The following is a 56,042-nucleotide window of genomic DNA, read 5'->3' on the forward strand; positions in this document are numbered from 1 at the left end:
CTACCTCTCGCCGCAGCGGGATCTGGTGGCGCGCCTCGCCAACGAGAAGATCAGCTGGCTGGATGAAGATGACCGCCGGCGCCTGCTCGACATCGCCGACCGGCTGCGGCGCTGGCTGGACGATCTGGATGCCGGGGTAGCGCGTACCGCCGTGCTGGCAGACGAGATCAACAACCTGATGGCGGAGGCGACCAATCGCCGCGCCTACCAGATGTCGGTGATGGCGCTGCTGTTCCTGCCCGCCAGCTTCCTGACCGGCCTGTTCGGCATCAACCTGGGGGGCATTCCTGGGGCCGAGAGTCCGACTGCCTTCTGGATCTTCTGCGGCTCCCTGGTGGCGCTGGCGACCGGGCTGGCGGTCTGGCTCAAGCATCGGCGCTGGTGGTAAGGAGCAGACATGACGACATGGGAATCTTTTGGCGTGACCCTGCTGTTGCTGCTGGGCCACACCCTCATTCGCGGGCTCATTCACAAGAGCCTGCTGGCGCTGGCCCAGACCCGGCAGGTGAGCGAGAACCGGGTGCTCTACGTGGAGCACGTGTTCCACTTCCTGCTCGGCTGCGCCACCCTGCTGATCCTGGCCGGGGTGTGGGGGCTCGACTTCTCGCGGCTGGTGGTGCTGGCCTCCTCTTTCTTCGCGGTGCTGGGCGTCGCCATGGTGGCGCAGTGGTCGATCCTTTCCAACATCACCGCCAGCATCACCATCTTCTTCGCCTTTCCCTACAAGATTGGCGACCGGATCCGGATCCTCGACAAGGATGACTCGGTCACCGGCGTCATCACCGAGATCGGCCTCTTCTACGTGCGGGTGCGCGATGACAACGGTGATCTGGTCACCTATCCGGCCAACCTGATCCTGCAAAAGCCGGTCAGGCGGCTGGAGGGCAAGGGGGCGGAACCCCTGCAACCGGAATGAGAAAAGGCTCCCTCGGGAGCCTTTTTTGAGCCTGTGTATCTCTCAGCGTTCGAAGAAGCGATAGAGGTGTTCGACCTGGATCGGGCAATCCGCCACCAGGTGCACGTGCTGGCGGGCCTCCTCGACCGAGCCGAAGTAGCGGGGGCAGCCCAGGGTGTCGGTCATCTCGTACAGCCTGCCGTCCTGACCCCTGAACTCCACGATCCAGCCGGGCAGGATGGCGTCCTGCAGGATCTCGGCTTCCTTGAAGGCTTGCTGCTGATAGAGCTGGCGAAGTTCGCTGACTGTCATGACATCCTCCCGTGACGCTTGATGCCACTTCAAGTCTAGTGGCTGCGGTCGGGGTCGGCCGGCTCATTTGGCCGATTTGAGGTGCTCCCAGGCCCAGCGCAGGCGGATGAAGGTGTCGGCATCGCCCCCGCGATCTGGATGGTGTTGCAGCGCCAGCTCCCGCCAGCGGCGGCGGATGGCATCGGGCTGTGCCCCGGTCGGCAGGGCGAACAGGGTCAGCGCCTCGGCCCTGTGTTCATCCCGCTCACAGGCCCGCCAGAAGCTGCCGAGCAGCGCCTCTACCTCCTCCCGGTCGGTCTGCCAGAACACCTGCCAGTCGAGGTAGTAACTGCGCAGCGCCTCGCTCTGGGCGAGGGCGCTTTCCCCCTCGCGGGTAGCGAGCGGTTCGAGCCGGATATCCAGGGTGCTGATCACCAGCCACCACCCTTCGCCATGAAGCTCGGCCTGCAGCTGGTAGAGAGCGTTCATGATGAGGAAGTTGAGCCGAAACAGCTGCAGCTGCTCATCCCCCGGCAGAGGCGGGATGACCTCCAGGCGGCGCAGTTCGGCCAGCAGCTCGTGCACCTTGTAGCTGCCGCTTGCCTGTCGCAGCAGTGTCAGCAGTGGAGCCAGCAGCGGGTTGGGCCGAGTCTCGTTCATGGGGCTGCCGTCTCCTTCGGCGGCTGCAGGGCGATCAGCAGCTCCCCGGCCAGCGGCTCGACAGGGCCGGTGACGATGCGAGTCCGCCCCTTGCCGTCCAGCACGAACAGCGGAATGGCGCCCGGGTTGGCCTCCTGGTACTGGGCCCAGTCGAATGCCTCGCTCAGCCGGGTCGCCTTGATCTGGCCGCCCCGGCTCAGCAGGCCGCTCAACCGAGCGTAGTTGATGTCGGGACCGAACAGGTTCTGGCGGGCGCGGAAGGTGGCGCTCTCCCGATTGGCCTTGCCGTGCTGCTCGCTGGAGCGCAGGGAGTAGACCTTCTCCTCGCCGTAGAGGTGGGCGAAGTGCAGCACGCCGAGGGCGTTGTTGTGGCGGTTGGGGGAGAGCGCCAGCACTGTGCTGATGCTGGTGAGCGGCAGGTGCAGCTCGGCGTGTTCGGATTGCGGGTTGCCGAAGTAGCAGGGCAGGTTGCTCATCCGCGCCTGTTTGCAGAACTCCCAGGCGGGATCGCAGAGCTGAACCGGCACCCCCTGATCCGCCAGTGCCCGGCCGATGGCCCGTGCCACCGAGTTGGCCCCGATGATGAGCCAGGTATTGGGGGCGCTCTGGCGCATCTTGAGCAGACCGGCCAGCGGTGCCGAGGTGAGGCTCTGCAGCACCACGGTGGAGATGATCACCGCAAACACCAGGGGGACCAGCTTGTCGGCATCGGGAATACCGGCCTGGTGCAGGCTGATGGCGAAGGAGGCGCTGACCGCCGCCGCGACGATGCCGCGCGGCGCAATCCAGCCGAGCAGGGCGCGGGCCCGCCAGGAGAGATCCGATCCCCAGGTGGAGACCAGAATGCAGAGCGGGCGCGCCACGAACTGCACCACGCACAGCAGCGCCAGCACCATGGGGCCGAGCTGCCAGAGCTGGGCCAGATCGAGGCGGGCCGCCAGCAGGATGAACAGGGAGGAGATGAGGATGATGGCGAGATCTTCCTTGAAGGCCAGCACCTCCTCCAGATCCAGCCCCTCTTGATTGGCGAGCCAGATGCCGAATACGGTGACTGCCAGCAGGCCGGATTCGTGGCTGAGCCAGTTGGAGAGGCTGAAAGTGACCAGCACCAGTGCCAGCACCCCGAACTTGTGCAGGCTGACCGGCAGCCAGTCCTTGCGGATCAGCAGGGTGGTGAGCCAGCCGGCGCCGACACCGATGAGCGAGCCCACCCCCACCGTCTTGGCCAGCGCCAGCAGGGTGTGGCCGATGAGATCCCCCTGACTGCCGAGGCGCACCGCTTCGAACACCAGCACCGCAAACAGGGCGCCGATGGGATCGATGACGATCCCCTCCCAGCGCAGGATGCGGTCTACCTCCCTGGTCGGGCGGATCACGTTGAGCATGGGGGCGACCACGGTGGGGCCGGTCACCACCAGTACGGCGCCGAGCACCATGGCGACCCGCCAGTCCAGTCCCAGCAGGAAGTAACCGGCGCTGTCGATGACGGCGAAGCTGGCCAGCATGCCCACTGAGCAGAGGTTGCGCACCACCTTGCCGATCCCTTTTAGCTCGGCCAGGTGCAGGGTGAGCGCCCCCTCGAACAGGATGATGGCGACCGACAGGGAGACCAGCGGAAACAGCAGGTCACCGAGCAGGGCGTCGGGGTCGAGCAGGCCGCTGACCGGGCCCAGCAGCAGGCCGGTGAGCAGCAGAAACAGGATGGCGGGCACTCGCAGCGACCAGGCCAGCCACTGAGCCAGCACGGAGACCAGGGCGATCCCGGCCAGGGAGAGAGCAATCATGCAGACCTCGATTAAGGCGATGAACCTGGAGGAAGTGTAGTGGGGAAGATGGTCAGATTGACACCAGCCGGCGGCGGGAACAAGGGGGTAAGCGGATCACGCGACAGCGGGCGTCACGGGGGCATGGCCGCGGGAGAAGGGCGGGGTGTGGCCGCTGGCTGCGGCCACCAGCCGGATTAGATGGGGCTCTCTTTGTGGAGTTCGGTGACACAGTCGGCCACCGCCAGCACCAGCGCCGAGCGCACCACCTGATCGAGCCGGTTCAGCTGCATCTGGTAGAAGGGCCAGTCCTCCTCGTTGGCGGGGGCCTCTTGCGGCATCATGCCGCCCTGGCTGACGCCGTGCAGACGTGCCAGCAGATCGCGGATCGGTTTGTCGCTGAAGCGGTAATCTTTGGGATCGCGCACCAGAAAATCGCGGATCTTCAGGTAAGCCTCGAGATCCTGATAGCGTTCGAGGGAGATGAGGCCGAGGGCGAAGATGAGCTTGAGGCGCACCTCCAGCTGGCCGAGAGGGCCGCTCTGGTTGAGCAGGGGTTCGATGGCGTATTTGACGGCATACTCCTCCTGACGGAACGCGCGTCGCATCAGAGAGTCGACCGCCTCTTCCAGGATGGTCACGACCTCGAGAAAGAAGCCGCGAGGGCCATCCTGCTCGTTCAGTCGCTCCAGTACTTCATCTTCCTGGTGTGTGGTCATAAGTGCATTGGGTCCAGCTGACAGGGAGAGAGTGGGCCTCTCTCCCGGTTTTTATCGTATGAGGCGCTTAGGTGGCCGGCCTTAGTGGGCCGGCGGCGACGGCGCCTCATCAGGTCACTTCAAATTGCCATAACGGGTGACGATGGCGCTGACGATGTCACTGTCGGCAGCAAGGCCGGTGATGCGAGCCAGAGCCTGGGCCGGGCCCAGATCCGCCAGCAGCTGTTGCAGCTCCACTGCCTGCGGGTCATCGGCGTTGCGATAGTGCAGCGCAGCGGCGATCCCCTCCTGCAGGTGATCGCTCGGCAGGCCGTACTCCAGGGTACCGAGCAGCGGCTTCACCAGCCGATCCCCCGCCGCCAACTTGCGCAGCGGCTGACGGCCGACCCGGTCAATCTCGTCCACCAGATAAGGGTTGGCGAAGCGGGCCAGGATCTTCTCGATGTAGGCGGCGTGCAGGCGCGGGTCGAAACCGTAGCGTTGCACCAGCACGGCGCCGCTCTCCTCCATGGCGCGGCGCACCTTGCTGCGGATAAGCGGATCCTCGATCGCCTCGCGGATGGTGCGATAGCCCCTCAGCTTGCCGAGGTAGGCGGTGACGATGTGGCCGGTGTTGAGGGTGAACAGCTTGCGCTCGACGAAGGCCATCAGGTTGTCGGTGGGCTCCATGCCCGCCACCTGCGGCAGCTCGCCCTTGAACTGGGTCTGGTCGACAATCCACTCGCTGAAGCTCTCCACCGTCACTTCCAGCGGATCATCGTTGGCCGCCGCGGGCGGGACGATGCGGTCCACCGCCGAGTCGACGAAGCCGATGCAGGCGTCGAGGGTGGCATGATACGCGACCGGCAGGTACTTGAGTACCTCCTGCTTGAGATGGCTGGTGCCGCGCACCATGTTCTCGCAGGCGATGACGTTGAGCGGTGTCAGGTTGCCGGCATCGAAGCGGGCCTGCAGCCCCTTGGCCAGGGTGCTGGCAATCTTGTCCAGAATGTTGGGGCCGACCGCGGTGGTGACCAGATCGGCGGTGATGATGCGGGCGATCACCTCGTGGCCGGCGGAGCTCACCGCCGCCACGTTGCGCACCACGTCCAGCTTCTGATCCGCTCCCACCACGTGCACCTTGTACTCCTGGCGGTGGTTGAGCTGGTCGATCAGGGTCTCGTTGACGTCGGCGAAAGTGACCTGGTGGCTGGCGTCAGCCAGCAGTTTTCCGATGAAGCCGCGACCGATGTTGCCGGCACCAAAATGCAATGTTTTCATGATATTAACCTCTTGAGCCAAAGACGATGAAGGACGATCAGGCAGCCTGTTCGGCACCCAGCAGATCCAGGAATTCCTGGGGATCCTGAGTGCTGGCCAGCCGGTCGATGAGGCCGGGTTCGTCCAGTGCATTGGTCAGGCGGGTTATCACCTGCATGTGTTCGTCGTTGCGGGCGGCGATGCCGATCACCAGCCGCGCTACTTCATCGGCCGCCTCGCCGAAGGCGACCCCGGCCGGGTATTGGCAGATGACGATGCCGGTGCGCTTCACAAACTCCTTGGCGGCGATGGTGCCGTGCGGCACGGCGATGGATTCGCCGAGGTAGGTGGAGACCAGCTGTTCGCGCTCCAGCATGGCGTTGACGTAGTCGGGCGCCACGTAGCCCCGCTCCGCCAGCAGCTTGCCGGCAGCCCGGATGGCGGCCTCCTTGTTGTCGGCCTTGAGCCCCAGGTGCACGTCATGACGGCTCAGAGTGAACACTTCGGCGGCCTGCGGCTCGTAGCTGTCGTCGTTGGCGGCCACCAGCAGTTGCGGGTTGGCGACGTCATCGTTGGCGGCCTGGGTCAGGCTCTGTACCAGCTCCTGATAGAGACCGTTGTCGAGGAAGTTGGTGAGCGAGATGTGGTGGGCGTGTGGCGCGTGGCGACGGGCCCGCTCGGTCAGATCCTTGTGGGTGATGACCCAGTCCACCTGATCGTCGAGCTGATCGATGGCGCGGTTGGTGACGCTGATGTCGAGGCCGGCGGCCTGCACCCGCTTGCGCAGCAGGCCGGCGCCCATGGCGCTGGAGCCCATGCCCGCATCGCAGGCGACGACGATGTTGCGCACCGCCATCAGTTCACCGCCCGGCTTCTTGGCCGCTGCGGTCTCGGGCTTGGCACCCTTCATGGCTTTCATCTTGCGAGTGGCTTCACCGAGGGCATCGGCCTCGTCGGCTTCCGGCTGCTGGGCGCGCACGAACACGGCGGCGACTAGGAAGGAGACGGTGGTGGAGGCGACGATGGAGAGCAGCACCCCGATGAGGGAGGCTTTCGGCGTCATCAACAGCACGGCGAAGATGGAACCCGGTGAGGCGGGGGAGACCAGACCTGCATTGAACAGGGTCAGGGTGAACACTCCGGTCATGCCGCCGGCGATCACCGCCAGGATGAGGCGAGGATTCATCAGCACGTACGGGAAGTAGATCTCGTGGATGCCGCCGAAGAAGTGAATGATGGAGGCACCGGCAGCGGACTGCTTGGCGGCGCCGCGACCGAATACCATGTAGGCCAGCAGCACGCCCATGCCCGGGCCCGGGTTCGCTTCGATCAGGAAGAAGATGGAGCGGCCGTGCTCGGTGGCCTGCTGGATTCCCAGCGGCGAGAAGATGCCGTGGTTGATGGCGTTGTTGAGGAACAGGATCTTGGCCGGCTCAACGAAGATGGAGGTGAGCGGCAGCAGGTTGTTGTCCACCAGGAAGCCGACGCCACCGGCCAGTACGCCGGAGAGCACCTTGACGAAGGGGCCGATCACGAAGAAGGCGAGGATCGCCAGCAACATGCCGATAAGACCGGCAGAGAAGTTGTTGACCAGCATCTCGAAGCCGCTCTTGACGCGACCTTCCATCGCCTTGTCGAAACGCTTGATGGCCCAGCCACCGAGCGGGCCGACCATCATGGCGCCCATGAACATGGGAATGTCGGTCCCCACGATGACGCCCATGGTGGTGATGGCACCGACCACGCCGCCGCGCTCACCGCCCATCAGCTTGCCGCCGGTATAGCCAATCAGCAGCGGCAGCAGGTAGGTGATCATGGGGCCGACCAGCTTGGCCAAGGTTTCGCTCGGCAGCCAGCCGGTGGGGATGAAGAGGGCGGTAATAAAGCCCCAGGCGATGAAGGCGCCTATGTTGGGCATGACCATATTGGACAGGAAGCGTCCAAAATTCTGTATCTTGACTTTGGTATCCGGTGATAACATGTCGGGACCCCGTTTTAAGCCTGTTTGATTAAAAGTGGTAGTCGGGCTGGCCGGTTTTGCCGAACCGCCATCCCTGTCGTCTAAGCAACTTCAATCTACCAGCTTGCGATCAAATTAGGCTGAAAACGGGGTGTCTTGTGACGCAGCTCTCAAATACCCCGACCTCCCCCCTCCTTTCATAGTGATGTCGATCACATTCACCCTCTGTATTTCGGCTACATTTCGATCTTTGCTGCCGCCAGCATCGTTTTTATGTGACACGAATCACTCTTTGCTGTTTGCGCAAACCTGATGTCAATGTGATCTGTCTCTCATTTCTATTATTTGTATTCAATTGGAGCAATTCACCTGACCTTAAAAGCGAGGGTGTTGACGATGAATTACTTTAATTCACATTCAAATAACCAATGAATCAATTATTTTGTAACCCACTTTCAGTTTTTCATGATGCCCTTCAGCCGCAGAGCCGACGCATCAGCCACTCCAGCGGGCCTCGCTCAAAGCGCTGACTCCAGAGATTGGCAAACAGTAACGCCGCCAGGGCGAAGAGGCTGGCGGCCAGCACCACCTCGGGCAGATCCTGCCCCTGCAGCCAGCCGATGGCCTCCAGTACTCCCATGCCGAGCATGATGTGAGCCAGATAGAGGGTCAGGGTCTGCCGGCCGACCGGCAGCCACACTCGCCACCAGCGGGCCTCGGGCAGGGCGCGTCCCAGCCAGAGGCAGAGGGCGATCAGGGTGCTGGCCGCACCCATGCCGAACAGCAGGTAGAGCGGCGCCGGGGGAATGGGCTGGGTCGCCAGCAGTGGCGCCAGCTCGGGGTTCGGCAAGAGGGTCGGCAACCAGAGCGACAGCCCCTTGGCCAGCGCCATGGCACTCACCCCGCCGGCCAGCAGCCAGCGCTGGGTGACCGGATTGGCCAGAGACTGACGGCTCAGCCAGAGGCCGTAGAGCAGAAAGCCCAGCCAGGGCACCACCGGGTGCCAGCCGTTGAACAGCAGATTGCGGATGAAGCCGGTCAGGGTCCAGAACTCGGGATAGCTGAAGCTGTGCCACTGCCAGCCCCGATCGTAATCGAGCAGGAACAGCAGGCCGACGAAGCTTGCCGCCAGCAGCGGGATCAGGGCCAGTAGCCAGGGGGAGGGAAGCCGGAGACAGCAGGCTCCCAGCAGGAAGTAGACTGCGTAGTAGTGGATGATGTCGGCCGGAAACACCAGGTAGTTGAGCAGCCCCACGATCAGCAGGAACAGGGCCCGCCTGGCGGTGTGGCTCATGGCCGCCGACCACGCCAGCTTGCGGGTCGACAGCCCCAGCCCGATGCCGGCCAGCACCACGAAGCTGGCGGCGGAGCGCCCCTCCAGTGCATCCAGCAGGGGCTTGAGCCAGGTCGGCCCCCCCGCCAACACCCCCATGGCGATGCGAAAATTCACCAGCACCATGCCGATAAGCGCCATGGCACGGGCCAGATCCAGTCCTTCCAGTCGATTGTGCGGGGTCGTCATGGTGGTGACTCCTTGGAGTGATCAGCCGGCCGGACCGAGCAGCTGGTCCAGCAAGGACGGCAACCTTTGTTCCACCGGTGCCTGCTCTGGATGCAGGGCCAGGGCGTGGCGCACCGCCTGCCCCTCCAGTGCGTCCAGCAGCAGCTGGGCCGTGAGATCCGGTTGCAGGTGTGCAGCCAGCTCCCCCGCCTGCTGGCCACGGCGCACCGCCGCCGCCAGGGCATCGCACAGCTGGCGCTGGTTGCTGGCGAAGGTAGCAGCCATCTCGGGGTGGCGGGTCAGCTCGGCCAGGATCTCGGTGCCGAGCAGCAGGTTCTCCGGGGTCAGCGACCAGGCGAGGTAGCCGGCGGCGAAGCGGGCCAGCGCCACCCTGGCCGGCCCCTGGGCCAGCTCATCCAGCAAAGGTTGCAGCTCGGCCGCCTCCAGCGAGGCGATCAGGGCGATCAGCTCCTCCTTGCGGGCGAAGTGGTTGTAGAGGTTGCCGAGGCTCACCCCGGCGGCGGCGGCGATGTCGCGCATGCCGGTCTGGTGGAAGCCCCGTTCGATAAAGCAGCCGAGCGCCGCCTGGATGATCTGCTCGCGCCGCTGCTCCAGCCGCAGGTTGTTGGTGGTCATGGGGATGCCTCTTGCCTGAAAATCCATCATGAGCGAACGTTCGTTCATTTGTGGGTTCACTCTATGCTCGTAACGAGCAACTGGCAAGCTCGGGGCGTACAAAAAGTGATCGGCGGACTCGGCGGGCGGCATGGTCCAATAAAAAAGCCCGCAGGATGCGGGCTTTTGCAAGGTGGGGAAGCCTGGCTTATTCGGCTTTGGGGGCCTCGTCGGCAGGCGTGGCATCGGCCTCACTGACCGGGGCGACCGGCGCCGGGCCCGGCACCAGCTCCACCGCCGGCTTGGCGATGAGGGAGCGGGTCTCTTCCACCGCTTCGGTCAACTTGACCTCGATGATCTGGCCGAGCTCGTAGACCACCTCGGTCTTGTCCAGATAGACGCGGCCGTTGTCCCAGTTGCACTCCAGCCGATCCTTGTTGTCGAGGATATGGCGGGCGGGCATGAACACCACGGCGCCGTTCTCGCGCAGACGCAGCTTGAGGCCGGCGCGCATCACGTCGATGATCTCGGCGTTGAACACCTTGTCGGTGCCGGCATCGGCCTTGAGGTAGCGGACATAGAGCCAGTCGCCGATGTCGCGCTCCACCATGCGGTGCAGACGACGGCAGGCGGTCAGGTGTTCGGTGAGCTCCAGGCTCGGGCGCTCACTCGGTGTCTTGCCGGCGATGACGGCTTTCAGCAGGCGATGGTTGACCATGTCGCCGTATTTGCGGATCGGTGAGGTCCAGGTGGCGTAGGCATCCAGCCCCAGGCCGTAGTGGGCGCCCGGCTCGGCGGACATCAGCGCATAGCTCTGGAAGCGGCGGATCTTGCCGTCCAGCCAGCGGGTGTCCAGATTGTCGATCCAGCGGCGCAGGGCACAGAAGCCGGACAGGCTGGCGATCTCTTCTTTCTCGAACGGGGCCTCGGCGCTTTTCAGCAGATCGATGGCGCCGTCGAGGGACTCTTCGTCAAAGCCGGTGTGGACGTTGAAGATGCCGTAGCCTACCTGCTTGCCGAGCACGCGGCCAGCACAGATGTTGGCGGCGATCATCGACTCTTCCACCATGCGGTTGGCGATGCGGCGCGGCTCGACGTGAATGGCCAGCACTTCGCCGTTCTCGCCCAGCTCGAAGTCGTAGTCGGGACGATCCGGGAACACCAGGGCGTGCTCGGTACGCCACTTGATGCGCGCCTCGGTCATCGCCTTCATCAGCGGCAGCTGTGCCAGCACGCCGGCGTCGATATCCAGCTGTTTGCCGTGTTCGGCCCAGTCGGAGACGTCGTCATAGGTGAGGCGGGCGTGGGAGCTGATGCGGGCGGCGAAGAACTCGGTCTCCTCCAGCAGCAGGCCGTCCTCGGCGATGAGCAGACGGGCACACAGGGTGTTGCGCTCCTCGCCCTCTTTCAGGGAGCAGAGCTCGTCGGAGAGGGTGCGCGGGATCATCGGCACGTTGCGGCCTGGCATGTAGACGGTGAAGGCGCGCTGGGCGGCTTCCTTGTCCAGCTCGCTGCCCTCGGCCACATAGGCGGTCGGGTCGGCGATGGCCACCAGCAGCTCCCAGCCGTTGTCCAGCTTGCGGATGGCCAGGGCATCGTCCATGTCCTTGGTCTTGGCGCCGTCGATGGTGAAGAAGGGGGTCGCGGTCAGATCGGTGCGCGGCAGCTCTTCCTCTTCGATCACCTTCCACTCCGGCAGATCCGCCGGCTCGACCTGGGCCAGATTGTGGCGCGCCAGCACCACCCACCAGGGCACGTTGTGATCTTCCTGCGAGGCGATCTTCTGGGTGATCTCGGCAGAGAAGTTGCCGTCCACCAGGGCGTGACGCTTGAGGGTGGCAACCACCCAGTCCCCTTCCTTGAACTCTTTCTCGTCCAGCCCCTTCTTGACGCGGGCCTTGATGGCATCCTTGATCAACGGGTGATCGGCGACCACGTTGAGGCGGTCGCGGAACATCTTGACGCGGGCCACGAAACGGGTGACGGATTGCTCCAGCAGGGCATCCGGCTCGGCCACTTCCTTCTCTTTTTCGGTACGGATCAGGGCGCTCACCCGGTCACCGTGCATCACCTTCTTCATGTAGGGAGGCGGCACGAAATAGCTGGTCTTCTCATCGACCTCCAGGAAGCCGAAGCCCCGATCGGAGGCGCGGATAACACCCTCTTTCTTGGGGATGTTTTCGCGGATTTGTTGCTTGAGCTGGGCCAGCAGCGGATTGTCTTGGAACATAAGTGAGGAACCTGAAGTGGAAAACCTGGGTGGAGACCTGATGACGGATCGCCCAGCACTATACGTTTTTACCCCTCCAAAGCCAAGGTGAATGGCCGGTTCAGCCGGGTTGCAGTGCCCGGCGACCCTGCTCGATCAGGCGCAGGGATATCTGTTTGTGCAGCCCCCGTTCCAGCACCCAGCGGTGCCAGTAGAGCCGCTCGACCAGATGCTGGTCCGGGCTGAGATCGAGCAGGCTGCCCTCCGCCAGCTGGCGGCGGATCTGCAATTCCGGGATCAGGCAGCAGGCCAGCCCCTGTTCGGCCATGGCGACGAAGGCCTCGGACGAGCGCACCGTGTGGCAGGGGTAGCCGCCGGGCTCCAGCCCGAAGTGGCGGGCCATGTAGCTGACGTGCATGTCGTCGCGCTGATCGAAGGCCACCGCCGGCGCCTTGGCCAGTGCGGCGAGGGTCAGCCCCTGCGGGAAGTGGCGGGCGACGAAGGCGGGGCTGGCGGTGAGCAGGTAGCGCATCTCGCCGAGCTCGTCGACGCAGCAGCCGGCCAGCGGCTGGCCGTGCAGGCTGACGGCGCCGAACGCCTGCCCCTCGCGTACCCGATCCAGGGTGCGGCTCTCGTCATCCACCAGCAAGTTCAGCTCGATGGGGTGCTGCTCCAGCAGCGGGGCCAGGGCCGGCAGAAACCAGGTAGCCAGGCTGTCGGCGTTGACGGCGATGCTGACCCGGATCGGCGCCTGCGGCTCGGCGGGGGAGAGCTCGCCAGCCAGTTCCAGCTCCAGCTGGCGCACCTGACGGTAGTGGGCCAGCAGCTTCTGACCGAGCGCGGTGGCCTGCAGCGGCTGGCCGCGGATCAGCAACGGTTCGGCAAACTGCTGCTCCAGCTGCTTGATACGCTGGGAGATGGCGGACTGGGTGATGTGCAGGCGCTGGGCGGCCCGCTCGAAGTTCTGCTCTTGCATCACCGCATCCAGCGCCAGCAGCAGCTTGTAATCCAACGCCTTCATCAGCATGCCTTATCAACAGAGGGGATTAAGAAGAGATGCTACTCAAGTGGTGGCGGGAGAACAACCGAAGAACGCTGAAAATGTCGGCAGGCCAGACGTGACAAGGGCTGCGGGGTCAAAGCGGATTTGTCACTGTGAGATGTGACAGTGGTGGTCAAAAGGTATTCAAGAGATACTCTTTTGCGTCCGTTTTTGCATGGGGTGGAAACGGGCCATAGCGAGAACTTTTAATCCCGGGTCTTACCCCGGGATTTTTTTGCGTCGCCTTTATTCGGTGACCAGTTCGCGCGCCTCGTCATAGGCACCCTGCAGGGGTTGGCCGACGGCGCGGGCGAAGCGCTCATCCAGATGGAAGCGGATCCCGACTCCGCGCACGGCGCCCAGATCCACCGCCTGGCGGTGACCGAGCCGTTCGATGGGCAGGCCGAGACGGCGGAAGATGCGCTCCACTGGCAGGCTGACCACGGCAACCAGCTCGCGGATCCCTTTCGCCTTGGCGAAGGCATAGACCTCGCGGAAGATGATGCAGGTCAGTTCGCTGATGCCGTTGCCAAGCCGGGGAGCCCGTTCGGCATCGATGGCGAGGCGGGTCAGCTCCCACACGTCGTTGCTGCGCGGCGGGGCTTCGCCGGCGAGGGCGGTGGGGAAGATGCTGGGCAGCATGTAATCCTGGGCACAGCTGAGCAGACGGATGCAGCCGCACAGGCCTTCTTCGTCTTCGATCAGCACCCAGTGGGTGTCAGGGGTATCGAAACTGTCCTGCTCCAGACCACGGTGGGATTCCACATCCCAGCCGAGGCGGTCGGAGAAGACGCGATTGCGAAAGCGATAAAGCTCGTTTTCTACCTCCCATCTGGGGTGTTCTTTTAATTTTCCTTTGAAAACAAGCATTCAGATGTCTCCATTTCAGTGTTCGGCGCTATAATCGAGGCCCTGGCCAGGGGGGCTAGCATATGAAACAAGACCAACTGCTTGAGTACCTCGAACATTTCACTTCGGTAACGGACGGGGATCGTTTGGCCGAGTTGATCGGTCGGTTCACGCTCGGTATGGGTTACGACTACTACCGGTTTGCGCTGATCATTCCCATGTCGATGCAAAGACCCAAGGTGGTGCTGTTCAACCAGTGCCCAGATTCCTGGGTGCAGGCCTACACGGCCAACCATATGCTGGCCTGTGATCCCATCATTCAATTGGCCCGCAAGCAGACCTTGCCCATTTACTGGAACCGGCTGGATGAGCGGGCGCGTTTTCTGCAAGAGGGCAGTCTTGACGTGATGGGGTTGGCGGCGGAGTTCGGGCTGCGCAACGGAATTTCGTTCCCGTTGCACGGTGCGGCGGGGGAGAACGGCATACTGTCGTTCATCACCGCCGAGCGGGCATCGAGCGATCTGCTGCTGGAGTCCTCGCCCATCCTCTCCTGGATGTCCAACTACATCTTCGAGGCGGCGATCCGGATTGTGCGGGTCAGTCTGCGGGAAGATGACCCTCAGGAGGCCCTGACTGACCGGGAGACCGAATGCCTGTTCTGGGCCAGTGAAGGGAAAACGTCGGGTGAAATCGCCTGCATCCTGGGGATCACGGAGCGAACCGTGAACTACCACCTCAATCAGGTCACCCGTAAAACGGGGTCGATGAATCGCTACCAGGCCATCGCCAAGGGGGTGAGCAGTGGCATTTTGCTGCCCAATCTCGAGCAGGTCATGGTCACCAACTTCCCCAAGCTGATGCAATAAAACCCGATGATTCTCGGGGCAGAGTGACTGGCTAACAATTGTCAGATCCTGCAATTGACAGTCATGGCCGAATGACGGCCCTTCTGCCCCGAAGGGGTTATGCCTGCCGCGCAGTCATTAGCAAAACCAATGGCTCAGCAGATCAATGAATTTCTCTAAATAGAACTGCCCCCCTTATAGTGCCGTTCAATCACTCTGCTGGACGGTTCATCCATGTTTGCTACCACCCTGCAAGGCTTCACCCTCGGCCTTGCCATGATCATTCCCATCGGTGCCCAGAATGCCTTCGTGCTGAGTCGGGGCATCCACCGCAACCACCATCTGCTGACGGCGACCCTCTGCTGCCTGTGCGATCTCGTGCTGATCGGCATCGGAGTATTCGGCGGGGCCAACCTGCTGGCGGCCAGCCCGCTCGGCCTGGCCCTGCTGACCTGGGGCGGCGTGCTGTTTCTCGGCTGGTTCGGTATCCGTTCCCTGCGCAGTGCCTGGCGCGGGCAGGGAGCCAAGCTGGCGGACTCGCCACAATTGATGGGGGTCAAGAGCGTGCTGGCCATGACCCTCGGGGTGACCCTGCTCAACCCCCACGTCTACCTGGATACCCTGATGCTGCTCGGCTCCTTCGGCAGCCAGTTTGCCGAAGAGTTGCGGCCGGCCTTTGCGGCCGGGGCCATGCTGGCCTCGCTGGTCTGGTTCTACAGCCTGGCGTTCGGGGCGGCCGCCCTCTCGCCCTGGCTCGCTCGCGGCAGGGTTCAGCAAGCTATTGATACTATTGTTGGTTTCATCATGCTGGGGCTGGCGTTTCAGCTGGCGAGCGGGGCTCTGCTGGCGTCATAAGGCTATTTTTGTGCCGCACCTCATAAAAATTAATCCCGGCTTCATGCGCTGACATATTCGTCTGTTAAATTCCCGTCGCTGGTAAAGCGACACTCATAATAAAAGGGACAAGACAGTGAATAAAACCATGAAGCTGGGTGCTATTGCAGCCATCGTGCTGTTATCTGCCTGTAGCAATGAAAACGATAGCAAGGCGCAACCGGGTGAGGTTGCCCTGCGTCTGATCCAGACCTCCGATATCCACTCCAACGTACTGGGCTACGACTACTACCAGAACAAGGAAGATCGCAAGTTTGGCCTCTCCCGCACCGCGCTGCTGATCCGCGCGGCCCGCGCCGAAAACCCCAACAACCTGCTGCTCGACAACGGCGACCTGATCCAGGGCACGCCGCTGGCGGACTACATTTTCGAGCAGTCCGGTGCCGGTTACCTCGACAAGCAGGCCCACCCGGTGTTCAAGGCGATGAACGAGCTCGGCTACGATGCCGGTAACCTGGGCAACCACGAGTTCAACTACGGGCTGGATTACCTCACCAAGACCCTGCAGGGAGCCAAGTTCCCCTATGTGAACGCCAACGTGTTCGAGGCGGGCGCCTTCAAGCGTGATGCCAAGGGGCAAATAGACTGGAGCGGCAACAAGTTCACCCCCTACCTGCTGCTGGAGCGCAAGGTGAAGGATGACAAGGGCCAGCTGCAGACCGTCAAGGTCGGCATCCTGGGGCTGACCCCGCCGCAGGTGCTGCAGTGGGACAAGCGTCATCTGGAAGGCAAGGTGGTGGTGGCCGACATGGTCGAGACCGCCAACCACTATGTGCCCGAGCTGCGCGCCAAGGGCGCCGATATCGTGGTGGTGGTAGCCCACACCGGCATCAATGCCAGCAGCTACGAGGCCATGATGGAGAACTCCGCCTGGCACCTGGCCAAGGTGAAAGGGGTGGACGCCCTGATGCTGGGCCACGCCCACAAGAACTTCCCGGGTGACTTCCCGGATCTGCCGGAGGTGGACAACAAGGCCGGCACCCTGAGCGGTATTCCGACCGTGATGCCGGGCTACTGGGGCAACCACCTCGGCATCATCGACCTCAAGCTGGAGCAGGTGGACGGCAAGTGGCAGGTGAAACAGAGCCAGGCCTGCCTGCGCAAGATCGACTCCAGCGAGGGCAGCGCGGTGGATCAACGGGTGGTGGACCTGGTACAGGCCGACCATGACGCCACCAACCAGTGGCTGGATGAGCCGCTCGGCAAGATCACCTCCTCCATCCACAGCTTCTTCGCCCTGGTGCAGGATGATCCTTCGGTGCAGCTGGTGAGCGATGCCCAACGCAAGCATGCCGAACAGCTGCAAAAAGACGGCCTGCTCAAGGAGTCCTACCCCATCCTGTCGGTGGCGGCGCCGTTCCGTGGCGGCCGCAACGGCATCAATGACTTCACCTATGTGGCTCAGGGTGACATCTCCCTGCGCAACGTCTCCGACCTCTACATCTATCCGAACACCCTGCAGGTGGTCGAGGTGAACGGGGCCACCGTCAAGGAGTGGCTGGAGATGAGTGCCGGCCAGTTCAACCAGATCGACACCGGCAAGACCGAGGTGCAGTGGCTGGTGAACGAGAAGTTCCCCACCTACAACTTCGACGTGATCGACGGGGTCAACTACGAAGTGGATATCACCCAGCCGGCCCGTTACAACAAGGAAGGGGCCAAGGTCAGCGACGGCCAGCGCATCAGCAGCCTCACTTTCAACGGCCAGCCCATCGATCCGGCCCAGAAGTTCTACGTGGTGACCAACAACTACCGCGCCAGCGGCGGCGGCCACTTCCCGGGCATCGACGGCAGCAACATAGTGCATGAAGATCCCTTCGAGACGCGCGAGATCATCGCCCAGTACCTGAAGGCCCAGTCTGCCGACAACCCGGCCGGCTTCAGCCCGGCGGCCAACAACAACTGGCACATGAAGGCCCTGCCGGCCAACGTGGACGTGCGGCTCTACTCCTCGCCTCGCGAGGAGGCCAAACAGCTGGCCGGTGCGGATCTGGAGTACAAGTCCACCCTGCCGATGGATGACGCCCAGCACCCTGGTTACGCCATCTTCCGGCTGATCCGTCAGTAATTCCCGGCCGACATGGCAATAAAAAAAGCCCTCGCACTGCGAGGGCTTTTTCATGGGCGGAGGGTTCCGAGGGCTTAGTTGACCACGGCCACGTTGATGGTGCCGTTGCCCTGGGTCATGCGTACCCGGGCGCCCGGTACGAAGGTGGGGCTGGCCTTTTGCACCACCACGATGGATTCGCCGTTCTCTTTCTTGATCTCGAGTTCGACACCGTCCACCTGGTTGAGCTTGTCACCGGCTGCTTTGCCCGCTGCCGCACCCGCGATGGCGCCACCGGCTGCGGCGATGTCGCTGCCCCGCCCGCCGCCAATGGTGCTGCCGAGCAGGCCGCCGACCACGGCGCCGCCGATGGTGCCGATCAGCGAGTTCTCATCGGCCTGGATCTTGACCGGGCGGGTGGAGAGGATGGTGCCGTAGCTGACGGTCTGCACCTGCTTGGCGCGATCCTTGGTGTAGACGTCACCGGAGTAGACGTCGCTGTTGGCACAGCCGCTGAGGGTGGTGGCGGTGGTGGTGGCCAACAGGGCGATGAGGGTAATGCGTTTCAACATGATGGGCCTCCTGGGCTGGCATCTAATCTGGTTTGTTCGGTCAGTGATTCAACTCTACGCCAACCGGATTGAGCATGAAACCAGCAAAGTGTAACCAATTATAAGGCCCGGGCCCCGCAAACCCCGTCACCGCCGGCTCAGCCGAGCCGTTTTTCCAGCAGCAGGCGGTCCTCGCCCGGGCCGAAATAGTCACGCTCCTCGGCCAGCTGTTGATAACCGAGTCGAAAGTAGAGGCGCTGGGCTGGATTGGCCGGATCCACCGTCAGTCTGACCCGCTCGATCCCCAGTGTCAGCAGTGACTGCTCCACCTGCAGCATCATGCGTTCGGCCAGGCCGAAGCCGCGCGCCTCCGGCAGCACCGCCAGTGACAGCAGCCAGCCCTGCGACCGATCCTGTCCCAGTCCGCCCAAGGCATAGCCCAGCAGCTTGCCGTCCAGCTCGGCCACCAGCAGCAGCTCGGGCCACAGGTCCATGGCCTGGCGGAAGAAGAAGCCGGGATAGACATCCTCCCCGAATACATTGACGTCGATCTGCCAGATGGCGTGCATGTCGGTGTGGCGCGCCACTCTCAAAACGGGGGGCTGGTGCATCCGGGCTCCTGTGGTGTCGTACGTGCTGCCGGGCGGCAGTCAAAAAGGAGTCACAGGGTAGTGGGCCCGCCGGACTGATGCAAGCGGGTCTGAGGCGCTGAGCGGCAGGGCAGCCCCGGCTCAGGGCGGCAGGGGACGGCTGCCCGGTCGTTTTGGGGCCTTGCGGCGGCTGTCCAGCAGGTGGCGAAGGGCCAGCCAGGGGTGATGCCACAGCATGCGCGGGCCGCTCCACTTCATCACCAGCTGGATCTGCTTGCGCATGGCCGGGGCATAGCAGTGGATGTGGCAGTTGGCACAGGTGGGCTTGTGGCCGTGACCATAGCGGCAGCGGCGCAGCCGCTGGTGGGCGAACTCCTGCAACTGCTGGCAGTGCCGGCAGGCGGGATCCTGATGATGATGGTCGCAGTAGAGGCGGATCATGGCGCTGACCGTCTGCTGCTCCCGCTTGAGCCTGGGATGCATGGGCGCCTTGTCGGCACGGGCTGGGCGCGCGGGGTGGGAGTGATGGGTCGTCATGCAGGGCATTGTCCGGACCTGGGGCGACGGGGTCTTGATACAGGTCAAATCGGCGGGCAAAAAACAGGGCCCGCGGGCCCTGTTTCATCAGACAAGCAGCGTTGTCTGCGCTCAGATGAGGCTGGTTGCCTGCTCCAGCCAGGCCAGATCCTCGCCTTCCAGCAGCGGGCTCAGACGGCGGTAGACCTCGGCGTGGTACTCGTTGATCCAGCGGAACTCGGCCGGGCTCAACAGGCTGCGATCGATGAGGCGGGTATCGAACGGTACATAGGTCAGCCGCTCGAAGCCCAGCATCGGCAGCTCGCCGATCTGCTCCTGCTCGGTGACCACCACCAGGTTCTCGCAACGGATGCCGAAGGCATCTTCCCGGTAGTAACCGGGTTCGTTGGAGAGCACCATGCCCGGCTGCAGGGCCACCAGGCTGCCTTTGGGGGCGATGCGCTGCGGGCCTTCGTGCACGCTCAGGAAGTGACCGACGCCGTGGCCGGTACCGTGGTCGTAGTTGTAACCGGCCTGCCACAGCGGCTGGCGGGCCAGCACGTCGAGCTGGATGCCGGCGGTGCCGCGCGGGAAGCGGGCCTGATCCAGCGCGATGTGACCCTGCAGTACCCGGGTGAACATCGCCTTGTGCTCGTCGGTCAGCTCACCCACCTTGATGGTGCGGGTGATGTCGGTGGTGCCGTCCAGATACTGGGCGCCGGAGTCCACCAGATAGATGCTGTCCTGGCCAAAGGTGCGCGGGGTGCCGTTGGTGTGGCGGTAGTGGCACATGGCGGCGTTGGGGCCGAGCGCCGAGATGGTGTCGAAGCTCGGCTCCACATAGTGCTCCTGCTCGCGGCGGAAGGCTTCCAGCTGGTCGGCCAGGGTGCCTTCATCCACCCCGTCGAACTCGCCGCTGGCGATCAGCCGATCCAGCCAGGCCAGGAAGCGGGTGACGGCGACGCCGTCGCGCAGATGGGCGGCACGCATGCCGGCCAGCTCCACCTCGTTCTTGCACGCTTTGGGCAGCATGGTCGGGTCCTGACCGGCTACCAGGATGGCGCCCGCCTCTTCCATGACCAGCTGGGTCCAGGCGTTGGCGGTGTTGGGATCGGCCAGTACCTTCTGCTGGTCTTCACCGATGCGCTGCAGCACGTCACCCAGCTTGTCGATGGGGTAGACGGAGACGTCCTGCCCCACGTGCTGGCTGAAGGCGAAGCAGTCGATCTTGTCGGTGTCGACGAAGAAATCCATGGTGGCGTTGGCGTAGAGCACAGCAAAGCCCAGCACCACCGGCAGCCGCTCCACGTCGCGACCACGCAGGTTGAGCAGCCAGTTGATGGGCTCGGCTTGGGTCAGCAGCACCGCATCCAGCCCGCGCTTGCGCAGATCGCTGGCCAGCATCTCGCGCTTGGCCTGGCTGGATTGGCCAGCCAGCGCTTCGCTGTAGAGGATGGCCGGGTTCTTGGTGGGGGCGGGGCGATCGCTCCAGTGCAGATCGATGGGGTTCTGCTCCACGCGCACCAGCTCGATGCCACGCTCGGTCAGCACCGCCTTGGCATTGTGATACCAGGCCAGGCTGTGCAGGCGGGCGTCGAAGCCGACCCGGGAGCCGGACGGCAGCTGATCCGCCAGCCACTGCACATGGGGATCTTCCACCAGATGGAAAAACTCGAAGAGCTCGGCCGGTGCCTGCATGCGAGCCTGCACCGTGTAACGACCGTCGATGAACAGGGCCGCCCGCTGCGCCAGGATGATGGCGAGGCCGGCGGAGCCGTTGAAACCCGTGATCCAGTCCAGTCGCTCGGCGTAGGCGGGAATGTACTCCCCCAGGTGCTCGTCGTCGTGGGGGACGATGAAGGCGTCCAGCTCCATCATGGCCAGTTCGGCCCTGACCTGGGCGACGCGGGTTTCAATAATCTCGAAATGATTCATGTCGTTAATGCCAGATTGTAGTGATGTGAGTGTTCAGTGGTTGTGGCCGCTGTCCAGGATCCGCTTGACTGACTGGCCAGCTGCCTCGATATGTTGCTTGAGCAGTACCACCGCCTCGTGCTTGCGGCGAGCGCGGCACAGCTCCAGCAGCTGGGCGTGCTCGCGCTCTGCCTTGTCGACGCCATCGCTGGCGAACAGCAGCTCGAAGCGCACATAGCGGTCACAGCTCAGATTGATCTGGGCGATCAGCTCCAGTGCCTGGGGGCGGCCGGCGGCCTGATAGAGGGTGGCGTGAAAACTGTGGTTCAGTTCGGCCCAGCGTTCGATCTGGGTGCCCGACTCGAGGGCCTGGTCGAACTGGGCGAGGATCGCCTGCGCCCTGGCGAAGGTCTCCTCCGTCATCAGGTCGACGGCGTGGAACAGGGTATCGGCTTCCAGCAGGGCTCGCAAATAAAAGAGCTCCTCGATGGCCGCGGCGTCCAGCATGGTGACCACGGCACCGCGGTGTGCCTCGAACTTCACCAGCCCCTGCGCTTCCAGCTGCATCAGGGCTTCGCGCACCGGAATGCGGCTCACCGCCAGCTCCTTGGCGATGGCGTCCTGGCGCAGGGGGGCGCCGGCGGGAAACTCACCGCGCAGGATCCGGCCACGGAGGTTTTCCATCACCATTTGGGTACGGGTCTTGTAGGGTGGGGTCATGGTCGGGTCACAGAGGAATCGTTACAAAATTGTATATTGTATAAAGTTGGGCTGAATCTAACGCGCAAGGGCCCACAAGGCAAGGTTTGGCGGGAGTCAAACGCCGCGCTCTGCTCAAAAAAATACCGGCCAGCTGGGCTGACCGGTATGAGATTGGCTATGAAAGGGGTTGCTGTTACAGCTGCGGACCTGCCGCTACCAGACGCTTGCCCTCTTCATTGTCGGTGAAGCGCTCGAAGTTCTTGATAAAGCGCTGGGCCAGATCCTGTGCCTTGGCATCCCACTCGGCCTTGTTGGCGTAAGTGTCGCGCGGGTCGAGGATCGTCGGGTTCACGTCGTGCAGGGCGGTCGGCACTTCCAGATTGAAGATCGGCAGCACCTTGGTCTCGGCCTTCTCGATGGAGCCATCCAGAATGGCGTCGATGATGGCGCGGGTGTCCTTGATGGAGATGCGCTTGCCGGTGCCGTTCCAGCCGGTGTTGACCAGGTAGGCTTCCGCGCCGGCGGCTTCCATCCGTTTCACCAGCTCCTGACCGTACTTGGTCGGGTGCAGGGAGAGGAAGGCTGCGCCGAAGCAGGAGGAGAAGGTCGGGGTCGGCTCAGTGATGCCACGCTCGGTACCGGCCAGTTTGGCGGTGAAGCCAGACAGGAAGTGGTACTTGGTCTGCTCCTTGGTCAGCTTGGAGACCGGGGGCAGCACGCCGAAGGCGTCGGCGGTCAGGAAGATCACCTTGTTGGCGTGACCCGCCTTGGAGACCGGCTTGACGATGTTCTCGATGTGATAGATGGGGTAGGAGACCCGGGTGTTTTCGGTCTTGGAGCCATCGTCGAAGTCGATGGTGCCGTCGGCCGCCACGGTCACGTTCTCCAGCAGCGCATCGCGACGGATGGCGTTGTAGATGTCCGGCTCGGCTTCCTTGGAGAGCTTGATGGTCTTGGCGTAGCAGCCCCCTTCGAAGTTGAACACGCCGTCGTCGTCCCAGCCGTGCTCGTCATCGCCGATCAGCTGACGCTTGGGATCGGTGGAGAGGGTGGTCTTGCCGGTACCGGACAGGCCGAAGAAGATGGCTACGTCACCGTCCTGACCCACGTTGGCGGAGCAGTGCATGGAGGCGATGCCGCGCAGGGGCAGGAAGTAGTTCATCATGGAGAACATCCCCTTCTTCATCTCGCCACCGTACCAGGTGCCGCCGATGAGCTGGATCTTCTCGGTCAGGTTGAAGGCGACGAAGTTCTCGGAGTTGAGACCCTGCTCCTTCCAGTTCGGGTTGGTGCACTTGGCACCGTTCATCACCACGAAGTCCGGTTTGAAGGTTTTCAGCTCTTCATCGCTCGGGCGAATGAACATGTTTTTCACGAAGTGAGCCTGCCAGGCCACCTCGGTGATGATGCGCACGGCCAGGCGGGTGTCCGGGTTGGCACCGCAGAAGCCGTCGACCACGAACAGGCGCTTGCCGGAGAGCTGTTTGGTCACCAGGGATTTCAGATGTGACCACACTTCCGGGCTGATGGCTTTGTTATCGTTTTTACCCTGGTCAGACCACCACACAGTATTCTGGGTAGTTGCGTCTTTGACGATATATTTATCTTTGGGGGAGCGGCCGGTGAAGATGCCGGTATTGACATTGACGGCGCCCAGTTCAGTCACCACGCCGCGCTCGAACCCTTCCAGGTCGGCACGTGTCTCTTCCGCGAACAGCTGCTCGTAGGAAGGGTTGCGCAGGATTTCAGTGGAGTTCTTGATACCGTACTGGTCCAGTCCTAATTGCTTGGCCAGGGTGGGTTCTGCCACGATTGTCATTGTATTCTCCTGGGTTCAGAGGTTGGTAGGGTTCTATCTGGCGTTCATCCTATCACTTAGGTGGTAGAGTTTAGCGATCGCCATCAAACTTTATAAAATAGGGTATTTTTTTGTTATTTAAGTTAAAGGCGGGTTTTGCCCGCCTTCAATTAGTGTAACTTGTTTGCATCATTACCGGGAGCCCTGCTGAACAGGGTTTCGACGTCGATCCCATCAAATTGGTACTGGGCGCCGCAATAATCACAGTGCATGTCGATCTTGCCGAGTTCCTGCACCATCTCCATCACCTCTTCCTTCTCTATTTGCAGCAGAGCCCCTTCGCAACGGGCGCGGGAGCAGGTGCAGCGGAACTCGACCGCCTGCGGATCGAACACCCGCACCTTGTCCTGGTGGTAGAGGCGGTAGAGGATCTCTTCCGCTTCCAGCCCGAACAGCTCTTCATCCTTGATGGTGCTGGTGAGCTGGGTCAGGTGCTCGAAATCGTCGCTGTGATCCTCGCTCTGGGCGGGCAGCTCCTGCAGCAGGATGCCGGCGGCGCGCGGCTCACCCTGGTGGTAGCCGGTGCGGATCCACAGCTTGGTCGCCAGCTGTTCGGACTGGGCGAAGTAGTGCTCCAGGCAGCCGGCCAGGGTGTCGGCGTCCAGCGCTATGATGCCCTGATAGCGTTCACCCTGCTCCGGGGTGATGGTGATGACCAGCTGACCTTCTCCGATCAGGCTCTGCAGCTTGTCGTCGCTCGGCAGTTCCCCTTCATAGCGGGCCACGCCACGCAGCTGCTGGTTGTTGTCGCCGTTGATGACGGCCAGCCGTACCGGGCCGTTGCCCTGCAGCTGTACCGTGATGGAGCCTTCGAACTTGAGGGTGGCGGTCAGCAGGCTGGTGGCGACCAGCAGTTCACCCAGCAGTTTTTGCACCTGTACCGGGTAGTTCTGGGCCTCAACCACGTGGCGGTAGGTGTGGTCCAGCTGGACCAGCTCGCCCCGGACTTCGTACTCTTCGAACAGATAGCGATACAGGAGATCTTGGTTACTCATCATGCATTCCTGGGTTCTTCGGTGGGGTAAATAGATAAAAACATTAATAAACAGCTGGTTAGGAACTTATTCCGGCAGCTGTCGTCATAAAAGGGCCATCTTGGCGGGTCAATATTGCTTGACCTTGATCAGCTGGCGCCGCTCCTGCTTGTCGGGGCGACGTTCGGGGCTTGGCGCAAACTGGCTGTTGAAGCGGCGTGCCTCGCTGTTTTCGGCCCGCTTTTTCAGGCTGGCCTCGGTCTCTTCATAGAGCTGCTGGGCCAGCGGGGCGGACTTGCGCTGCTCGCTCACCTCGAGCACCCGCACTTCCCGTTCGTCCTGGCCCTGCCAGAAGCGAATGAGGGCGCTGACCTCGACATGCTTGCCCGGTTTGCTGCGCTGGCCGTTGTAATGCACCTTGCCCCCTTCAATCTGGTCGCGGGCCAGGCTGCGGGTCTTGTAAAAACGTGCCGCCCATAACCACTTGTCGAGACGGACCTGGGCTGGGGTTTCTGCAGGGTTCGGCATGGATCGACTCCGGAATGGCTGAAAGGGGTGCCTGATTATACCAGAGGCGGGCCCTGGGATAGAAACAGGGGGGCTGATGGTGTGACGGAATGTCAATTTTCGCAGCTTCATCCCATCCGGTCGGTTGTCTCTGGGTCCATTGCCGTACACAATAGCCAACCGATTTGGATGCCAGAAAATATTGATAAACATGACGCTACCGTTCAGGGATGACTTGTTGAGCTCCCTTCTGGCCCGTTGTAAAACCGTGCCACTCTCCCGATTCAGCCAGCCTCTGTTCTGGCTTCTGCTGCTGTTGCTGGCCCACCAGTGTGCCGGTCTCACCTGGCGTCTGCTGGATCTCGGCAGCCGGCCCGTCAGCCAGTCCTGGCAACCGTCGGTGGTCGCCAATCAGAGCCAGGGTGCAAACCGGCTCGACCTGAGCGGCGTCAGCCGGCTGGCGCTGTTCGGCAAGGCCAAACAGCAGGCCCAGGCGGCCGATGTTGTCGCAGCCGATGCTCCCAAGACCCAGCTCAACGCCCAGCTGAACGGCGTGCTGGCGAGCTCGGATCCCGCCAAATCCATTGCCATCATCGCCCACAACGGGCTGCAGAACTCCTACGGCATCGGTGATCTCATCGATGGTACCCAGGCCAAGATCCGCCAGGTGTTCCCGGATCGGGTCATCATCGAGCGGGACGGCCGCGACGAAACCCTGATGCTGGACGGGGAGGAGTACGGCAAGCCGCTGCCCAAGCCGGGCAACCAGGATGGCAAGCTCTCCTCGGTGCGCAACGAGCTGATGGGCAACCCCGGCAAGATCACCGATTACCTCAATATTTCCCCGGTCCGGGTCGATGGCCGCATGGTCGGCTATCGCCTCAATCCGGGCAGCAATCCGGAACTGTTCAATCAACTGGGGCTGGTCGCCAACGACATGGCGGTCAGCATCAATGGGCTGGATCTGCGGGATAACGCTCAGGCCATGCAGGCGATGCAGCAGGTGGCTGGCGCAACGGAAATGACCGTCACCGTCGAGCGGCAAGGACAGCTCTACGACGTTTATGTCGGCTTGTCAGAATAATGATTTGGAGTAGCACCAAGAATGATAAATAAAGGGAAGGGCTGGCGTCTGGCCACCGTGGCTGCGGCGCTGATGATGGCAGGTTCTGCCTGGGCCACCGAATATTCCGCCAGCTTCAAGAATGCCGACATCGAAGAGTTCATCAACACGGTCGGCAAGAACCTGAACAAGACCATCATCATCGAGCCTTCGGTGCGCGGCAAGATCAACGTCCGCAGCTATGACCTGCTCAACGAAGACCAGTACTACCAGTTCTTCCTGAGCGTGCTCGATGTCTATGGCTTCGCCGTGGTCCCGATGGACAACGGCGTGCTCAAGGTGGTGCGCTCCAAGGATGCCAAGACCTCCGCCATCCCGGTGGTGGACGAGAGCAACCCCGGCAGCGGTGACGAGATGGTGACCCGGGTCGTGCCGGTGCGCAACGTCTCGGTGCGCGAACTGGCGCCGCTGCTGCGCCAGCTCAACGACAACGCCGGCGGTGGCAACGTGGTCCATTACGACCCCTCCAACGTGCTGCTGATCACCGGCCGCGCCGCCGTGGTCAACCGGCTGGTGGAAGTGGTGCGCCGGGTCGACAAGGCGGGCGACCAGGAAGTGGACATCGTCAAACTGAAGTATGCTTCCGCCGGCGAGATGGTGCGGCTGGTGACCAACCTCAACAAGGACGGCAACAACCAGGGCGGCAACACCTCCCTGCTGCTGGCCCCCAAGGTGGTGGCCGACGAGCGCACCAACTCGGTGGTGGTGAGCGGCGAGCCCAAGGCGCGCGCCCGCATCATCCAGATGGTGCACCAGCTTGACCGTGACCTGCAGAGCCAGGGCAACACCCGGGTCTTCTATCTGAAATACGGCAAGGCCAAGGATCTGGTGGAAGTGCTCAAGGGCGTCAGCTCCAGCATCGAGGCGGACAAGAAGGGCGGCGCGGCCACCACCACAGGGGGGGGCGGTGCCAGCATCGGCGGTGGCAAGCTGGCCATCTCCGCCGACGAGACCACCAATGCGCTGGTGATCACCGCCCAGCCGGACGTGATGGCCGAGCTGGAGCAGGTGGTTGCCAAGCTCGACATCCGCCGTGCCCAGGTGCTGGTGGAGGCGATCATCGTCGAGATCGCCGATGGCGACGGCCTCAACCTCGGGGTGCAGTGGGCCAACACCAATGGCGGCGGCACCCAGTTCACCAATACCGGTTTGCCGATTGGTTCGGTGGCCATTGCCGCCAAGGATTACAAGGATAACGGGACCACCACTGGCCTGGCCTCGCTGGCCAAAGAGTTCAACGGTATGGCGGCCGGTTTCTATCACGGCAACTGGGCCGCGCTGGTGACGGCCCTGTCCACCAACTCCAAGAGCGATATTCTCTCCACCCCGAGTATCGTCACTATGGACAACAAGGAAGCCTCCTTCAACGTCGGCCAGGAAGTGCCGGTGCAGAGCGGCTCCCAGAGCTCCACCACCAGCGATCAGGTGTTCAACACCATCGAACGCAAGACGGTGGGGACCAAGCTGGTGGTAACGCCGCAGATCAACGAGGGGGATTCCGTGCTGCTCAACATCGAGCAGGAGGTCTCCAGCGTCGCGAACAAACCAGCCGAGGGAACTGCAACACTTGGCCCGACCTTCGATACCCGCACCATCAAGAATGCGGTGCTGGTGAAGAGCGGCGAGACAGTAGTGCTGGGCGGCTTGATGGATGAGAAAACCAGCGAAACCGTCTCCAAGGTGCCGCTGCTCGGCGATATCCCGGTGCTTGGCTACCTGTTCCGTTCGACCAATAACAGCACCTCCAAGCGCAACCTGATGGTCTTTATCCGGCCCACCATTTTGCGGGATGCCAACATCTACACAGGTGTTTCCAGCAACAAGTACACCGAGTTCCGCTCCGAGCAGCAGGAGGCGGCGGCGCAGGAGGGCTACCTCACCTCGCCCAAGCGCCAGGTGCTGCCCGAGTACAGCCAGGGTGTGACAACATCGCCCGAGGCACAAAAGCAGATTGAACAGATGAAGCAGCACCAGCAGACGACGATCGACTCGGTGCAGCCATTCGTGGGTAACAAGTAATGGCGGCATACCAGCTGGATGGCGTCGACATGCCGGCAGCCCTGCCTGAGCTGCCGTTCGCCTTCGCCCGCAACTTCGGGGTGATCCTGACCGAGCGGCAGGGGGCCCCTGTGCTGCTCTGCCGCCAGGGCGTGACGCCGCAAACCCTGCTGGAAGTACGGCGGGTGGCGGGCTGCGCCTTCACGGTGGAGCAGATGGACGGCGAAGCCTTCGAAGAGCTGCTGATGGCCCACTACCAGCGCGACTCCTCCGAGGCGCGCCAGCTGATGGAGGATCTCGGCAACGAGATGGACTTCTTCGCGCTGGCCGAAGAGCTGCCCCAGAGTGAAGACCTGCTGGATGCCGACGACGACGCCCCCATCATCCGCCTCATCAACGCCATGTTGAGCGAGGCGATCAAAGAAGAGGCGTCCGACATCCACATCGAAACCTTCGAGCGGGCCCTGGTGATCCGTTTTCGCATCGATGGTGTACTGCGGGAGATCCTGCGGCCCCATCGCAAGCTCGCCTCCTTGCTGGTGTCGCGCATCAAGGTCATGTCGCGGATGGACATCGCCGAGAAGCGGGTGCCGCAGGATGGCCGCATCTCGTTGCGCATCGGCGGCCGGGCGGTGGACGTGCGGGTCTCCACCATGCCGTCCAGCTACGGCGAACGGGTGGTGCTGCGACTGCTCGACAAGAACAACGTGCGGCTCGAGCTCAAGCAGCTCGGCATGACGCTGGCCAACCGCAACATCATCAGCGAACTCATTCGCAAGCCTCACGGCATCATTCTGGTGACGGGCCCGACCGGTTCGGGCAAATCGACCACCCTCTACGCGGCCCTCTCCGAGATCAACTCGCGGGATCGCAACATCCTGACCGTCGAAGACCCCATCGAATATGACCTCGAAGGGGTGGGCCAGACCCAGGTCAACAGCAAGGTGGACATGACCTTTGCCCGCGGCCTGCGCGCCATTCTGCGCCAAGACCCGGACGTGGTGATGGTGGGGGAAATTCGTGACCTCGAGACCGCCCAGATCGCGGTGCAGGCGTCGCTGACCGGTCACCTGGTGATGTCGACCCTGCACACCAACACCGCCATCGGCGCCATCACCCGGATGCGGGACATGGGCATCGAGCCCTTCCTGCTCTCCTCCTCACTGCTGGCGGTGCTGGCCCAGCGGCTGGTGCGCACCCTCTGCCCCGATTGCCGCGCGCCGCGCCCCATCACCGAGCAGGAGCGCATTGCCATGGGCATCGAGCTGGCGCCGGATCAGCAGGTGTGGCGGCCGGTGGGCTGCGAGCAGTGCAACCACACCGGCTATCGCGGCCGGACCGGCATCCACGAGCTGGTGGTGATCGACGAAGCGGTGCGCGAGGCGATCCACAGCGCCAGCGGCGAGCTGGCCATCGAGCGGCTGATCCGGGGTCACACCCCCAGCATCCGCCGCGACGGCATCGACAAGGTACTCAAGGGGCAGACCAGCCTCGAAGAGGTGCTGCGCGTGACCCGGGAAGACTGAGATGGCAGCATTCGAATACAAGGCCCTCGACGGCAAGGGACGCAACAAGAGCGGCGTGCTGGAGGGGGATTCCGCCCGCCAGGTACGCCAGCTGTTGCGCGAGCAGGGGCTGACCCCGCTCGAGGTGAACGAGACCACCGAGAAGGCCAAGCGCGAGGCTAACCGCTTCGTGTTGTTCCGCCGTGGTGCCAGCACCGCCGAGCTGGCGATGATCACCCGCCAGCTGGCTACCCTGGTGGGGGCCGGCCTTACCATCGAAGAGGCGCTCAAGGCCGTCGCCGAGCAGTGCGAGAAGGCTCATCTGCGCAGCATGGTAGCCACGGTGCGCAGCAAGGTGGTGGAGGGCTATTCGCTGGCCGATTCGCTGGCGGCCTTCCCCCATGTGTTCGATCAGCTGTTCCGCTCCATGGTGGCAGCCGGCGAGAAGTCCGGTCACCTGGAGAAGGTGCTCAACCGCCTCGCCGACTACACCGAGCAGCGTCAGCACATGCGCACCAAGCTGCTGCAGGCGATGATCTACCCCATCGTATTGACCTGCGTCGCCATTGGCGTCATCTCCATCCTGCTCACCGCCGTGGTGCCCAAGGTGGTGGCCCAGTTCGAACACATGGGCCAGCAACTGCCGGCCACCACCCGCTTCCTCATCGGTACCAGCGAGCTGATGCAGCACTACGGCCTCTGGTTCCTGTTGCTGCTGCTGGTGGGCGGCTTTGTCTGGCGCTGGTGGCTGACCGACGACAAGCGTCGCCGTCACTGGCACCAGTTGATCCTGCGCCTGCCGGTGATCGGTCGGGTCAGCCGCGGTCTCAACACCGCCCGTTTCGCCCGCACCTTGAGCATCCTCAACGCCAGCGCCGTGCCGCTGCTGGAGGGGATGAAGATCTCCGGCGAAGTGCTCTCCAACGACTTTGCCCGCATGCGCATCGGTGAGGCCACCGAGCGGGTGCGGGAGGGGACCAGCCTGCGCAAGTCGCTGGATGAAACCAAAATTTTTCCGCCCATGATGCTGCACATGATCGCCTCCGGCGAGCAGAGCGGCGAGCTCGACAACATGCTGGAGCGGGCGGCGGACAACCAGGATCGGGAGTTCGAAACCCAGGTGAACATCGCCCTCGGGGTGTTCGAACCCATGTTGGTGGTCTCCATGGCCGGGGTGGTGCTGTTTATCGTGATGTCGATCCTGCAGCCGATCCTTGAGCTCAACAATATGGTGAATTTGTAAGGTTTGGACGTTCGAATACGCTTCGCTATTCGAACCTACCAATCCAATCAACTCCGTAGGTTCGATTAGCCGACAGGCGTCATCGAACGATCGAGGTTTAACAATTTATCGTTGATGGTTCATGCCATCTCATTTCGTGAGGGAGTAAGTCATGCAAAAGCGTCGTCAATCGGGTTTTACCCTGCTGGAAGTGATGGTGGTCATCGTGATCCTGGGGATCCTGGCCAGCCTGGTGGTGCCCAACCTGATGGGCAACAAGGAGAAGGCGGACCAGCAGAAAGCGGTCTCCGACATAGTGGCGCTGGAAAACGCCCTCGACATGTACAAGCTGGACAACAACCGCTACCCGACCACCGAACAGGGGCTGGACGCGCTGGTCAACAAGCCGACCGCCGCACCTGAGCCGCGCAGCTACCGGGAAGGGGGCTACATCAAGCGCCTGCCGCAGGATCCCTGGGGCAACCCGTACCAGATGCTGAGCCCGGGCCAGTTCGGCAAGATCGACATCTTCTCCATGGGGCTGGATGGCGAAGCCGGTACCGATGACGACATCGGCAACTGGAACCTGAAGGATTTCCAATAAGTGATCCCGCCGCGTCGCGCTCACCGAGTCATGCCGGGGCTGCCTGAATGAAGGTGGCCTCTTCTGCCCGTCGCCATGTTGATGGGTCGGCTCGAGGCCACTGCCATGCAGTTGAGGCTGGTGCCATGAAACGTAGTCGCCAGGCCGGTTTTACTCTGCTGGAAGTATTGCTGGTCGCCATGTTGATGGGACTGGTGGCCACTGCCGTCACCCTCAGCATGGGCGGCGCCAGGGGGGATAGAGAGCTCGACAAGCAGGCGCGCCGCTTCATGGCCGTGCTGCAGCAGGCGCAGGAGTACTCGGTGATGGATGGCCGGCTGGTGGGCCTGCGTGTCGAGGACAACGGCTGGCAGTTCATGCAGCGCGCGGCCAAGGATCGCAAGTGGCAGGTGATGAGCGGCGACAAGCTGCTGGATCGGGTCGAGTTGCCCGACAACATGCGGCTGGCCATCGAGCTCGAGGGCTTCAGCTGGCGGACCGAATCCGACGAGAAGTACGAGAAGGGGCGCGACGAGAAGGAGCGCACCCCGCAGGTGTTCATCTTTCCCGGTGGCGAGCTGACCCCCTTCGTGCTGACCCTGACCCAGCAGGACGACGATCTGCGCTATGTGCGCACGGTCAAGGCGGACGAGTTCGGCCGCCTGCGCCTGCTGCAGGACGAGGAGGAAGAGGAATGAACGCCCGTGGCATGACCCTGCTGGAAGTCATGGTGGCGCTGGCGGTGTTCGCCATCGCCGGGCTGGCGGTGATGAAGACCGCCAGCGAGCACCTCTCCGGCCTCAACTATCTGGAACAGAAGACCCTGGCAACCTGGGTGGTGGAGAACCAGCTGGTGCAGCAGAAGCTCGAAGCCAAGTGGCCCGGTGACAGCTGGGTGGAAGGGGACGAGCAGATGGCGGGCCAGACCTGGTACTGGCGCTATCGCGGCGTCGCTACCGCCGATAGCAACTTCAAGGCGCTGGACATGGAAGTGCGCACCGCGCCCAAGGCCGACAGCCCGGTGGCCATGATCCGGACCTATATCAGCCGATGAACCTGAATCCGCTTTTCCCCACGCACCGGCATAAGCGTCAGGCGGGGTTTACCCTGCTGGAGATGCTGGTGGCCATCGCCATCTTTGCCGGCCTGAGCCTGGGCGCCTATCAGGTGCTGCAAGGGGTGCTCACCAGCGACGAGGTGGCCAAGCGCAAGGAGGCTCGTCTCTCCGAGCTGCAACTGGCCTTCTCCGTGCTGGAACGGGACATCACCCAGATGGTGCCGCGCAGCGGCCGCATCGACGGTGAGAACAACAAGGTGCTGCTGGCGGCCTCCCGCTTCGGCCAGCAGAGCGACGACTGGGGCATGGCCTTCATGCGCGGCGGCTGGCTCAACCCGGACGGCATGCTGCCACGCTCCGGCCTGCAGCGGGTCGGCTGGCGCCTCAAGGATCACAAGCTGGAGCGGCTGAGCTACCTCTACCCGGATCCGGTGATCGGCACCGAGCCGCGCATCCAGCCGATGCTGGAGCGGGTGACGGCGCTGCGGCTCTACTTCTACGACAAGGGGGCCTGGAAAGAGGAGTGGACCCAGCGCAACGTGCTGCCCTACGGGCTGGCGGTGGAGCTGGATCTGGAAGACTACGGCACCATCCGCCGCCAGTTCCTGATCGGGGCCGGTGGTCAGAGGGCAGAGAATGGTAACTGAGCGTCATTTTCCCCTGTCCGTCATGGAAGATGACGGCACTATTCGACGTCGCCAGTTCCTGATCGGCGCTGGTGGTCAGAGGGCTGAAAATGGCAGCTGATCGTCGTTTTTCCCGCCCCGGCCGCCAGGGGGGCATGGCCCTGCTGGTGGTGCTGCTCATCCTGTCGGTGATGGTGATCATCGCCAGCAACATGAGCGGCCGGTTGCAGCTGGAGCTGCGCCGCACCGCCAACCTCACCGCCGGCAAGCAGGCCTGGTGGTATGCCATGTCGGCGGAGGCGCTGGTGAGCAAGGTGCTGGCCCAGGATTTCAAGGACGACCCCAACGTGGTCAGCCTGGGGCAGAACTGGGCACGCCAGGATGCGGTCTTCCCGGTGGATGACGGCAAGCTCACCGGCCGGGTGCGTGATCTGCAATCCTGCTTCAACCTCAACAGCCTGAGCGTGCCGTTGAAGGACGGGATCAGCGGCGACGATCTGGAGAAGCAGCCCTATCCGGTCAAGGTGTTCAAGGCGCTGCTCAAGCAGCTCGAGGTGGAAGATTACGAGGCGGTGCAGCTGACCGATGCCATCCGCGACTGGACCGACAAGGATACCGTGCTGGTGTCGAGCTACGGCGCCGAGGATGCCTATTACGAAGGGCTCACTCCCCCTTATCTGACTGCCAACCAGTGGATGCTCGGCACCGACGAGCTGCGGGCGGTGCGCGGGGTGAGCGCCAAGCTGTACGCCCGGCTGGCGCCCTATGTGTGCGCCCTGCCCAACGACAAGCTGGTGGTGAACGTCAACACCATCCGGCCGGAGCAGTCGGCCCTGCTGGTGGCGCTCTATCTGGACAAGGTGGGGCTGGACGATGCCAAGCGGGTGCTGACCAGCCGCCCCCAGAAGGGGTGGAAGAACAAGAAGGAGATGACGGACCAGATGCCACTGCAGGTGAGCTCCATTCCGGGGCTGGATGCGGCGCTGGACGTCAAGAGCAGCTATTTCGAGGCCAGGCTGATTGCCGAGGTGGGTGACACCCGGGCCCGGCTGGAGAGCGTCTTCGTGCGCGGCAAGGACAACAAGCTGGTGATGCTGCGCCGTCTGAACGGCGGCGCCGAATAACAAGGGAGGCGGGCGACGGCCGTTGGCCGGCCCGCGCCATCCCCCTATTGGACTGCAGCCCATGGCTGCGCGCCCGCCCATCCCGAGGGATGCGAGCGAGCATGGCAGGAGAGACATTAGTGAGCGAGAGTCTGGTCATCCGTCTGGGGACCAATGCGCAGCAGCCGGTCGAGTGGCTGGTGTGGTCGGGTGGGGAAGAGGAGGTGATCGCCTCCGGTACCCTGGCCTCGGCCCATGCCCTTGGCGAGCTGCAGGAGCGGGCCGGTGGCCGCCCGGCGGTGGTGCTGGTGCCCGGCAGCGATCTTATCTTCCGGCGGGTGAGCCTGCCGGGCAAATACAGCCGCCAGTCCGCGGCCGCCTTGCCCTATCTGCTGGAGGAGCAAATCGCCTCCGACGTGGATGAGCTGCACCTGGTGGTGCTGGGTCATCAGGGTCACGAGGTGGACCTGATGGCGGTCGACAAGGAGAAGATGCAGACCTGGCTCGGCTGGCTGGAGCAGGCCGGTCTCAAGAGTCGGCAACTGCTGCCGGACGTGCTGGCGCTGCCGCTGGCGAGCGAGGGCTGGTCGGCGCTGCAGCTGGGCAAGGAGTGGCTGGTCCGCCAGGGCCCCTGTCAGGGCATCGTCGCCGACGAGCCGCTGCTGGCTATGTTGCTGGCGGCGGAGCCGGCATCGGTGACCATTCACAGCCATACCCCGCCGCCGGCCATTGCGGCGGCCAGCTGGCATGCGGCCGATCCCGAGCTGCCCATGCTGTTGCTGGCCCGTGGCGCGCTCGCCAGTCAGGCCAACCTGCTGCAGGGCCCCTACCGGCCGCAGACCGAATACTCCCGCTACTGGCAGCAGTGGCGCAAGGTGGCGGTGGTGGCCGGAGCGCTGCTGGTGGTGGCGTTCGCCCAGCGCGGCGTGCAGCTCTATCAGCTGACGGAGCAGGACAAGGCGCTCAAGGCGGAGATCCGGCAGGTCTACACCCGGATCTTCCCGGGGGAGAGCCGCATCGTCAACGTACGCAGTCAGATGACCCAGCACCTCCAGCAGCTGGGGCAGACGCCGCAGGACGGGGTGCTGATGGTGCTGACCGAGCTGGCGCCCACCTTCGCCGAAGTGCCCGGCCTCAAGCCCGAGGTGCTGCGTTTCGACGCGGCTCGCGGCGAGCTCAGGCTGCAGGTGACGGCCCCCGGTTTTGCCGAGATCGAGCGTTTTCGCGAGCTGGCCGGCAAGCGCTTCGACGTGCAGCAGGGGGAGGTGCGCAGCACCGAAGGCAAGGTTGAAGGGGCACTGGTGCTGAAGGGTAAATCATCATGATGGACAAACTACAAGGCTGGTGGCGCGGCATCAGCGCCCGCGAGCAGCGGCTGGTGGCAGTGGGCGGCAGCGTGCTGTTGATCGGCTTCTGCTACTGGGTCATCTGGCAGCCCATCGGCAATCGCATCGACGAGCGGGAGCGGCAGGTATTGAGCCAGCAGCAGACCCTCGCCTGGCTGAAAGAGAAGGGTGAAGAGGTGCTGGCGCTGCAGGGTGGCCAGGGCCGCCAGCTCGATACCAGCGGCACCCTGGAAGGGGTGGTCAACCGCACCGCCTTCAACCAGAAGATCAAGATTGCCCGGTTGCAGCCCCAGGGCCAGGAGCTGCAGGTGTGGATCGACACGGTGGCGTTCGATGACTTGCTGATCTGGCTGGCGACCCTGGCGGATCGCCATGGCGTGCAGGTGCAGGTGATCGAGGTGGCCCGCGAGAATCTGGCGCCCGGTCTGGTCAAGGTACGCCGCTTGCAGCTGAGCCGTCCCCAATGAAACAACGCGTCCTGAGCAGGGCCCCGCGCCTGATCGGGCGTTTGCAGTCGAGTCGTTTTCTATGAAGCAAAGAGTGCTGATTGCCGTGCTGTTTCTGGCGGCCTATCTGGTTTTCCTGCTGGCCAAGCTGCCGGCGTCACTGGTGGTGCGCTACTTGCCGCTACCGCCCCTGGTACAGCTGGAAGGGGTTAGCGGTACCCTCTGGAGCGGCCAGGTTGCCCGCCTGCAATACGCCAGCGAGTCGCTGACCCAGCTGCGCTGGGAGCTCAACGGCTGGTCGCTGCTGCGTTTTGCCCCTGAGGTGTCCCTGCGCTTTGGCGAGCGCAGCGGTCTCAACGGGCAGGGGGTGGTTGGCTGGAGCGGCGCCGCCTTTGGCCGCGACATCACCCTCAATGTGCCGGCCCCCTGGCTGTTGGCGCGGGTGCCGATGCAGTTGCCCGTGCCGGTGACGGTGGCCGGCCAGCTGCAGCTCAAGCTCGATCAGGTTGCCCAGGGCAACCCCTGGTGCGACAACCTCTACGGCAACCTCTACTGGTACGGGGCCGATGCCGATACCCCGGCCGGCAAGCTGGTGCTGGGGGATCCCGAGATCAAGCTGACCTGCATCGACTCCCGGCTGGTGGCCGAGCTCAAGCAGGGCTCGGAGGCGGTGCAGGTGCAGGGCAAGCTGGAGCTGCAGGCCAATCGCCAGTACCTGTTCCAGGGCACGTTGAAACCCGGGCCCGAGTTGCCGGAGCAGATGAAGCAGGGGCTGCCCTTCCTCGGCCAGCCCGACGGTCAGGGGCGCTTCCCGCTGCGCTATCAGGGCCGCATCTGACGGCCTTGTTGTCTGAGCTGGCAAGCATCAACACCACCCCGCCCCGGCGGGGTGGTGTCGTTATGGGGCCGCGGCGGCCGGCGCCGTGATGAGGTGATTGAGGAAGAAGCTAAACAGCTCGGCCCGCGAGCGCAGGTGCAGCTTGGCGTAGAGGTGCTTGCGGTGATTCTTCACCGTGCCGCTGCCGATGCCGAGCGCACCGGCAATTGCCTCGGTGTCGAGCCCCTGCAACAGCAATCCCGCCACCTGACGCTCGCGGCGAGTGAGGCTTGCGCCCCCCACGCTGGCGATGGCCTGCTCCACCGTCGCTTTGAGATCGGCGCCACCCGGTAGCATCGGGCTCTGGGCCAGCAGGGTGGCTCCCTCCCGCCAGTGCTGGCGGCACAGCGAATGGACCAGCGGAAACAGCGCCTCCAGCCGGGCCAGCTCGTCACGGCTGAGGCTGCTGCGCTTGTCGAGGCGGCCCAGAAACAGCATCAGGGTGAAGCCGCCGCGCACCGGCAGGATCAGCCCCACCTCCTCCTGCCAGCCGGTGGCCTGATAGAAGTGGTGGCGATACTCGGGGTCGAGCCGCCCGCGCGACACCTGCGCCAGGGTCCAGACCCCGGCAGGTAAGCCCTGCTCCAGCGCCTGCATAAAGGGATCCTGACTGAAGTGGCGGGTGAGGTAGCGATCGAACAGCAGGGCCCGCTGGTGGTGCAGGTTGTCGTAGAGGTAGACGGGGCGCTGCCCCACCCCGAGCAGCAGAGCGCAGTCGAACGCCACCTGCTGCTGGATGAGGCGCACCAGGGCCGCCGGAAAGGCGCTGCCGTGCAGGGCATCGACGACGGCGGTGAGGTTCGTGGTCAGCGAATCTGCGGTGAGGGGTTGGGTCATGGCGATGGCTTCCGGGTGGCGGGCAGGCTCCCCGCGATGGTCACACGATAGCCGGATGCTAGCACGAGAGTGGCAAAACTGTCCCTTAGGGGACATATTCGGCGCAGACCAAAGCAGCGAGGATGTGGCCTTTTCCCCCTGCTGTTGGAGACCCCATGATCAACCCCCACCTGCTCGATGAGCTGACCCGACGCGGCCTGGTGGCCCAGAATTCCGACCCGGTGGCGCTGGACTCTCACCTCGCCACCCCGCGCACCGTCTACTGCGGGTTCGATCCCACCGCTGGCAGCCTGCACATCGGCCATCTGGTGCCGCTCTTGATGCTGCGCCGCTTCCAGCTGGCGGGCCACACTCCGGTGGCGCTGGTGGGCGGTGCCACCGGCCTTATCGGCGATCCCAGCTTCAAGGCGACCGAGCGCAACCTCAACAGCGCCGAGACGGTGCAGAGCTGGGTAGCAAGTCTGTCGGCCCAGATAAAAGCGCTGCTGCCAGCGAGCGAAGGGCTGGCGGCGCCGCTGCTGGTCAACAACGCCGACTGGATGGGGCAGATGTCCGCCCTCGATTTTCTGCGCGACATCGGCAAGCACTTCTCGGTCAACGCCATGCTGGCCCGCGAATCGGTGCGCCAGCGGCTGGCCCGCCCGGATCAGGGCATCTCCTTCACCGAGTTCTCCTACGCCCTGCTGCAATCCCAGGACTTCGCGGTGCTCAACCAGCGCCTCGGCTGCACCCTGCAGATCGGCGGCAACGATCAGTGGGGCAACATCACCAGCGGCATGGACCTCACCCGCCGCCTCCATCAGGCCCAGGTCTATGGCATGACGCTGCCGCTCATCACCAAGGCGGACGGCACCAAGTTTGGCAAGACCGAAGGGGGCGCTATCTGGCTCGACCCGGCGCTCACCTCGCCCTACGCCTTCTACCAGTTCTGGCTCGGCACCGCGGACGAGGATGTCTACCGCTTCCTGCGCTACTACAGCTTTATGCCGCTGAGCGAGATTGAGGCGCTGGAGGCGGAGGATGCGAAGCGACAGGGACGCAAGCTGGCGCAGCAGGTGCTGGCCGACGAGCTGACCGAGCTGGTGCACGGCAAGGGGGCGCTGGCAGCGGCGCAGCGTATCAGCGAGCAGCTGTTCAGTGGCGAGGTGGCCCGCCTTGGTGAGAGCGATCTGGCCCAGCTGGCGCAGGATGGCATGCCGAACTGCCGTATCGAGGGAGAAACCGATCTGGTGACCCTGCTGGTAGAGAGCGGTCTGGCCAACTCGAAGCGGATCGCCCGCGAGCTGCTGGCGGCAGGGGCCATCAGCCTCAACGGCGAGATCCGCCGGGATGAGCGACTGACAGCGGCCGACTGGCTGTTCGGCCGCTACCTGCTGCTGCGCCGGGGCAAGAAACAGTACCGGCTGGTGACGTGGCAGGGGTGAGGAGACCCGGGATCGACAAGGGCTGCCTGGGCAGCCCTTTTGTTTATCCGTCAGTTCGGTGAGAGCTGCTCCCCTGCATCTCGGCTTACATGGCCAGTGGCAATAGCTCGGCGTAATCACGGATCGCCGGGAAGGCTGTGATGTGCTGCTCGGGCTGGCAGCTGTCCGGGTTCTGGATGGCGAGCTGATAGCCGATGCCGTAGTCGGCGGCGGCACGCAGGATCCGCTCGCTGTCATCCACGAACAGAGTGCGGGCCGGGTCGAACGCCAGCCGCTCGACCAGTGCCCGCCAGCAGTGCTGGCTCTCCTTCGACCAGCCCAGTTCGTGGGTGCTCACCATCAGATCGAGGTGGCCGGCCAGCCCCAGCTGCGCATCCTTCACCGACAGGCTGGCGGGGTGGGCATTGGTGAAGAGCACCAGCTGCTTGCCCGCCGCCCGCAGCGCGGCCAGGAAGGGGATGACGTGGGGCCGCCACTGGATCTTGGCCAGGATCTCCTGCTTGAGGGCTCGTATGTCGAGCCCCAGCGTCTCGCTCCAGTAGTCCACGCAGTACCAGTTGAGGGTGCCGCTGACGGCCTGGTAGTGCGCCTCGATCTGCACTCTGGCCTCGGCCAGCGGCAGGCCGAGTCGCTCGGCATAGCGCTCGGGTACCAGCTGCTGCCAGAGGTGGTTGTCAAAATGGAGATCGATCAGGGTGCCATCCATATCGAGCAGGACAGTGTCTATCTGGTGCCAGGGCAGGGGAGTCGGCATGGGGCCTCGGTGGTCGGGTCGGAACGGGCGGGCATTATAACGGATTTTTCCCGCCGCTTTCCCAACCTTGCCCCGTGGTGTTCGAGAGGGGAGTCGTTTACTCTTGAAACACGATTTTTTAACGAGCAGCCAGCCCCGATGAGTGACCTCCACCAACGCAAACCCGTCCACCTCAGCGTCGACACCATGGCGCATGACAAGAGCAAGCCGGAGATCCTCAAGGCCGAGATCGTGGCCGAGAGCCGGCTGTTCAAGGTGGAGTCGCTCCACCTCAAGTTTTCCAACGGCGAGGAGCGGGTCTACGAGCGGATGCGCGGCGGCAACCGGGGCGCCGTCATGGTGGTGCCCCTGTTTGATGCCCACACCTTGCTGCTGGTGCGCGAGTACGCGGCGGGTACCCACTCCTACGAGCTGGGCTTTCCCAAGGGACTGATCGACCCGGGCGAAGATGCCTTCGAGGCGGGCAACCGGGAGTTGATGGAGGAGGCCGGCTTCGGCGCCAACAGCCTGACCCTGCTCAAGCAGGTGTCGCTGGCGCCGGGCTACTTCTCCAGCCGGATGGACATCTTGCTGGCACGGGATCTCTTCCCCGAGCAGCGGGTGGGCGACGAGCCCGAGCCCCTCGAGGTGATCCCCTGGCCGCTGACCCGGATCGACGAATTGCTGGCGCGACCCGACTTCACCGAGTCGCGCAGCATCAGTGCGCTGCTGCTGGCCCAACGCTGGCTGGCGGAGCAGGCAGAGTAGCCCGCAGACGGGCAGTTTGAATACAGAGGATAACAAGATGCAGGAGTTGTTGGCCTGGGTGCCGGGGGTCAAGGAAATCGCGCGCGAAGCGGGCAGGATCCTTCACGAAATCTATCACGGCGGTCAGTTCGAGCGTCAGCTGAAGGAGGATGCGACCCCGGTCACCAGTGCCGATCTTGCTGCCGATGCCTACCTCAAACAGGCGCTGTCGGCGCTCACTCCCCACGTTCCCGTGCTGACCGAAGAGGCGGCCGACATCCCCTTCAGCCAGCGCGCCAACTGGCGCCAGTACTGGCTGGTGGATCCCCTTGACGGTACCGGCGAGTTCATCGCCGGCAGCGGTGACTTCGCCACCCTGATCGCCCTGGTGCAGGACAACGTGCCGGTGCTCGGCGTCATCTATGCCCCCGAATCGAACGTGCTCTACTGGGCGGTGCGCGGTCATGGCGCCTTCAAGGAGGCGAACGGCGAGGTGCATCCCATCAGTGCCATGCACCACGAGCACGATCAGCCCGATTCGCTGGTGGTGGCCATCAGCCGTCGCCAGAAGCTGGAGAACCTGACCCGCCGCCTCAACCCGGCCATCAACTACGAGCTGATCCCGCTCGGCTCCAGCTCGCTCAAGTCCTGTCTGGTGGCGGAAGGGGCGGCCGACTGCTACGTACGGCTCGGCCCCACCGGCGAGTGGGACACCGCCGCCGCCCAGTGCATCGTCGAGGCGGCCGGTGGCCGCATCCTCAGCCTGGCGCTGCAGCCGCTGCGCTACAACGAGACGGAGTCGCTGGAGAACCCGGACTTCATCGTGATGGGGGATCCGGATCTCGCCTGGGGCAGCATTCTGGCGCACTGAGCGGGTGAACAGGTCATCATTGACGGCAATCAGGCGGCCCATGGCCGCCTGATTGCTTGGTGTGATCCGCTGGTTTCATCGGGAATGAACAGAAATATCCGCTGGCAAAGCGCGGGAATGACAGTGAATCATCACAAGAGAGGGCGACGGAATGGCACGATTTTTCAGGTAATTCTGAAAACGATCATTTGGCCAAAATAAAAAATTGACCAATAGTGAAAATTTGGTTTTAAATTTCATTTTTTCAACATAATTCAGTTTTACTCATTTATGTGATCCCGATTCCATTCCCAATCTCACTGGCTGAAGCCCGTAATGGTAGTGATATGTTTCAGGGTGGACTTTTGAGAATTAAATCCCGATAAACCACAATTAACTCAGATTAAAACACTGACAAAAAGTGAATTAGTAATGAGTTTATCTGTAGATGTCACCAAGGAGCTGTCCGGTTCCTGCTCCACCACCGTCAGCGCCACCCCCTGGCGCCGCCACGACACCCACTGGGTCATCAGCCTGTTTGGTACCGCCGTCGGTGCCGGCATCCTGTTCCTGCCCATCAATCTGGGTCTGGGCGGGATCTGGCCTCTCATCATTGTCTCCGTGCTGGCCGGCCCCATGACCTTCCTGGCCCACCGCGGGCTGGCGCGCTTCGTGCTTTCTTCTTCGCGCCCCCACGCCGACTTCACCGAGGTGGCCCAGGAGCACTTCGGCAAGATGGCCGGCCGCCTCATCTCGGCGCTCTACTTCCTCTCTATCTTCCCGATCCTGCTCATCTACGGGGTCGGGCTGACCAACACGGTGGAGAGCTTCATGATCAATCAGCTCGGCATGGATGCCCCGAACCGGGTGATGCTCTCCGGCCTGCTGGTGTTCGCCATGATCGCCGTGATGCTGGCCGGCGAGAAGGCGATGCTGCGCGCCTTTGCCGTCATGGTCTATCCACTGGCGGCCATCCTGGCGGCGCTCTCCTGCTACCTGATCCCCCAGTGGCAGTGGCCGCAGCTGGGCAGCCTGGAGGGCGGCAGCTTCCTCAACACCGTCTGGCTGGCGCTGCCGGTCACCGTGTTCGCCTTCAGCCACGCCGCCGCCATCTCCGGCTTTGCCAACGTGCAGCGCCGGGAGTACGGCGAGCAGGCGGAAGCCAAGAGCAGCCTGATCCTGCGCAACACCACCGTCATGCTGGTGGGCTTCGTGCTGTTCTTCGTCTTCTCCTGCGTGCTGAGCCTTTCGCCGGCCCAGCTGGCCGAGGCCAAGGCCCAGAACGTATCGGTGCTCTCCTATCTCGCCAACATCACCGACAATCCGGTGATCGTGACCCTGGGGCCGCTCATCGCCTTCATCGCCATCAGCTCCTCCTTCCTCGGCCACTTCCTTGGTGCCCGCGAGAGCCTGAAAAGCCTGATCGCCAAGCCCACCGGCCTGTCGCTGGCCAAGGCAGACCGGCTCGGCATCGCCCTGATGTTCTTCTCCATCTGGGGCGCCGCCATCATCAACCCGGGTATCCTGGGACTGATGGAGACCCTCTCCGGCCCGGTGATCGCCATGATCCTGTTCATCATGCCGGTGGTGGCCATCTACAAGGTGGAGGCGCTGGCCCGCTTTCGCCACCGCTGGGCCAACGGCTTCATCCTGCTGACCGGCGCGCTGGCGGTGTCGGCATTGATCTTCAGCCTGTTGAAGTAACGGCGAGCAACCAGCAGCAAAAAAAGAGAGAGGCGACCCCAGGGTCGCCTCTCTTGTATTTGTATTTGTCCGGTAGTGGCCTCAGCCGAGCTTGGCGCCATTCTCCACCGCCTGCTCGGGGATGGCGATCACCACTGCGCCGTCCGGCCGGTAGAAACCGGTCAGCAGAAACTCCGACTGGATCGGGCCTATCTGCTTGGGGGGGAAGTTCACCACGGCGACGATCTGGCGGCCCACCAGCGTCTCCGGTTGATAGAGGTCGGTGATCTGGGCGCTGCTCTTGCGCACCCCGAGCTCGGGGCCGAAATCCGCCCACACCTTGTAGGCCGGGCGGCGCGCCTCGGGGAAGGGCTCGACCCGCACCAGGGTGCCCACCCTGAGCTCCACCATCTCGAAATCCTGCCAGCTTATGGTCTGCATCTTGGCTCCTCGTTGCCCATACCTTGCATGAGCCTCAGCATGCCTCGAAACCACCTGCGCCGTCTTCGGCAAACGGCCGCCCGGTTACGGCAAGCGGCCGTTTTGTTGGCGCCAGAGGGAAGGGGTCAGTCCGGTTTCGGCCAGGAAGCGCTCGCCGAAGGCCCCCTGATTCTGGTAACCGCAGCGGCTGGCCACGTCGCCGACGGGCAGGGCGGTGTGGGCGAGCAGGGTACGCGCCAGCACCATGCGCCGCGCCCGGATGTAGTGGGAGACGCTCATCCCCACCTGCTGCTGGAAGGCGTGTTTGAACTGGCTCTGGCCGAGGCAGGCGATGGTGGCCAGCCGCTCGTTGCTGAGAGGTTCGGCGAGATGTGCCTCGATATGGCGCTGCACCTTGCCGATGCGCGGGGCGAGGCGGGCACGGCCGCGCGAGCCTGCCTGCTGCGCCTCTGCCAGCAGACCCAGCCACACCTGCTCCATGCCGGCCACGTGGCGCCCCTCGGCCACCATGCGGTGCAGGAAGGCGAGGTAGTGGCGCTGAGCCTCATCCAGCTCGATGAAGGGGCGCTCTCCCAGCTCGCCGGGCAGCCAGTGACTCTCCTGCACCAGAAACGAGAGTGCCGGGTCGGCGGCGTAGTCGTGCCGCTCACCGGGGGCGATGATGCAGGCAAAGCCGGGCGCGAGCCGCCGCCCCTGGCCCTGCACCTCGATCTCGATGGGACCGTCGAGGGGGATCACCAGCTGGGCATGGTCGTGGCTGTGGCTGCAGACGTCGCTCTGGTAGCGACGCAGGCTGAAAGGGGCGGATAGCGATGACGCGGCCTGGGGCCGCGTCATCGAAGGGGGTTTGCTGTTTGGCATCTGCTGCAGGATTACTCGGCGTCGAAATCTTCGATCTCTTTGCCCAGCGCTTCCATGATGGCACGCGCCTCGGCGGGGACGCTGTCCGGATGATCCTTGCGCAGATCTTCGTCGCAGGGCAGCGGCTGACCGGTGAAGGCGTGCAGGAAGGCTTCGCAGAGCAGCTCGCTGTTGGTCGCATGACGCAGGTTGTTCACCTGGCGACGGGTGCGTTCATCGGTCAACACCTTCAGCACCTTGAGCGGGATCGAGACGGTAATCTTCTTGACCTGTTCGCTCTTCTTACCGTGTTCCGCGTAGGGGCTGACGTAGTCGCCGTTCCACTCTGTACCCATGATCCACCTGTTCTCATTTAGCCGTGAGCGCGGATTTTAACCCTTAAGGAATTTAATGGCAATCCAACAGCAAAGCCATTTAGACGTCTAGAGGTGTTGACGGCCTTTTTAAGCTGGCGTAGTGTGGTTCACCATGAGCCTGCAATGGCGGGATGGCGCGTGGCAGAAACAGCATGCCAGCGTGTGAAGAGACATCAAGGAGAGTGACATGACCCACAAGGCCACCCAAGCAGTGCGCACCGGGATTGAGACTGACCAGCAACACGGTGCCGTGGTGCCGCCCATCTACCTCTCCAGCAACTACACCTTTGCCGACTTTGGCGAGCCCCGTCAATACGATTATGCCCGCTCCGGCAACCCGACCCGCACCAATCTGGCGGACGCCCTGGCGGCGCTGGAAGGGGGCGCCGGCGCCGTGGTGACCGGCACCGGCATGGGGGCCGTCCATCTGGTCACCACCGCCCTGCTCAAGGCGGGGGATCTGCTGATCGCTCCCCACGACTGCTACGGCGGAACCTGGCGCCTGTTCGAGTACCTGGCGGCCAAGGGCCACTACCGGGTGCAGTTCGTCGATCAGGGGGATGCGGCGGCACTGGCCGAAGCGCTGGCCCAGCAGCCGGCGCTGGTGTGGGTCGAGACCCCCTCCAACCCGCTGCTGCGGGTGGTGGACATCGCCGCCATCGCCGAGGCGTCCCACGCGGCGGGCGCCAAGGTGGCGGTGGACAACACCTTCCTCTCGCCACTGCTGCAACAGCCGCTGGCGCTGGGGGCCGATCTGGTGGTGCACTCCACCACCAAGTACATCAACGGCCACTCCGACGTGGTGGGCGGGGTGGCGATCGCCAAGGAACCCGAGCTGGCCGACTCCCTGGTGTGGTGGGCCAACTGTCTGGGGCTCACCTCCGGGGCGTTTGACTCCTACCTCACCCTGCGCGGCCTGCGCACCCTGGCCCCCAGGTTGCGCGCCCATCAGGAGAACACCGACCGCATCCTCGCCTTCCTGCAGCAGCAGCCACTGGTCAAGCGCATCTATCACCCCAGCCTGCCGAGCCATCCGGGCCACGATATTGCGCGCCGTCAACAGTCCGGCTTCGGCGCCATGCTAAGTTTTGAGCTCGATTGCAGCGAGGCGGGCATTCGCGCCTTCCTGGCGGCCCTCACCCTCTTCTCGGTGGCCGAATCCCTCGGCGGGGTGGAGAGTCTGGTGGCCCATCCGGCCAGCATGACCCACAGGGCCATGACCCCGGCCGCCCAGCAGGCGGCAGGCATCAGCAGCCAGCTGCTGCGCCTGTCGGTCGGTATCGAGCACGGTGAGGATCTGGTGGCCGATCTGGCCGCGGCGTTTGCACAGGCACAGCAGGTGGCGAAGTAATGGAAAAGCAGCAACAAGGAGAGATCGCGTTGGCAACAGAAGCAGGCTTGAAGCGACGTCACGTCCACAAATTCGGTGGCAGCAGTCTGGCGGATCCGGTCTGTTATCGCCGGGTCGCCAGCATTCTCGAACAGCAAGCCGAGCAGCAGGGGGGCGGGCGAGAGCTGGTGGTGGTCTCCGCCGCCGGCAAGACCACCAACCGGCTGATCCAGCTGGTGGAGCTGGCCGAAGCAGGCGATGAAGCTGCCGGCGAGGCCATCTCGGCCCTGCAGGCCTATCAGCAGAGCCTGATCGACGGCCTGCTGGAAGGTGAACTGCAGCTTGATCTGAGCAAGCAGCTGGCCGACGACATGCAGCTCATCGCCAAGACGCTTGAGGGGCAGTTTGACCGCTTCGAGCGCAACGGCCTGCTCGCCTTTGGCGAGGTGTGGTCGGCGCGCCTGCTGGCGGCCCTGCTCACCAGCCGCGGCGACAAGGCCATCTGGCTCGATGCCCGCAGCTTCCTGCGCGCCGAGGATGGCGCCCTGGTCAAGGTGGATACTGCGCTGTCCAGCGAACTGCTCAAGGCGCGGCTGGCGGAACACGCCGGGCGCATCGTGGTGACCGGCTTCATCGCTGCCGACATGGAAGGCCGCTCCCTGCTGCTCGGTCGCAACGGTTCCGACTACAGCGCCAGCCTGTTGGCGCTGCTGGCGGACGGCGAATCCACCACCATCTGGAGCGACGTGGCCGGGGTCTACAGCGCCGACCCGCGCCGGGTGAAGGAGGCGCGTCTGCTGGAGCGCCTGAGCCTCGCCGAAGCCAACGAGCTGGCCCGCCTCGGCTCCTCGGTCTTGCACTCCCGTACCCTGCAACCGGTGGCCGACAGTCGTCAGCGCCTCACCCTGCGCTGCAGCTACAACCCGGACGAGGGCTGCACCCACATCCTGCGCCGCGCCCCCCGCTCCGGCGGTGCCCGCATCGTCTCCTCGGTGGATCAGATCGCCCTCATCGAGCTGAAGGTGCTGCCACAAACCAACTATGAGCAGACGGTGGCCACCATCGAGGCCCATCTGGCCCGCCATCGCCTCAACCCGCTCACCCTGCAGCGCCAGCCGGATCGCCGGATCCTGCGCCTCGCCTATACCCTCGAGGTGGCGCAAGGGGCGTTCGAGCTGCTGCGTGACTTTCAGCTGCAGGGCAGCTTCACCGGTCTTATCCAGCGCGAAGGCTACAGCCTGGTGGCGCTGGTGGGGGCCGGCGTCACCGACAACGCCGAGCAGTGTCACCGCTTCTACCAGCTGCTGGCGGATCAGCCGCTGGAGTTCGTGCAGGTGGCCAAAGATGGCCTGAGCCTGGTGGCCGTGCTGCGCCAGGTGGTGCTGGAGCCGCTGCTGATCGCCCTGCACAGCGCCCTGTTCAGCCGCCCGAACCGGGTCGGGCTGGTGGTGTTCGGCAAGGGCAACATCGGCGGCCACTGGCTCAACCTCTATGCCCGCGAGAAGGCGCGGCTCGAGCATGAACTGAACCTGGCGCTTACCCTCTACGGAGTGTTCAGCTCGGAAGGGGGCCTGCTCGATGAAGAGGGACTGGATCCGCTCAAGGTACAGGACAACTTCAACCCCAAAGCGCTGATCTGGCCCGAGCTGCTGGCCCAGCTGGAGCAGCACGGCTTCGATACCCTGATTGCGCTGGACATGACCGCCAGCGAGACAGTGAGCCGCTACTACCCGGACTTTGCCCAGCTCGGCATTCACATCATCGCTGCCAACAAGTTTGCCGGCGCCGCCGACAGCGAGTTCTACCAGCGCATCAAGCAGACCTGCCGCGACCATCAGGTGCAGTGGCGCTACAACGCTACCGTGGGCGCTGGGCTGCCGATCCAGTCCAGCATCCAGATGCTGCGCCAGAGCGGCGACCGCATTCAGGGGGTCTCCGGCATCTTCTCCGGCACCCTCTCCTGGCTGTTCCAGCAGTATGACGGTACTCGCCCCTTCTCCGAGCTGGTGGACGAGGCGTGGCAGCACGGCCTGACCGAGCCGGATCCCCGCGAGGATCTCTCCGGCCAGGATGTGCGCCGCAAGCTGCTCATTCTGGCGCGGGAGGCGGGCTTCGAGCTCGACTCCGCCGACATCGAGCTGGAGAACCTGGTGCCTGTCTCCCTGCGCAAGGTGAGCACGGATCAGTTCATGGACAGGCTCAAGGATCTGGATGACCCGATCCAGACCGCCTTCGAGGGGGCGCGCCGAGTCGGCAAGGTGCTGCGCTACGTTGCTCGCTTCGAGCACGACGGAAAGGCTCGAGTGGGGCTGGAGGCGCTGGAGCCCCACCACCCGTTCGCCAACCTGCTGCCGTGCGACAACATCTTCGCCATCGAGAGCGACAGCTATCGCACCAACCCGCTGGTGATTCAGGGGCCGGGCGCCGGCCGGGAAGTGACGGCCGCTGCCATCCAGTACGATCTCTGGCAGATCTGTGCCTCTCTCTAAGGCACATGGTGGGGACTGGGACCCACCTATCTAACCGAATTAAAAGGCGCCATAGTGGCGCCTTTTTCTTACATATATCATTAATCATGAGTTATCCGAATCTTAATGGCTGACATAAGGAAGGATATTTTCCATGGACGATAATGCAAATACAGATGTAAACAAGGAGAAGAAAGAGCAAGTGATATTGCTCTATGGGAAATGTCTGCTCAATCTTCAGCAGTTTGAACTTTTGCTTAAGCGGGTGCTTCCGGTGCTGAAGATGGAGGGCAATATAGATACGTTGGAAGATAATCGAAAGCTCGATGCACAGGCGCTTAGCCTAAGAATGCTGGGGCAGCTGATTGGCGAATTTGTAAATCGCATGGGTGAAAGCAAAAATGAACCTGAGCTGGATGCTGGAATTGATCTGCCTTATATCCGCTTTAAGTTTGAATTAGGTAATATCGAAGAGCATTGTGTGCGTTTACGGAATTTGCTTGGGATGCGTAATGAATTGGTGCACCATTTCCTTGAAACGTTTCCACTTAATTCAGACGAGAATTGTGAGAGTGCATTAATCCACTTGGCTCATATATCTGTGAAGATTGAAGAAAACCGCCTAGCGTTTAGAGCCATGTTGAAAGCATTTGAGGAGGGGCGTAATTATCTATGTCAGCTTTTGAGCTTCGATGCTGGCATGTCCCTATTGTTTGGTGAAGAGCTATCGGAATCATCTGATAGGTAGCCGAAGATAAGATTGAAGGAATGTACAAACGGGCTGTTATCTCAATCTTCTCGTCATTGACGGCTCTTTGCCATTTGTTCCAAATAGAAAAAGGGCGCCAATCTGGCGCCCTTTGTTCTATGTGCGTTGCAGCCAGTCAGCCATCAACCGGTGTTGCGCATGCCTGCGGCAATACCGGCGATGGTGACCATCAGCGCCTGATCCAGCTCGGGATGCAGGGTCTCGGCATGGTTGCGCGAGCGGCCCAGCAGCTCGACCTGCAGCACGTTGAGCGGGTCTGTGTAGGGGTTGCGCAGCTTGATGGACTCCTTGATCCAGGGCTGGTCGTCGAGCAAGTCGCCCTGCGGGCGCAGCTCCAGCACCACCTGGATGGAATCGGCAAGCTCCTGACGCAGCTGTTTGCCCAGGCCCCACAGCTCTTTGGGCACCAGCCGGGTGTCGTAGTACTCGGCCAGCCAGACGTCAGCCTTGAGGAACACCATCTCCAGCATCTCGAGGCGGGTGCGGAAGAAGGGCCACTGGCGGCTCATCTCTTCCAGCACGCCCTTCTGGCCGTCGGCGATGGCTTGCTGCAGCCCCTTGTGGGCGCCGAGCCAGGCCGGCAGCATCAGCCGGTTCTGGGTCCAGGCGAAGATCCAGGGGATGGCGCGCAGGCTCTCGACCCCGCCGTTGGGTTTGCGCTTGGAGGGGCGCGAACCGAGCGGCAGCTTGCCGAGCTCCATCTCCGGAGTGGCGGCGCGGAAGTAGGGCACGAAGTCCGGATGACCGCGCACGATACTGCGGTAGTGATCGCAGGAGACTGACGCCAGCTGCTCCATCACGGCGCGCCAGCACTCCTTGGGCTTGGGCGGTGGCAGCAGGTTCCCCTCCAGCACGGCGCTGGTGTAGAGGTTGAGGCTCTGGATGGCTACTTTCGGCAGGCCGAATTTGAAGCGGATCATCTCGCCTTGTTCGGTCACCCGCAGGCCACCGCGCAGGGATCCCGGCGGTTGCGACAGGATGGCCTGATGGGCGGGTGCGCCACCACGGCCGACGGTACCGCCACGGCCATGGAACAGTGTCAGGCGCAGGTTGTTGGCCTCGGCCAGTGCCACCAGGGATTCCATGGCGGCGTACTGGGCCCAGCCGGCGGCCATCATGCCCGCGTCCTTGGCGGAGTCGGAGTAGCCGATCATCACGTACTGACGGCCCTGGATGTAGCCGCGATACCAGTCCACCGACAGCAGGCGTTCCATCACTGCGGTACCCGCCATCAGGTCTTCCTGGGTCTCGAACAGCGGAGCGACCGGCATGCGGAACTTGCAGCCGGCCTCTTTGAGCAACAGCTGCACTGCCAGTACGTCGGACGGCGCGCCGGCCATGGAGATGATGTAGATGCCGAACGCATCGGGATCGTGCTGGGCGATGACCTTGCAGGTATCCAGGGTCTCGCGGGTCTCGTCGCTCGGCTCCCAGTCGGTCGGGATGAGCGGACGGCGAGAGTTGAGTTCGTTGAGCAGGAAGGCTTGTTTGTCATCTTCGCTCCACTCGGCGTAGTCACCCATGCCGAGGTAGCGAGTCAGCTCGGAGAAGACCTGGCCGTGGCGCTCGCCATCCTGGCGGATGTCCAGCTTGACCAGGTGGATGCCGAAGCAGGCCAGCTTGCGCAGCACGTCCAGCAGCATGCCGTCGGCGATGTTGCCCATGCCGCAGGCGTGCAGGGAGTGGTAGCAGAGCTCCAGCGGCTCGCGCAGCTGGGCGGTGGTCTTGACCAGATCCCGGCTCTCGCTCGCCTGTCCCTGCACCTTGGCGGTGAGGAACTCCTGGGTTTCGCGCAGCTGTTCGCGCAGCTCGCGTACCAGGGCGCGGTAGGGCTCGGGGTGATCGCCGACCCGCTCGCGCACGGCGTCGGTGCAGTCGGACATTGAGAGCTCGGAGGTGAGTTCCTTGATGTCCTTGTAGAACAGGCTCACCGCCATCCAGCGGCCCAGCTCCAGCACTTCGGCGGTCACCTTGGCGGTGACGAAGGGGTTGCCGTCGCGGTCGCCGCCCATCCAGGAGGTGAACTTGACCGGCGCGGCATCCAGCGGCAGCCGCACACCCAGGTGGTGTTGCAGCCGCTCGTCCAGATTGCGCATGAATTCGGGGATGGCCGGCCACAGGCTGTTTTCCACCACGGCAAAGCCCCACTTGGCCTCGTCTACTGGGGTCGGGCGCTGTTCGCGGATCTCGTTGGTGTGCCAGGCCTGGTTGACCAGCTGTTCGATGCGATTGAGGATCTTGTCCCGCTCGCGGGGCAGCAGATCGGAGAGTTCCAGCGCCTCGAGGCAGTCGTTGAGCTGTACGTGCTTGTGGATCAGGGTGCGACGGGTCACCTCGGTGGGGTGAGCGGTCAGCACCAGATCGATGTCCAGCTCGCGCACGGCCTGGATGATGGCTTCCTGCGACAGATTGGAGGCTTTCAGCTTGTCGAACATCTGCTCGAGCGGATCCGGGGTACAGACCTGCTCTTCGCAGCGACGGGAGATGGTGTGGAACTGTTCGGCCACGTTGGCCAGGTTGAGAAACTGGCTGAAGGCGCGGGCCACCGGCAGCAGCTCGTCATCGCTCAGGTTGCGCAGGGTATCAAGCAGACGTTCCCGGTCTGTCTCATTGCCTTTGCGGGAGGATTTGGCCAGCTGGCGAATGGTTTCGATCTTGTCGAGGAAGGCCTGTCCCTGATGATCTTTGATGGACTTGCCCAGCAGTTGACCCAGCATGCCTACGTTGGCGCGTAGTGCGGCGTACTTTTCGTTCATTCCACATCCTTATCTTGTTGGTGCCTGACACCCATCCGGGGTGAGAGACGACCTCACTTATTGTTGTGCGATTACAACATATGCTCCGTCATCTTAGGGTGACAATCTACCCAGATTGTCTGCGCAAGGTCAAATAACAGGCCGATTCAGAACATGTATTTCCATCACCTGTCCCGAGGTGCGATGTCATGTAACTTACTTACATTCCCGTCAATTCAGAGACAGAAACGGCGGATCAGGTGCTGCAATACGCTGGTGGTCGGTTTGACGAACGACAGATCCAGATATTCGTCTGGCTGGTGGGCCTGGGCGATGTGGCCGGGTCCCAGCACTATTGTCTGGCATCCCAACTGCTGGATAAAGGGAGCCTCGGTGCAATAGTTCACGGATTCGGCACCCCGGCCGCTCGCCCGCTCAGCCTCGCGCACCAGCTCGGAGTCGCTTTGGCAGGCGTAGGCGGGGATCGGCTCGTGCAGGTGCTGCAGATGCAGGCAGCCCGGCTGGTGAATCTCGATGGGGGAGAGCGCCTCTTTCAACATGCCCATCAGCTCGTCGGGGCCCACCTGCGGGGTGGGACGCAGGTCGATATGCAGCTCGCAGCAGCCGCAGATGCGGTTCGGGCTGTCGCCCCCCTGGATGTAGCCGAGGTTCAGGGTCGGCTGCGGCACGGCGAATCTGTGGTCGGCGTACTTCTCCTTCAGGCTGTGCTGCAGTTTGAGCACCTGGCCCATGGCCTGGTGCATGATCTCCAGCGCGTTGACGCCGTTGGCGGGATCCGAGCTGTGACCGCTCTTGCCGGTAATGCGGATGGCTTCCGACATGTGTCCCTTGTGGGCCACCACCGGCACCAGCCCCGTCGGCTCGCCAATCACCGCGTAGTCAGGTTTCAGCTCAGCTGCGGCGGCGATGGCACGGGCCCCCGCCATGGTAGTTTCTTCATCGGCGGTAGCCAGGATGCGCAGCGGCTTGTTGAGCGTCTTGAGGTCGATCTCCTTGAGCGCTTCCACGATAAAGGCGAAGAAGCCCTTCATATCGATGGTACCGAGGCCATAGAGGCGGTTGCCCTCTTCGGTCACCTTGAAGGGATCCTTGCGCCAGGCGCCCTCATCGAACGGCACCGTATCGGTGTGGCCCGCCAGCAGCAGCCCCCCTTCACCCTGGCCTATCGTCGCCACCAGATTGAACTTGCCCGGCAGATCGGGCAGGGCGGTCACCTCGCACTGGAAACCGAGCTGACCGAACCAGTCGGCCAGCAGCCGGATCACCGCCTCATTGCTCTGATCCCAGCGGGGATCCGTGCTGCTGATGGACGGAATCGCAATAATATTCTTGTAGAGTGAAAAAAAATCCAGATTGGCCACCTGCTCCTCCTTGCTTCCCCGGAATGTTTCTGTTAGAAAATACAAATGCAAAGTGAGTGCATGAATATTCTGTAAGTTTGCCTGAATACGTGGCTCATCGACAAGGCTTCTAGTTGTAAGGGAAAGTTAATGTTCTGTCACCTGATCTATAACCGACGACACACACCCGCCTGAATTGCCCCTCCGCACTTGTGCATGGGGCATCGAACCCCCCTTGTGCACCGCAGCACCATGCTGTGAATCTCGAACTCTGACTTGGAATACTCAACATGCTTAACACCGTTATCGTCGGTGCCAGTGGCTACGCGGGAGCCGAACTGGCCGCCCTGGTCCAGAACCATCCACAACTCAAGCTGTTCGGCCTCTATGTTTCCGCCGGCAGCCAGGACGCCCACAAGCGTTTCTCTTCTCTGCATCCCCAGTGGGTCGGCGCGCTGGATCAACCGCTGTTGCCGCTGGACGAGGATGGGATGACCCGGATCCTGACCCAGGCCGATCTGGTGCTGCTGGCCACCGCCCACGAGGTGAGCGCCGAGCTTGCGCCGAAGTTTCTCGCCAAGGGGCTGCCAGTGTTCGATCTCTCCGGCGCCTTCCGGGTCAGGGATCAGCAGTTCTACGCCTCCTACTACGGCTTCACCCACGAGAGTGAGCAGTGGCTGGATCAGGCCGCCTACGGCCTGGCCGAGTGGAATGCCGAAGCGGTCAAGGCGGCCCAGCTGATTGCCGTGCCCGGTTGCTACCCGACCGCCTCCCTGTGCGCCCTCAAGCCGCTGCAGCAGGCAGGACTGATTGCCAAGGGGTGGCAGCCCATCATCAACGCCGTCTCCGGCGTCTCCGGGGCCGGTCGCAAGGCGGCCATCAACACCAGCTTCTGCGAGGTGAGCCTCAATCCCTACGGCACCTTCAATCACAGGCATCAGCCGGAGATCAGCCATCACCTCGGCAAGGAGGTGCTGTTCCAGCCCCATCTTGGCAACTATGTGCGCGGCATCCTGGCCACCATCTATGTGCAACTGGCGGACGGCGTGACGCCGACCCAGGTGGATCAGGCCTACCTCAAGGCCTACGAGGGCAAGCCGCTGGTGCGCCTCACCGGCCAGATGCCCTCCATCCGTGGCGTCGCGGGTACCCCGTACTGCGACCTCGCCTGGCAACAGCAGGGCAACATGCTGGTGGTGGTCTCCGCCATCGACAACCTGCTCAAGGGTGCCGCCTCCCAGGCCATGCAGTGCATAAATATCAAATTCGGATTTGAACCGGCCACCGGCCTGATTTAAGGACTCAAGGAAGGATCGCAACGATGAACAAGCAGACTCTGGTAATCAAGTTGGGTGGCGCACTGATCGAGAACGACGAGGCGCTGACCGCCCTGTTCGCCACCCTCAAGACCTTTCTCGACGATCAGCACAGACCCCTGGTGCTGGTGCACGGCGGCGGCTGCCTGGTGGATGACTTGCTCAAGGGGCTGGGGCTCACCTCCACCAAGAAGAACGGTCTGCGGGTGACCCCGTTCGAGCAGATCCCCTTCATCGCTGGCGCGCTGGCCGGTACCGCCAACAAGATGATGATGGCCAAGGCCATCGCCACCGACATCCCGGCGGTGGGACTCTGTCTGGCGGACGGCGGTCTGTGCCAGGTGACCCAGCTCGACCCGGATCTCGGTGCCGTCGGCGAGTGCAAGCCGGGCAACCCGGCACTGGTGGCAGGGGTCCTCGGTCAGGGCTTCCTGCCGGTGGTGAGCTCCATCGGCATCACCGCCGAGGGGCAGCTGATGAACGTCAACGCGGATCAGGCGGCCACCGCCATTGCCGAGGCACTGGGCGCCGACCTGGTGATGCTCTCCGACGTGAGCGGCATCCTGGATGGCAAGGGCAAGCTGGTGCCCCAGCTCGACAAGGTGACCGCGCTGGATCTGATGGAGAAGGGGGTGATCAGCGACGGCATGGCGGTCAAGGTGAAAGCCGCCCTGCACGCCGCCGAGACCCTGGGCAAACCGGTCTGCGTCGCCAGCTGGCGCTACCCGGATCAGCTGCTCAAGCTGCTGGCTGGCGGTGCGGTCGGCACCCAGGTCACCCTCTGATCTCCACCGGAACAAGGAATATCCGATGCAACATCTTCTGAAAGACAGCGATTTAAGCAAGGCCCAGATTGAGGCGCTGATCGCCCTGGGCAAAGCGGTCAAGGCCGATCCGAAAAAATACGGTCAGGCACTGGCGGGCAAGAGCGTGGTGACCCTGTTCGAGAAACCCTCCCTGCGCACCCGGGTCACCTTCGACATCGGCATCGCCAAGCTGGGCGGCCACAGCGTCTATCTGGATCAGCAGAACGGCGCGCTGGGCAAGCGGGAGTCGGTGAAGGATTTCGCCGCCAACCTGTCGCGCTGGTGTGATGCCATCGTC

The 56,042-nt window shown here is 63.3% G+C and carries 53 protein-coding genes (2 of these 53 cut by a window edge); 27 read left to right on the forward strand and 26 right to left on the reverse strand.

All coding sequences use genetic code 11. The annotated features are described in order from the left end of the window. Positions 1–388: the final stretch of a zinc transporter ZntB gene (gene zntB, locus AACQ43_RS16995; protein WP_168967975.1), read on the forward strand. 605 nt of this gene lie to the left of the window's left edge; only the last 388 of its 993 coding nucleotides appear in the window; its start codon lies beyond the left edge, outside the window; it ends in the stop codon at positions 386–388. A 9-nt stretch (positions 389–397) separates the two neighbouring features. Beyond that, the gene (locus AACQ43_RS17000; RefSeq protein ID WP_043162330.1) at positions 398–916 is read left to right on the forward strand and encodes a mechanosensitive ion channel domain-containing protein; all 519 of its coding nucleotides are present in this window, start codon (positions 398–400) and stop codon (positions 914–916) included. Positions 917–958: 42 nt separating this feature from the next. On the opposite strand, the gene AACQ43_RS17005 is transcribed toward AACQ43_RS17000, so the two are convergent. From AACQ43_RS17005 to AACQ43_RS17055, 11 genes are all read right to left on the reverse strand, one after another. After that, on the reverse strand, positions 959–1,207 hold the full coding sequence (locus tag AACQ43_RS17005; protein ID WP_016349316.1) for a hypothetical protein: 249 nt from the start codon (positions 1,205–1,207) through the stop codon (positions 959–961). Positions 1,208–1,270: 63 nt separating this feature from the next. Continuing rightward, positions 1,271–1,846, reverse strand: coding sequence for a DNA-J related domain-containing protein (locus AACQ43_RS17010; protein ID WP_168967976.1), 576 nt, complete (start codon positions 1,844–1,846; stop codon positions 1,271–1,273). Beyond that, on the reverse strand, positions 1,843–3,630 hold the full coding sequence (locus AACQ43_RS17015) for a cation:proton antiporter (RefSeq protein ID WP_168967977.1): 1,788 nt from the start codon (positions 3,628–3,630) through the stop codon (positions 1,843–1,845). Before AACQ43_RS17015 ends, AACQ43_RS17010 begins: the two co-directional genes overlap by 4 nt. Before the next feature lie 176 nt (positions 3,631–3,806). After that, entirely contained in the window at positions 3,807–4,328 is a 522-nt protein-coding gene (locus tag AACQ43_RS17020; RefSeq protein WP_005308438.1) for an MltR family transcriptional regulator, read from the reverse strand. A gap of 114 nt (positions 4,329–4,442) precedes the next feature. Then, entirely contained in the window at positions 4,443–5,588 is a 1,146-nt protein-coding gene (locus AACQ43_RS17025; protein ID WP_168967978.1) for a mannitol-1-phosphate 5-dehydrogenase, read from the reverse strand. Between the two features lie 37 nt (positions 5,589–5,625). Next, positions 5,626–7,548 (reverse strand): PTS mannitol transporter subunit IICBA, encoded by a 1,923-nt coding sequence (locus AACQ43_RS17030; protein WP_016349321.1) that lies wholly within the window; start codon positions 7,546–7,548, stop codon positions 5,626–5,628. Between the two features lie 454 nt (positions 7,549–8,002). After that, complete coding sequence (locus AACQ43_RS17035; protein ID WP_158198084.1) at positions 8,003–9,049, reverse strand: DUF418 domain-containing protein; 1,047 nt, start codon at positions 9,047–9,049, stop codon at positions 8,003–8,005. A gap of 21 nt (positions 9,050–9,070) precedes the next feature. Next, the gene (locus AACQ43_RS17040; RefSeq protein ID WP_162902038.1) at positions 9,071–9,664 is read right to left on the reverse strand and encodes a TetR/AcrR family transcriptional regulator; all 594 of its coding nucleotides are present in this window, start codon (positions 9,662–9,664) and stop codon (positions 9,071–9,073) included. Between the two features lie 187 nt (positions 9,665–9,851). Beyond that, positions 9,852–11,873: an exoribonuclease II gene (locus AACQ43_RS17045; protein ID WP_168967979.1), complete on the reverse strand. Its 2,022-nt coding sequence runs from the start codon at positions 11,871–11,873 to the stop codon at positions 9,852–9,854. Between the two features lie 100 nt (positions 11,874–11,973). After that, positions 11,974–12,873: a LysR family transcriptional regulator ArgP gene (locus tag AACQ43_RS17050; RefSeq protein ID WP_102989542.1), complete on the reverse strand. Its 900-nt coding sequence runs from the start codon at positions 12,871–12,873 to the stop codon at positions 11,974–11,976. A 267-nt stretch (positions 12,874–13,140) separates the two neighbouring features. Continuing rightward, positions 13,141–13,764, reverse strand: a complete 624-nt coding sequence (locus AACQ43_RS17055) for an acyl-homoserine-lactone synthase (RefSeq protein ID WP_076361577.1) — start codon at positions 13,762–13,764, stop codon at positions 13,141–13,143. Positions 13,765–13,826: 62 nt separating this feature from the next. On the opposite strand from AACQ43_RS17055, the gene AACQ43_RS17060 reads away from it, so the two are divergent. The 3 genes from AACQ43_RS17060 (at position 13,827) to AACQ43_RS17070 (ending at position 17,550) form a co-directional block, all read left to right on the forward strand. Further along, positions 13,827–14,609, forward strand: coding sequence for a LuxR family transcriptional regulator (locus AACQ43_RS17060; protein WP_076361576.1), 783 nt, complete (start codon positions 13,827–13,829; stop codon positions 14,607–14,609). Positions 14,610–14,822: 213 nt separating this feature from the next. After that, the gene (lysE, locus tag AACQ43_RS17065) at positions 14,823–15,443 is read left to right on the forward strand and encodes an L-lysine exporter (RefSeq protein ID WP_168967980.1); all 621 of its coding nucleotides are present in this window, start codon (positions 14,823–14,825) and stop codon (positions 15,441–15,443) included. 127 nt (positions 15,444–15,570) lie between these two features. Further along, a complete protein-coding gene (locus AACQ43_RS17070; RefSeq protein ID WP_168967981.1) occupies positions 15,571–17,550 on the forward strand; it encodes a bifunctional 2',3'-cyclic-nucleotide 2'-phosphodiesterase/3'-nucleotidase in 1,980 nt (659 codons plus the stop codon). 74 nt (positions 17,551–17,624) lie between these two features. Here AACQ43_RS17070 and AACQ43_RS17075 read toward each other — a convergent pair whose 3' ends face one another. From AACQ43_RS17075 to hslR, 8 genes are all read right to left on the reverse strand, one after another. Then, positions 17,625–18,101: an outer membrane lipoprotein gene (locus tag AACQ43_RS17075; protein WP_005308463.1), complete on the reverse strand. Its 477-nt coding sequence runs from the start codon at positions 18,099–18,101 to the stop codon at positions 17,625–17,627. 137 nt (positions 18,102–18,238) lie between these two features. Then, complete coding sequence (locus tag AACQ43_RS17080) at positions 18,239–18,691, reverse strand: GNAT family N-acetyltransferase (RefSeq protein WP_011704532.1); 453 nt, start codon at positions 18,689–18,691, stop codon at positions 18,239–18,241. A 120-nt stretch (positions 18,692–18,811) separates the two neighbouring features. Then, the gene (locus AACQ43_RS17085; RefSeq protein ID WP_026141432.1) at positions 18,812–19,207 is read right to left on the reverse strand and encodes a nitrous oxide-stimulated promoter family protein; all 396 of its coding nucleotides are present in this window, start codon (positions 19,205–19,207) and stop codon (positions 18,812–18,814) included. A gap of 111 nt (positions 19,208–19,318) precedes the next feature. Further along, entirely contained in the window at positions 19,319–21,121 is a 1,803-nt protein-coding gene (locus AACQ43_RS17090) for an aminopeptidase P family protein (protein ID WP_076361572.1), read from the reverse strand. A gap of 33 nt (positions 21,122–21,154) precedes the next feature. Next, entirely contained in the window at positions 21,155–21,820 is a 666-nt protein-coding gene (locus tag AACQ43_RS17095) for a GntR family transcriptional regulator (RefSeq protein ID WP_168967982.1), read from the reverse strand. Between the two features lie 175 nt (positions 21,821–21,995). Next, positions 21,996–23,621, reverse strand: a complete 1,626-nt coding sequence (pckA, locus tag AACQ43_RS17100) for a phosphoenolpyruvate carboxykinase (ATP) (protein WP_168967983.1) — start codon at positions 23,619–23,621, stop codon at positions 21,996–21,998. Positions 23,622–23,770: 149 nt separating this feature from the next. After that, positions 23,771–24,655 (reverse strand): Hsp33 family molecular chaperone HslO, encoded by an 885-nt coding sequence (hslO, locus tag AACQ43_RS17105; RefSeq protein WP_024943636.1) that lies wholly within the window; start codon positions 24,653–24,655, stop codon positions 23,771–23,773. Between the two features lie 108 nt (positions 24,656–24,763). Continuing rightward, positions 24,764–25,162: a ribosome-associated heat shock protein Hsp15 gene (gene hslR / locus AACQ43_RS17110; RefSeq protein ID WP_168967984.1), complete on the reverse strand. Its 399-nt coding sequence runs from the start codon at positions 25,160–25,162 to the stop codon at positions 24,764–24,766. Between the two features lie 214 nt (positions 25,163–25,376). Between hslR and exeC the strand changes: the two genes are divergently transcribed. The 12 genes from exeC (at position 25,377) to exeN (ending at position 36,988) form a co-directional block, all read left to right on the forward strand. Then, a complete protein-coding gene (gene exeC / locus AACQ43_RS17115; RefSeq protein WP_272481873.1) occupies positions 25,377–26,225 on the forward strand; it encodes a GspC family type II secretion system variant ExeC in 849 nt (282 codons plus the stop codon). 21 nt (positions 26,226–26,246) lie between these two features. Then, positions 26,247–28,283 (forward strand): GspD family T2SS secretin variant ExeD, encoded by a 2,037-nt coding sequence (gene exeD / locus AACQ43_RS17120; protein WP_016349335.1) that lies wholly within the window; start codon positions 26,247–26,249, stop codon positions 28,281–28,283. Further along, a complete protein-coding gene (exeE, locus tag AACQ43_RS17125) occupies positions 28,283–29,788 on the forward strand; it encodes a GspE family T2SS ATPase variant ExeE (RefSeq protein ID WP_016349336.1) in 1,506 nt (501 codons plus the stop codon). Before exeD ends, exeE begins: the two co-directional genes overlap by 1 nt. A gap of 1 nt (position 29,789) precedes the next feature. Further along, on the forward strand, positions 29,790–31,010 hold the full coding sequence (gene exeF / locus AACQ43_RS17130; protein WP_011704542.1) for a GspF family T2SS innner membrane protein variant ExeF: 1,221 nt from the start codon (positions 29,790–29,792) through the stop codon (positions 31,008–31,010). A gap of 151 nt (positions 31,011–31,161) precedes the next feature. Then, positions 31,162–31,593, forward strand: a complete 432-nt coding sequence (gene exeG, locus AACQ43_RS17135) for a GspG family T2SS major pseudopilin variant ExeG (RefSeq protein ID WP_005308483.1) — start codon at positions 31,162–31,164, stop codon at positions 31,591–31,593. A gap of 125 nt (positions 31,594–31,718) precedes the next feature. Beyond that, the gene (gene exeH, locus AACQ43_RS17140; protein ID WP_168967985.1) at positions 31,719–32,270 is read left to right on the forward strand and encodes a GspH family T2SS minor pseudopilin variant ExeH; all 552 of its coding nucleotides are present in this window, start codon (positions 31,719–31,721) and stop codon (positions 32,268–32,270) included. Continuing rightward, entirely contained in the window at positions 32,267–32,626 is a 360-nt protein-coding gene (exeI, locus tag AACQ43_RS17145; RefSeq protein WP_005308487.1) for a GspI family T2SS minor pseudopilin variant ExeI, read from the forward strand. Before exeH ends, exeI begins: the two co-directional genes overlap by 4 nt. Then, the gene (exeJ, locus tag AACQ43_RS17150; protein ID WP_168967986.1) at positions 32,623–33,276 is read left to right on the forward strand and encodes a GspJ family T2SS minor pseudopilin variant ExeJ; all 654 of its coding nucleotides are present in this window, start codon (positions 32,623–32,625) and stop codon (positions 33,274–33,276) included. Before exeI ends, exeJ begins: the two co-directional genes overlap by 4 nt. A gap of 89 nt (positions 33,277–33,365) precedes the next feature. Beyond that, on the forward strand, positions 33,366–34,379 hold the full coding sequence (gene exeK / locus AACQ43_RS17155) for a GspK family T2SS minor pseudopilin variant ExeK (RefSeq protein WP_146061915.1): 1,014 nt from the start codon (positions 33,366–33,368) through the stop codon (positions 34,377–34,379). 119 nt (positions 34,380–34,498) lie between these two features. After that, positions 34,499–35,683 carry a GspL family type II secretion system protein ExeL gene (exeL, locus tag AACQ43_RS17160; protein WP_146061914.1) on the forward strand — a complete coding sequence of 395 codons (1,185 nt, stop codon included), beginning with the start codon at positions 34,499–34,501 and terminating at the stop codon, positions 35,681–35,683. Beyond that, the gene (gene exeM / locus AACQ43_RS17165) at positions 35,680–36,171 is read left to right on the forward strand and encodes a GspM family type II secretion system protein ExeM (protein WP_016349344.1); all 492 of its coding nucleotides are present in this window, start codon (positions 35,680–35,682) and stop codon (positions 36,169–36,171) included. Before exeL ends, exeM begins: the two co-directional genes overlap by 4 nt. Before the next feature lie 61 nt (positions 36,172–36,232). Further along, a complete protein-coding gene (gene exeN / locus AACQ43_RS17170) occupies positions 36,233–36,988 on the forward strand; it encodes a GspN family type II secretion system protein ExeN (protein WP_017408951.1) in 756 nt (251 codons plus the stop codon). Between the two features lie 60 nt (positions 36,989–37,048). On the opposite strand, the gene AACQ43_RS17175 is transcribed toward exeN, so the two are convergent. Beyond that, positions 37,049–37,864, reverse strand: a complete 816-nt coding sequence (locus tag AACQ43_RS17175) for a helix-turn-helix transcriptional regulator (RefSeq protein ID WP_168967987.1) — start codon at positions 37,862–37,864, stop codon at positions 37,049–37,051. A 155-nt stretch (positions 37,865–38,019) separates the two neighbouring features. On the opposite strand from AACQ43_RS17175, the gene tyrS reads away from it, so the two are divergent. Next, positions 38,020–39,288: a tyrosine--tRNA ligase gene (gene tyrS, locus AACQ43_RS17180; RefSeq protein ID WP_168967988.1), complete on the forward strand. Its 1,269-nt coding sequence runs from the start codon at positions 38,020–38,022 to the stop codon at positions 39,286–39,288. Between the two features lie 85 nt (positions 39,289–39,373). Here the strand turns inward: tyrS and yrfG are convergent, their stop codons facing one another. Continuing rightward, positions 39,374–40,042 carry a GMP/IMP nucleotidase gene (gene yrfG / locus AACQ43_RS17185; RefSeq protein ID WP_168967989.1) on the reverse strand — a complete coding sequence of 223 codons (669 nt, stop codon included), beginning with the start codon at positions 40,040–40,042 and terminating at the stop codon, positions 39,374–39,376. A 138-nt stretch (positions 40,043–40,180) separates the two neighbouring features. On the opposite strand from yrfG, the gene nudE reads away from it, so the two are divergent. The 3 genes from nudE to AACQ43_RS17200 all read left to right on the forward strand — a co-directional run bounded on the left by nudE (position 40,181) and on the right by AACQ43_RS17200 (position 43,322). Beyond that, positions 40,181–40,789, forward strand: a complete 609-nt coding sequence (nudE, locus tag AACQ43_RS17190; protein WP_029304530.1) for an ADP compounds hydrolase NudE — start codon at positions 40,181–40,183, stop codon at positions 40,787–40,789. A 37-nt stretch (positions 40,790–40,826) separates the two neighbouring features. Further along, a complete protein-coding gene (gene cysQ, locus AACQ43_RS17195; protein ID WP_011704554.1) occupies positions 40,827–41,639 on the forward strand; it encodes a 3'(2'),5'-bisphosphate nucleotidase CysQ in 813 nt (270 codons plus the stop codon). Positions 41,640–42,050: 411 nt separating this feature from the next. Continuing rightward, complete coding sequence (locus tag AACQ43_RS17200; RefSeq protein ID WP_017408955.1) at positions 42,051–43,322, forward strand: aromatic amino acid transport family protein; 1,272 nt, start codon at positions 42,051–42,053, stop codon at positions 43,320–43,322. A gap of 81 nt (positions 43,323–43,403) precedes the next feature. Here AACQ43_RS17200 and AACQ43_RS17205 read toward each other — a convergent pair whose 3' ends face one another. From AACQ43_RS17205 to metJ, 3 genes are all read right to left on the reverse strand, one after another. Next, entirely contained in the window at positions 43,404–43,742 is a 339-nt protein-coding gene (locus AACQ43_RS17205; RefSeq protein ID WP_103827360.1) for a tRNA-binding protein, read from the reverse strand. 84 nt (positions 43,743–43,826) lie between these two features. Next, on the reverse strand, positions 43,827–44,579 hold the full coding sequence (locus AACQ43_RS17210; protein ID WP_168967990.1) for an AraC family transcriptional regulator: 753 nt from the start codon (positions 44,577–44,579) through the stop codon (positions 43,827–43,829). Positions 44,580–44,614: 35 nt separating this feature from the next. Further along, positions 44,615–44,938, reverse strand: coding sequence for a met regulon transcriptional regulator MetJ (gene metJ, locus AACQ43_RS17215; protein ID WP_005308521.1), 324 nt, complete (start codon positions 44,936–44,938; stop codon positions 44,615–44,617). A 208-nt stretch (positions 44,939–45,146) separates the two neighbouring features. On the opposite strand from metJ, the gene metB reads away from it, so the two are divergent. The 3 genes from metB to AACQ43_RS17230 all read left to right on the forward strand — a co-directional run bounded on the left by metB (position 45,147) and on the right by AACQ43_RS17230 (position 49,505). Further along, on the forward strand, positions 45,147–46,310 hold the full coding sequence (gene metB, locus AACQ43_RS17220; RefSeq protein WP_029301903.1) for a cystathionine gamma-synthase: 1,164 nt from the start codon (positions 45,147–45,149) through the stop codon (positions 46,308–46,310). Further along, positions 46,310–48,778, forward strand: a complete 2,469-nt coding sequence (locus AACQ43_RS17225; RefSeq protein ID WP_168967991.1) for a bifunctional aspartate kinase/homoserine dehydrogenase II — start codon at positions 46,310–46,312, stop codon at positions 48,776–48,778. The genes metB and AACQ43_RS17225 overlap by 1 nt, the downstream gene beginning before the upstream one ends. 133 nt (positions 48,779–48,911) lie before the next feature. Beyond that, a complete protein-coding gene (locus AACQ43_RS17230; RefSeq protein ID WP_168967992.1) occupies positions 48,912–49,505 on the forward strand; it encodes a hypothetical protein in 594 nt (197 codons plus the stop codon). 143 nt (positions 49,506–49,648) lie between these two features. Here AACQ43_RS17230 and ppc read toward each other — a convergent pair whose 3' ends face one another. Further along, a complete protein-coding gene (gene ppc / locus AACQ43_RS17235) occupies positions 49,649–52,282 on the reverse strand; it encodes a phosphoenolpyruvate carboxylase (protein WP_005308531.1) in 2,634 nt (877 codons plus the stop codon). Positions 52,283–52,497: 215 nt separating this feature from the next. Then, the gene (argE, locus tag AACQ43_RS17240) at positions 52,498–53,643 is read right to left on the reverse strand and encodes an acetylornithine deacetylase (RefSeq protein ID WP_168967993.1); all 1,146 of its coding nucleotides are present in this window, start codon (positions 53,641–53,643) and stop codon (positions 52,498–52,500) included. A 269-nt stretch (positions 53,644–53,912) separates the two neighbouring features. Between argE and argC the strand changes: the two genes are divergently transcribed. The 3 genes in view from argC to AACQ43_RS17255 are tightly spaced (at most 25 nt apart) and all read left to right on the forward strand, a layout consistent with a single transcriptional unit that may run on beyond the window. Beyond that, complete coding sequence (gene argC / locus AACQ43_RS17245; protein WP_024942337.1) at positions 53,913–54,920, forward strand: N-acetyl-gamma-glutamyl-phosphate reductase; 1,008 nt, start codon at positions 53,913–53,915, stop codon at positions 54,918–54,920. Positions 54,921–54,943: 23 nt separating this feature from the next. Continuing rightward, positions 54,944–55,723, forward strand: coding sequence for an acetylglutamate kinase (gene argB / locus AACQ43_RS17250; protein WP_168967994.1), 780 nt, complete (start codon positions 54,944–54,946; stop codon positions 55,721–55,723). A gap of 25 nt (positions 55,724–55,748) precedes the next feature. Continuing rightward, positions 55,749–56,042, forward strand: the start of a protein-coding gene (locus tag AACQ43_RS17255) for an ornithine carbamoyltransferase (RefSeq protein ID WP_168967995.1). 618 nt of this gene lie beyond the right edge of the window; only the first 294 of its 912 coding nucleotides appear in the window; it begins with the start codon at positions 55,749–55,751; its stop codon lies off the right edge, out of view.

It is taken from the genome of Aeromonas sp. DNRA1 (assembly GCF_963888745.1).
GTDB classification, from domain to species: Bacteria; Pseudomonadota; Gammaproteobacteria; order Enterobacterales; family Aeromonadaceae; genus Aeromonas; species Aeromonas hydrophila.

Coding starts and splice junctions, on each gene's coding strand:
- AACQ43_RS17060 (WP_076361576.1), top strand. CDS start 13,827: ATGAAACAAGACCAACTGCTTGAGTACCTCGAACATTTCACTTCGGTA.
- pckA (WP_168967983.1), bottom strand. CDS start 23,621: ATGACAATCGTGGCAGAACCCACCCTGGCCAAGCAATTAGGACTGGAC.
- AACQ43_RS17230 (WP_168967992.1), top strand. CDS start 48,912: ATGGACGATAATGCAAATACAGATGTAAACAAGGAGAAGAAAGAGCAA.
- exeE (WP_016349336.1), top strand. CDS start 28,283: ATGGCGGCATACCAGCTGGATGGCGTCGACATGCCGGCAGCCCTGCCT.
- AACQ43_RS17210 (WP_168967990.1), bottom strand. CDS start 44,579: ATGACGCGGCCCCAGGCCGCGTCATCGCTATCCGCCCCTTTCAGCCTG.
- exeJ (WP_168967986.1), top strand. CDS start 32,623: ATGAACCTGAATCCGCTTTTCCCCACGCACCGGCATAAGCGTCAGGCG.
- AACQ43_RS17080 (WP_011704532.1), bottom strand. CDS start 18,691: ATGCACCAGCCCCCCGTTTTGAGAGTGGCGCGCCACACCGACATGCAC.
- AACQ43_RS17020 (WP_005308438.1), bottom strand. CDS start 4,328: ATGACCACACACCAGGAAGATGAAGTACTGGAGCGACTGAACGAGCAG.
- AACQ43_RS17095 (WP_168967982.1), bottom strand. CDS start 21,820: ATGACCCCACCCTACAAGACCCGTACCCAAATGGTGATGGAAAACCTC.
- AACQ43_RS17085 (WP_026141432.1), bottom strand. CDS start 19,207: ATGACGACCCATCACTCCCACCCCGCGCGCCCAGCCCGTGCCGACAAG.
- exeG (WP_005308483.1), top strand. CDS start 31,162: ATGCAAAAGCGTCGTCAATCGGGTTTTACCCTGCTGGAAGTGATGGTG.
- AACQ43_RS17090 (WP_076361572.1), bottom strand. CDS start 21,121: ATGAATCATTTCGAGATTATTGAAACCCGCGTCGCCCAGGTCAGGGCC.
- AACQ43_RS17045 (WP_168967979.1), bottom strand. CDS start 11,873: ATGTTCCAAGACAATCCGCTGCTGGCCCAGCTCAAGCAACAAATCCGC.
- exeI (WP_005308487.1), top strand. CDS start 32,267: ATGAACGCCCGTGGCATGACCCTGCTGGAAGTCATGGTGGCGCTGGCG.
- yrfG (WP_168967989.1), bottom strand. CDS start 40,042: ATGCCGACTCCCCTGCCCTGGCACCAGATAGACACTGTCCTGCTCGAT.
- exeM (WP_016349344.1), top strand. CDS start 35,680: ATGATGGACAAACTACAAGGCTGGTGGCGCGGCATCAGCGCCCGCGAG.
- AACQ43_RS17025 (WP_168967978.1), bottom strand. CDS start 5,588: ATGAAAACATTGCATTTTGGTGCCGGCAACATCGGTCGCGGCTTCATC.
- AACQ43_RS17225 (WP_168967991.1), top strand. CDS start 46,310: ATGGAAAAGCAGCAACAAGGAGAGATCGCGTTGGCAACAGAAGCAGGC.
- argC (WP_024942337.1), top strand. CDS start 53,913: ATGCTTAACACCGTTATCGTCGGTGCCAGTGGCTACGCGGGAGCCGAA.
- AACQ43_RS17175 (WP_168967987.1), bottom strand. CDS start 37,864: ATGACCCAACCCCTCACCGCAGATTCGCTGACCACGAACCTCACCGCC.
- AACQ43_RS17030 (WP_016349321.1), bottom strand. CDS start 7,548: ATGTTATCACCGGATACCAAAGTCAAGATACAGAATTTTGGACGCTTC.
- hslO (WP_024943636.1), bottom strand. CDS start 24,655: ATGAGTAACCAAGATCTCCTGTATCGCTATCTGTTCGAAGAGTACGAA.
- tyrS (WP_168967988.1), top strand. CDS start 38,020: ATGATCAACCCCCACCTGCTCGATGAGCTGACCCGACGCGGCCTGGTG.
- AACQ43_RS17005 (WP_016349316.1), bottom strand. CDS start 1,207: ATGACAGTCAGCGAACTTCGCCAGCTCTATCAGCAGCAAGCCTTCAAG.
- argB (WP_168967994.1), top strand. CDS start 54,944: ATGAACAAGCAGACTCTGGTAATCAAGTTGGGTGGCGCACTGATCGAG.
- hslR (WP_168967984.1), bottom strand. CDS start 25,162: ATGCCGAACCCTGCAGAAACCCCAGCCCAGGTCCGTCTCGACAAGTGG.
- metJ (WP_005308521.1), bottom strand. CDS start 44,938: ATGGGTACAGAGTGGAACGGCGACTACGTCAGCCCCTACGCGGAACAC.
- AACQ43_RS17205 (WP_103827360.1), bottom strand. CDS start 43,742: ATGCAGACCATAAGCTGGCAGGATTTCGAGATGGTGGAGCTCAGGGTG.
- exeF (WP_011704542.1), top strand. CDS start 29,790: ATGGCAGCATTCGAATACAAGGCCCTCGACGGCAAGGGACGCAACAAG.
- AACQ43_RS17075 (WP_005308463.1), bottom strand. CDS start 18,101: ATGTTGAAACGCATTACCCTCATCGCCCTGTTGGCCACCACCACCGCC.
- AACQ43_RS17010 (WP_168967976.1), bottom strand. CDS start 1,846: ATGAACGAGACTCGGCCCAACCCGCTGCTGGCTCCACTGCTGACACTG.
- AACQ43_RS17000 (WP_043162330.1), top strand. CDS start 398: ATGACGACATGGGAATCTTTTGGCGTGACCCTGCTGTTGCTGCTGGGC.
- AACQ43_RS17070 (WP_168967981.1), top strand. CDS start 15,571: ATGAAGCTGGGTGCTATTGCAGCCATCGTGCTGTTATCTGCCTGTAGC.
- AACQ43_RS17055 (WP_076361577.1), bottom strand. CDS start 13,764: ATGCTTGTTTTCAAAGGAAAATTAAAAGAACACCCCAGATGGGAGGTA.
- ppc (WP_005308531.1), bottom strand. CDS start 52,282: ATGAACGAAAAGTACGCCGCACTACGCGCCAACGTAGGCATGCTGGGT.
- exeK (WP_146061915.1), top strand. CDS start 33,366: ATGGCAGCTGATCGTCGTTTTTCCCGCCCCGGCCGCCAGGGGGGCATG.
- exeD (WP_016349335.1), top strand. CDS start 26,247: ATGATAAATAAAGGGAAGGGCTGGCGTCTGGCCACCGTGGCTGCGGCG.
- nudE (WP_029304530.1), top strand. CDS start 40,181: ATGAGTGACCTCCACCAACGCAAACCCGTCCACCTCAGCGTCGACACC.
- exeH (WP_168967985.1), top strand. CDS start 31,719: ATGAAACGTAGTCGCCAGGCCGGTTTTACTCTGCTGGAAGTATTGCTG.
- metB (WP_029301903.1), top strand. CDS start 45,147: ATGACCCACAAGGCCACCCAAGCAGTGCGCACCGGGATTGAGACTGAC.
- exeN (WP_017408951.1), top strand. CDS start 36,233: ATGAAGCAAAGAGTGCTGATTGCCGTGCTGTTTCTGGCGGCCTATCTG.
- AACQ43_RS17050 (WP_102989542.1), bottom strand. CDS start 12,873: ATGAAGGCGTTGGATTACAAGCTGCTGCTGGCGCTGGATGCGGTGATG.
- cysQ (WP_011704554.1), top strand. CDS start 40,827: ATGCAGGAGTTGTTGGCCTGGGTGCCGGGGGTCAAGGAAATCGCGCGC.
- AACQ43_RS17035 (WP_158198084.1), bottom strand. CDS start 9,049: ATGACGACCCCGCACAATCGACTGGAAGGACTGGATCTGGCCCGTGCC.
- AACQ43_RS17040 (WP_162902038.1), bottom strand. CDS start 9,664: ATGACCACCAACAACCTGCGGCTGGAGCAGCGGCGCGAGCAGATCATC.
- AACQ43_RS17200 (WP_017408955.1), top strand. CDS start 42,051: ATGAGTTTATCTGTAGATGTCACCAAGGAGCTGTCCGGTTCCTGCTCC.
- lysE (WP_168967980.1), top strand. CDS start 14,823: ATGTTTGCTACCACCCTGCAAGGCTTCACCCTCGGCCTTGCCATGATC.
- AACQ43_RS17015 (WP_168967977.1), bottom strand. CDS start 3,630: ATGATTGCTCTCTCCCTGGCCGGGATCGCCCTGGTCTCCGTGCTGGCT.